Source organism: Microbacterium sp. MYb54, assembly GCF_002979515.1.
GTDB lineage: Bacteria > Actinomycetota > Actinomycetes > Actinomycetales > Microbacteriaceae > Microbacterium.
Genome location: NZ_PCPA01000003.1, coordinates 110,855 through 168,525 on the forward strand (window position 1 = coordinate 110,855; position 57,671 = coordinate 168,525).

51 protein-coding genes (1 of these 51 cut by a window edge) are annotated in these 57,671 nt (G+C 68.6%); 31 read left to right on the forward strand and 20 right to left on the reverse strand.

Features of this window, described 5'->3' with window-relative positions; translation table 11 throughout:
• From msuE to CQ040_RS04780, 6 genes are all read left to right on the forward strand, one after another.
• Positions 1–405: the 3' portion of an FMN reductase gene (msuE, locus tag CQ040_RS04755; protein WP_105526970.1), read on the forward strand. 165 nt of this gene lie to the left of the window's left edge; 405 of the gene's 570 nt are visible here — the last part of the coding sequence; its start codon lies beyond the left edge, outside the window; the stop codon is at positions 403–405.
• A gap of 33 nt (positions 406–438) precedes the next feature.
• On the forward strand, positions 439–2,241 hold the full coding sequence (locus tag CQ040_RS04760; protein ID WP_105526969.1) for a thioredoxin domain-containing protein: 1,803 nt from the start codon (positions 439–441) through the stop codon (positions 2,239–2,241).
• A gap of 67 nt (positions 2,242–2,308) precedes the next feature.
• A complete protein-coding gene (locus CQ040_RS20965; RefSeq protein ID WP_258131393.1) occupies positions 2,309–2,434 on the forward strand; it encodes a hypothetical protein in 126 nt (41 codons plus the stop codon).
• A gap of 176 nt (positions 2,435–2,610) precedes the next feature.
• A complete protein-coding gene (hisC, locus tag CQ040_RS04770; protein ID WP_105526968.1) occupies positions 2,611–3,699 on the forward strand; it encodes a histidinol-phosphate transaminase in 1,089 nt (362 codons plus the stop codon).
• Complete coding sequence (locus CQ040_RS04775; RefSeq protein WP_105526967.1) at positions 3,696–5,087, forward strand: amino acid permease; 1,392 nt, start codon at positions 3,696–3,698, stop codon at positions 5,085–5,087. Before hisC ends, CQ040_RS04775 begins: the two co-directional genes overlap by 4 nt.
• A 2-nt stretch (positions 5,088–5,089) precedes the next feature.
• The gene (locus CQ040_RS04780; protein ID WP_028504027.1) at positions 5,090–5,578 is read left to right on the forward strand and encodes an Lrp/AsnC family transcriptional regulator; all 489 of its coding nucleotides are present in this window, start codon (positions 5,090–5,092) and stop codon (positions 5,576–5,578) included.
• Between the two features lie 4 nt (positions 5,579–5,582).
• Here the strand turns inward: CQ040_RS04780 and CQ040_RS04785 are convergent, their stop codons facing one another.
• Positions 5,583–7,136: a dolichyl-phosphate-mannose--protein mannosyltransferase gene (locus CQ040_RS04785; RefSeq protein WP_105526966.1), complete on the reverse strand. Its 1,554-nt coding sequence runs from the start codon at positions 7,134–7,136 to the stop codon at positions 5,583–5,585.
• A 62-nt stretch (positions 7,137–7,198) separates the two neighbouring features.
• Here CQ040_RS04785 and rsmI point away from each other — a divergent pair, with 62 nt between their 5' ends.
• The 10 genes from rsmI to CQ040_RS04835 all read left to right on the forward strand — a co-directional run bounded on the left by rsmI (position 7,199) and on the right by CQ040_RS04835 (position 19,974).
• Positions 7,199–8,026: a 16S rRNA (cytidine(1402)-2'-O)-methyltransferase gene (rsmI, locus tag CQ040_RS04790; RefSeq protein ID WP_105526965.1), complete on the forward strand. Its 828-nt coding sequence runs from the start codon at positions 7,199–7,201 to the stop codon at positions 8,024–8,026.
• Positions 8,023–9,135: a LacI family DNA-binding transcriptional regulator gene (locus CQ040_RS04795; protein WP_258131394.1), complete on the forward strand. Its 1,113-nt coding sequence runs from the start codon at positions 8,023–8,025 to the stop codon at positions 9,133–9,135. The genes rsmI and CQ040_RS04795 overlap by 4 nt, the downstream gene beginning before the upstream one ends.
• Before the next feature lie 237 nt (positions 9,136–9,372).
• Positions 9,373–10,992 (forward strand): ABC transporter substrate-binding protein, encoded by a 1,620-nt coding sequence (locus tag CQ040_RS04800; protein ID WP_258131395.1) that lies wholly within the window; start codon positions 9,373–9,375, stop codon positions 10,990–10,992.
• Positions 10,989–11,969: an ABC transporter permease gene (locus CQ040_RS04805; RefSeq protein ID WP_028504022.1), complete on the forward strand. Its 981-nt coding sequence runs from the start codon at positions 10,989–10,991 to the stop codon at positions 11,967–11,969. The genes CQ040_RS04800 and CQ040_RS04805 overlap by 4 nt, the downstream gene beginning before the upstream one ends.
• A complete protein-coding gene (locus tag CQ040_RS04810) occupies positions 11,966–12,880 on the forward strand; it encodes an ABC transporter permease (RefSeq protein WP_105526963.1) in 915 nt (304 codons plus the stop codon). Before CQ040_RS04805 ends, CQ040_RS04810 begins: the two co-directional genes overlap by 4 nt.
• 5 nt (positions 12,881–12,885) lie before the next feature.
• A complete protein-coding gene (locus CQ040_RS04815) occupies positions 12,886–14,586 on the forward strand; it encodes an ABC transporter ATP-binding protein (RefSeq protein ID WP_105526962.1) in 1,701 nt (566 codons plus the stop codon).
• 37 nt (positions 14,587–14,623) lie between these two features.
• Positions 14,624–15,793, forward strand: coding sequence for a glycoside hydrolase family 1 protein (locus CQ040_RS04820; protein ID WP_105526961.1), 1,170 nt, complete (start codon positions 14,624–14,626; stop codon positions 15,791–15,793).
• Between the two features lie 84 nt (positions 15,794–15,877).
• Complete coding sequence (locus CQ040_RS04825) at positions 15,878–17,425, forward strand: molybdopterin-dependent oxidoreductase (protein WP_258131397.1); 1,548 nt, start codon at positions 15,878–15,880, stop codon at positions 17,423–17,425.
• 63 nt (positions 17,426–17,488) lie between these two features.
• On the forward strand, positions 17,489–19,066 hold the full coding sequence (gene metG / locus CQ040_RS04830; RefSeq protein ID WP_105526960.1) for a methionine--tRNA ligase: 1,578 nt from the start codon (positions 17,489–17,491) through the stop codon (positions 19,064–19,066).
• Positions 19,067–19,083: 17 nt separating this feature from the next.
• A complete protein-coding gene (locus tag CQ040_RS04835) occupies positions 19,084–19,974 on the forward strand; it encodes a TatD family hydrolase (RefSeq protein ID WP_105526959.1) in 891 nt (296 codons plus the stop codon).
• Here CQ040_RS04835 and CQ040_RS04840 read toward each other — a convergent pair.
• A complete protein-coding gene (locus CQ040_RS04840) occupies positions 19,956–21,212 on the reverse strand; it encodes an MFS transporter (protein ID WP_181156753.1) in 1,257 nt (418 codons plus the stop codon). The two genes, CQ040_RS04835 and CQ040_RS04840, sit on opposite strands and share 19 nt — an antisense overlap.
• A gap of 54 nt (positions 21,213–21,266) precedes the next feature.
• Here CQ040_RS04840 and rsmA point away from each other — a divergent pair, with 54 nt between their 5' ends.
• From rsmA to CQ040_RS04860, 4 genes are all read left to right on the forward strand, one after another.
• Positions 21,267–22,148 carry a 16S rRNA (adenine(1518)-N(6)/adenine(1519)-N(6))-dimethyltransferase RsmA gene (rsmA, locus tag CQ040_RS04845; RefSeq protein WP_105526735.1) on the forward strand — a complete coding sequence of 294 codons (882 nt, stop codon included), beginning with the start codon at positions 21,267–21,269 and terminating at the stop codon, positions 22,146–22,148.
• Between the two features lie 9 nt (positions 22,149–22,157).
• Positions 22,158–23,225: an L-glyceraldehyde 3-phosphate reductase gene (gene mgrA / locus CQ040_RS04850; RefSeq protein WP_105526734.1), complete on the forward strand. Its 1,068-nt coding sequence runs from the start codon at positions 22,158–22,160 to the stop codon at positions 23,223–23,225.
• Between the two features lie 7 nt (positions 23,226–23,232).
• Positions 23,233–24,165 carry a 4-(cytidine 5'-diphospho)-2-C-methyl-D-erythritol kinase gene (locus CQ040_RS04855; protein WP_105526733.1) on the forward strand — a complete coding sequence of 311 codons (933 nt, stop codon included), beginning with the start codon at positions 23,233–23,235 and terminating at the stop codon, positions 24,163–24,165.
• A gap of 194 nt (positions 24,166–24,359) precedes the next feature.
• Positions 24,360–24,779 carry a hypothetical protein gene (locus CQ040_RS04860; protein ID WP_105526732.1) on the forward strand — a complete coding sequence of 140 codons (420 nt, stop codon included), beginning with the start codon at positions 24,360–24,362 and terminating at the stop codon, positions 24,777–24,779.
• 30 nt (positions 24,780–24,809) lie between these two features.
• Here CQ040_RS04860 and CQ040_RS04865 read toward each other — a convergent pair whose 3' ends face one another.
• From CQ040_RS04865 to CQ040_RS04925, 13 genes are all read right to left on the reverse strand, one after another.
• Complete coding sequence (locus CQ040_RS04865; RefSeq protein ID WP_105526744.1) at positions 24,810–25,271, reverse strand: Lrp/AsnC family transcriptional regulator; 462 nt, start codon at positions 25,269–25,271, stop codon at positions 24,810–24,812.
• A gap of 287 nt (positions 25,272–25,558) precedes the next feature.
• A complete protein-coding gene (locus CQ040_RS04870) occupies positions 25,559–27,229 on the reverse strand; it encodes a helix-turn-helix domain-containing protein (protein WP_181156761.1) in 1,671 nt (556 codons plus the stop codon).
• A gap of 124 nt (positions 27,230–27,353) precedes the next feature.
• Positions 27,354–28,460, reverse strand: coding sequence for an o-succinylbenzoate synthase (menC, locus tag CQ040_RS04875; protein ID WP_105526731.1), 1,107 nt, complete (start codon positions 28,458–28,460; stop codon positions 27,354–27,356).
• Complete coding sequence (locus CQ040_RS04880) at positions 28,457–29,332, reverse strand: GNAT family N-acetyltransferase (RefSeq protein ID WP_219844706.1); 876 nt, start codon at positions 29,330–29,332, stop codon at positions 28,457–28,459. The genes menC and CQ040_RS04880 overlap by 4 nt, the downstream gene beginning before the upstream one ends.
• Positions 29,329–30,462, reverse strand: a complete 1,134-nt coding sequence (locus CQ040_RS04885) for a M20 family metallopeptidase (protein WP_105526729.1) — start codon at positions 30,460–30,462, stop codon at positions 29,329–29,331. The genes CQ040_RS04880 and CQ040_RS04885 overlap by 4 nt, the downstream gene beginning before the upstream one ends.
• Positions 30,462–33,794 carry a serine hydrolase gene (locus CQ040_RS04890; RefSeq protein WP_105526728.1) on the reverse strand — a complete coding sequence of 1,111 codons (3,333 nt, stop codon included), beginning with the start codon at positions 33,792–33,794 and terminating at the stop codon, positions 30,462–30,464. Before CQ040_RS04890 ends, CQ040_RS04885 begins: the two co-directional genes overlap by 1 nt.
• Positions 33,795–33,813: 19 nt before the next feature.
• Complete coding sequence (locus tag CQ040_RS04895) at positions 33,814–34,857, reverse strand: ABC transporter ATP-binding protein (RefSeq protein ID WP_105526727.1); 1,044 nt, start codon at positions 34,855–34,857, stop codon at positions 33,814–33,816.
• A complete protein-coding gene (locus CQ040_RS04900) occupies positions 34,854–36,812 on the reverse strand; it encodes a dipeptide/oligopeptide/nickel ABC transporter permease/ATP-binding protein (RefSeq protein ID WP_219844705.1) in 1,959 nt (652 codons plus the stop codon). The genes CQ040_RS04895 and CQ040_RS04900 overlap by 4 nt, the downstream gene beginning before the upstream one ends.
• Before the next feature lie 73 nt (positions 36,813–36,885).
• Positions 36,886–37,884, reverse strand: a complete 999-nt coding sequence (locus CQ040_RS04905; RefSeq protein ID WP_105526725.1) for an ABC transporter permease — start codon at positions 37,882–37,884, stop codon at positions 36,886–36,888.
• Positions 37,885–37,905: 21 nt separating this feature from the next.
• The gene (locus CQ040_RS04910; protein ID WP_105526724.1) at positions 37,906–39,501 is read right to left on the reverse strand and encodes an ABC transporter substrate-binding protein; all 1,596 of its coding nucleotides are present in this window, start codon (positions 39,499–39,501) and stop codon (positions 37,906–37,908) included.
• Positions 39,502–39,592: 91 nt separating this feature from the next.
• Positions 39,593–40,510 (reverse strand): serine hydrolase, encoded by a 918-nt coding sequence (locus CQ040_RS04915; protein WP_105526723.1) that lies wholly within the window; start codon positions 40,508–40,510, stop codon positions 39,593–39,595.
• On the reverse strand, positions 40,507–41,895 hold the full coding sequence (locus CQ040_RS04920; protein ID WP_105526722.1) for a serine hydrolase: 1,389 nt from the start codon (positions 41,893–41,895) through the stop codon (positions 40,507–40,509). Before CQ040_RS04920 ends, CQ040_RS04915 begins: the two co-directional genes overlap by 4 nt.
• Positions 41,896–42,051: 156 nt before the next feature.
• Positions 42,052–43,536 (reverse strand): amidohydrolase family protein, encoded by a 1,485-nt coding sequence (locus tag CQ040_RS04925; RefSeq protein ID WP_105526721.1) that lies wholly within the window; start codon positions 43,534–43,536, stop codon positions 42,052–42,054.
• A gap of 180 nt (positions 43,537–43,716) precedes the next feature.
• On the opposite strand from CQ040_RS04925, the gene CQ040_RS04930 reads away from it, so the two are divergent.
• The 4 genes from CQ040_RS04930 to CQ040_RS04945 all read left to right on the forward strand — a co-directional run bounded on the left by CQ040_RS04930 (position 43,717) and on the right by CQ040_RS04945 (position 49,001).
• A complete protein-coding gene (locus CQ040_RS04930; protein ID WP_028503962.1) occupies positions 43,717–44,730 on the forward strand; it encodes a LacI family DNA-binding transcriptional regulator in 1,014 nt (337 codons plus the stop codon).
• Between the two features lie 208 nt (positions 44,731–44,938).
• Entirely contained in the window at positions 44,939–46,459 is a 1,521-nt protein-coding gene (mmsA, locus tag CQ040_RS04935; RefSeq protein ID WP_308736901.1) for a multiple monosaccharide ABC transporter ATP-binding protein, read from the forward strand.
• A complete protein-coding gene (gene mmsB / locus CQ040_RS04940) occupies positions 46,456–47,826 on the forward strand; it encodes a multiple monosaccharide ABC transporter permease (RefSeq protein ID WP_105526719.1) in 1,371 nt (456 codons plus the stop codon). Before mmsA ends, mmsB begins: the two co-directional genes overlap by 4 nt.
• A 59-nt stretch (positions 47,827–47,885) precedes the next feature.
• Entirely contained in the window at positions 47,886–49,001 is a 1,116-nt protein-coding gene (locus CQ040_RS04945) for a sugar-binding protein (RefSeq protein ID WP_105526718.1), read from the forward strand.
• A gap of 299 nt (positions 49,002–49,300) precedes the next feature.
• Here CQ040_RS04945 and CQ040_RS20970 read toward each other — a convergent pair whose 3' ends face one another.
• Both CQ040_RS20970 and CQ040_RS04955 read right to left on the reverse strand, forming a co-directional pair.
• Positions 49,301–50,785, reverse strand: a complete 1,485-nt coding sequence (locus CQ040_RS20970) for an HNH endonuclease signature motif containing protein (RefSeq protein WP_105526717.1) — start codon at positions 50,783–50,785, stop codon at positions 49,301–49,303.
• A 127-nt stretch (positions 50,786–50,912) separates the two neighbouring features.
• Positions 50,913–51,770, reverse strand: coding sequence for a MurR/RpiR family transcriptional regulator (locus tag CQ040_RS04955; protein ID WP_105526716.1), 858 nt, complete (start codon positions 51,768–51,770; stop codon positions 50,913–50,915).
• A 96-nt stretch (positions 51,771–51,866) separates the two neighbouring features.
• Between CQ040_RS04955 and CQ040_RS04960 the strand changes: the two genes are divergently transcribed.
• The 7 genes from CQ040_RS04960 to CQ040_RS04990 all read left to right on the forward strand — a co-directional run bounded on the left by CQ040_RS04960 (position 51,867) and on the right by CQ040_RS04990 (position 56,413).
• A complete protein-coding gene (locus CQ040_RS04960; protein WP_105526715.1) occupies positions 51,867–52,778 on the forward strand; it encodes an N-acetylglucosamine kinase in 912 nt (303 codons plus the stop codon).
• Positions 52,768–53,703 (forward strand): N-acetylmuramic acid 6-phosphate etherase, encoded by a 936-nt coding sequence (gene murQ / locus CQ040_RS04965; RefSeq protein WP_105526714.1) that lies wholly within the window; start codon positions 52,768–52,770, stop codon positions 53,701–53,703. The genes CQ040_RS04960 and murQ overlap by 11 nt, the downstream gene beginning before the upstream one ends.
• 158 nt (positions 53,704–53,861) lie before the next feature.
• A complete protein-coding gene (locus CQ040_RS04970; RefSeq protein ID WP_105526713.1) occupies positions 53,862–54,404 on the forward strand; it encodes a hypothetical protein in 543 nt (180 codons plus the stop codon).
• Positions 54,405–54,435: 31 nt separating this feature from the next.
• Positions 54,436–55,101: an SDR family oxidoreductase gene (locus tag CQ040_RS04975; RefSeq protein ID WP_105526712.1), complete on the forward strand. Its 666-nt coding sequence runs from the start codon at positions 54,436–54,438 to the stop codon at positions 55,099–55,101.
• Between the two features lie 55 nt (positions 55,102–55,156).
• A complete protein-coding gene (locus CQ040_RS04980) occupies positions 55,157–55,447 on the forward strand; it encodes a hypothetical protein (protein WP_105526711.1) in 291 nt (96 codons plus the stop codon).
• A 43-nt stretch (positions 55,448–55,490) separates the two neighbouring features.
• On the forward strand, positions 55,491–56,141 hold the full coding sequence (locus CQ040_RS04985; protein WP_146113882.1) for a hypothetical protein: 651 nt from the start codon (positions 55,491–55,493) through the stop codon (positions 56,139–56,141).
• Positions 56,142–56,188: 47 nt separating this feature from the next.
• Positions 56,189–56,413: a hypothetical protein gene (locus CQ040_RS04990; protein ID WP_105526709.1), complete on the forward strand. Its 225-nt coding sequence runs from the start codon at positions 56,189–56,191 to the stop codon at positions 56,411–56,413.
• Between the two features lie 42 nt (positions 56,414–56,455).
• Here the strand turns inward: CQ040_RS04990 and CQ040_RS04995 are convergent, their stop codons facing one another.
• The 3 genes from CQ040_RS04995 to CQ040_RS05005 form a co-directional block, all read right to left on the reverse strand.
• Positions 56,456–56,836: a DUF4259 domain-containing protein gene (locus tag CQ040_RS04995; RefSeq protein WP_028503953.1), complete on the reverse strand. Its 381-nt coding sequence runs from the start codon at positions 56,834–56,836 to the stop codon at positions 56,456–56,458.
• 77 nt (positions 56,837–56,913) lie between these two features.
• Positions 56,914–57,237 (reverse strand): multidrug efflux SMR transporter, encoded by a 324-nt coding sequence (locus CQ040_RS05000; RefSeq protein WP_105526708.1) that lies wholly within the window; start codon positions 57,235–57,237, stop codon positions 56,914–56,916.
• A complete protein-coding gene (locus CQ040_RS05005; RefSeq protein ID WP_105526707.1) occupies positions 57,234–57,602 on the reverse strand; it encodes a multidrug efflux SMR transporter in 369 nt (122 codons plus the stop codon). The genes CQ040_RS05000 and CQ040_RS05005 overlap by 4 nt, the downstream gene beginning before the upstream one ends.
• Between the last annotated feature and the right edge of the window lie 69 nt (positions 57,603–57,671).

A 57,671-nucleotide genomic window follows, 5' to 3' on the forward strand; every position in this document is an offset into this window, starting at 1 on the left:
CAGCGTGACCAGTTGCCGCCCGAGGTCGAGGCGCAGCTGCAGGCGATCGAATCCGCTGATCTGCTGATCGTGGGGAGCCCCGTCTATCGCGCTTCGTTCACCGGGCTCTTCAAGCACCTGTTCGACTTCGTCGGGCAGTACGACCTGGTGGGCAAGCCGGTGCTGCTCGCCGCGACCGGCGGCGGCGAGAAGCATGCGCTGATCATCGAGCACCAGCTGCGTCCGCTGTTCGCGTTCTTCCAGGCGCTCACCCTTCCGCTCGGGGTCTACGCGAGCAACACCGACTTCGACGGGTACGAGATCACCTCCGACGTGCTGCACGCGCGCATCTCGCTGGCTGCCGAGCGTGCCCTGCCGCTTGTGGGCTATGCCGCGTCGCGTCCGGTCGAGCTGCTCGTCGGCTGACCACCCTCTCTCCGCGCGGCGTAGCGTGAAGGCATGACCAACCGGCTCGCCGACACCCTCAGCCCGTACCTCCGTGCGCACGCCGACAACCCCGTCGACTGGTACCCGTGGGGTGAGGCGGCCTTCGAGGAGGCCCGGCGGCGGGATGTGCCGCTCCTCATCTCGATCGGATACTCGACCTGCCACTGGTGCCACGTGATGGCTCGGGAGTCGTTCGCAGACCCTGCCACCGCCGCGCTCATCAACGACGGGTTCGTGGCCGTGAAGGTCGACCGCGAGGAGCATCCGCAGGTCGACGGCGCCTACATGGCCGCTGCCTCGGCCTTCACGCAGAACCTCGGCTGGCCGCTCACGGTGTTCGCCACGCCGCGTGGGCGCACCTTCTACGCCGGCACCTACTGGCCGCCCGAGGCCCGACCGCCGATGCCCGCCTTCCGTGACGTGCTCGCTGCGGTGAGGGAGGCGTGGACACTGCGTCGTGCGCAGGCCGAGGAGTCGGCGGATGCTGTGACCGACGCGCTCGCCCGTGCGGCGGACTCCGCGCCGTCGGAGCTGCCCGACATGGTCGCGATCGCGACTGCGGCCGAGGTGATCGCGCAGCGGGAGGATCGGCAGTTCGGGGGTTTCGGCGGCGCCCCGAAGTTCCCGGTGGCGACGACGCTGCGGTTCCTGCAGCACCCGCTCGTGCGGGAGGGCGCTCCGGAGGCGTCGGCCGCTGCTTCGCGGGCACTCACGGCGATGGCGGGCTCCGACCTGCGCGATGCCGATGGCGGGTTCTTCCGTTACGCGACCCAGCGCGACTGGACGGTGCCGCACTACGAGCGGATGCTGACCGACAACGCGCAGCTGCTCGATGTCGCGCGTGACGCGGGAGATGAGCGGACCGTGCGCGGCATCGCCGCCTTCCTGATCGATGTGCTCCGTCGTGATGGTGGCGGGTTCGGGTCGGCGCAGGACTCGGAGTCGACGATCGATGGAGCGCGCAACGAAGGCGGGTACTACCTCCGTCCGCTCGCCGAGCGCGCGGGGTTGGAGCCGCCCGCGGTCGACGGTAAGGTGATCACCGGCTGGAACGGACTCGCGATCGGCGCCCTCGCCAGGGCCGGGGCGGCACTGGGGGAGCAGGCGTGGATCGATGCCGCAGCCTCCGCCGCCGAACACGTGCTGCACGTCAATCGAGACGAAAAGGGTGCGCTCGTGCGCGCCTCCCTCGACGGTCGCGCATCCGCCGCGGTCGCGACCGCCGCCGACCTGGGGCTTCTCGCCGACGGGTTGTTCGCGCTCGCGCTCGCGACAGGCGAGGTGACCTGGGCCGTCACGGCGCGCGGCATCCTCGACGAGGCGCTCGAAGGGACAGCCGGCGACGACCCGCTGCTGTCGGCCCAGGGCATCGCGACCTCGCCGGACCAGACCGACGGCGACCTGCCCTCCGATGCCGCTGCGGTCGCCGGCGCCGCGCTGACCGCATGGTGGCTGGGAGCGGGAGACCGGTATCGCGAGGCGGCGGTGGCGACCGTGGGCGCGCTCGCCGTGCGGTCGCTGGAGCAGCCGTTCGCCCATGGCACGCTGTTGCGGGTGGCCGCGGGTCTCGCCGTTCCGCCCCGTCAGCTCGTCGTTGTCACCGGAGCGCGCGACAGCGCCCTCGCCGTGGTCGCCAGGGGTGCGGACGCCGAGGTCGTCGCCGTCGTCGCCCCGGAGCAGGCGCGGGCGTTCGCGGATGCCGGGTTCGAACTGTTCGAAGGGAAGGATGCGTCGGCGGAACGCGCCTACGACTGCCGCGCGTTCGTGTGTCGGCTGCCGGTGAGCGACCCGGCCGACGTGTCGATCATCCGCTGACCATCGGCCCGCGCTCCCTCAGCTGCTCCCACGCAGGAAACGAACCGGTTTCGAAGAAGGGACGGGCATGGCCGCGCAGCAGATCGACTGGGTCGACATCCCGGCGGGAACACTGCTGCGGGGGACACCGCCCGACGAGGCCGACCTCGTCGCGGTGGGCATCGGGTTCAGGCTCGCGACCTCTGCCGTCTGATCCTCCTCACTGTGCAATCTGCCTAGGGTTCCTTCCCTTCTTGCCGGTCGATTGCGCGGGATGCGCAGCTTCCGGTGCGCCGATTGCCCAGTGGACGGCATCCGTTCTAGTGTTGCGCGACAGCAGGCGGCGCCGTCCAGGGGCCGCCAACGGATCACAGCAAGGACGCTCTGACGATGCCCCTCCCCACCCGCGCCGGACTCGACGCCGTTCCCGCCTACCGTCAGGGCCGCTCGGCCCCGGCCGGTGCGTCGAAGCTCTCCTCGAACGAGTCCCCGCATCCGCCGCTTCCCTCGGTCGTCCAGGCCGTGCGCGATCGCCTCGACGGCATCAACCGCTACCCCGACATGAGCGCCGCCGCCCTGCGCGAAAGGCTCGCCGCCCGCTACGGCGTCGACGCGTCGGAGGTCACGGTCGGGGCCGGATCGGTCGAGATCGCCGCCCAGCTCATCCATGCGGTCGCAGGCAGCGGTGACGAGGTCGTCTTCGCGTGGCGCTCGTTCGAGGCGTACCCATCGCTCGTCCGCATCGCCGGTGCGACGCCGGTCCCGGTGCCGCTCGACGCCGATCACGGTCATGACCTCGACGCGATGCTCGCGGCGATCACCCCGCGCACCCGCCTGATCTTCGTGTGCAACCCGAACAACCCGACGGGCACCGTTGTCGGCGCCGACGAGCTGGAGCGCTTCGTCGCCGCGGTGCCGCAGGACGTGCTCGTCGTGATCGACGAGGCGTACGTGCACTTCGATCGCACCGAGAGCAGGGGTGCAGGCATCGAGCTGTTCCGACGCCACCCGCACGTGGCCGTGCTGCACACGTTCTCCAAGGCGTACGGGCTCGCGGGCCTCCGTATCGGCTACGCGATCGCACCGGCCGCGGTGGCCGAGAACCAGCGCAAGGTCGCGGTGCCCTTCGGGGTGACCGACCTCGCCCAGACCGCGGCCCTCGCCTCGTTGGATGCCGAGGATGAGCTCGCGACACGCATCGACGAGGTGGTCGCCCAGCGCGATCGCCTCCACGACGTGCTCACGGCGGCGGGCTGGCCGGCGGTCCGCTCGCAGGCCAACTTCGTCTGGGTGCCGTCCGCCGACCGCACGGCGGAGCTCGAGTGCCTGCTGCAGGAGGGCGGCGTGATCGCGCGCGCCTTCGCCGGCGAGGGAATCCGCATCTCCTCGGGCTCGGTGGAGGACATCGACCGAGTCGAGGCCGCGCTCACAGCATCCACATCGACCGTCTCCATCGACGGTGCGGAGGCTGCCGCATGACCACCGAGGTTCCGCCGACCACCACGACCACCAAGGGCCTGCATCCAGGGCTGACCCGCCGCCAGATCTCCATGATGGGGCTGGGCGGTGCGATCGGGGCCGGCCTGTTCGTCGGATCGGGGCAGGCGATCAGCATCGCTGGCCCCGCCGTCCTGGTGTCGTACCTCGTCGCCGGGGGAATCGTCGTGCTCGTGATGGCGATGCTCGCCGAGATGGTCGCCGCGCGGCCCAGCTCCGGTGCCTTCAGCTCCTACGCCCAGAAGGCGATGGGGCGCAGCGCCGGCAGCGCGGTCGGCTGGCTCTACTGGATCCAGCTGGTCGTGGTGATCGCGGCCGAGGCGACCGGTGCCGGCGCGATCGTCTCCAACTGGACTCCCGGCATCCCGGCCTGGGTGTGGGTGCTGATCTTCGTGGTGGCGCTCACCGCGGTGAACCTGTTCGGCGTGCGCAACTACGGCCGCTTCGAGTTCTGGTTCGCGGCGATCAAGGTCGCGGCGATCATCGCCTTCCTCGTGGTCGGGGTGTGCGCGATCGTCGGCCTCATCCCCGGGGTGGCAGCGACCGGTATCTCGAACCTCGTCGACAACGGCGGCTTCGCCCCGAACGGCATCACCGGGATCGCCGGCGCGCTGTTGATCGTGGTGTTCGCGTTCGGCGGCACCGAGGTCGTCGCGATCGCGGCGGCCGAGTCGAACGATCCCGCGCACAACATCCGCCGCATCGTGCGCGAGGTGCTCGTACGCATCCTCGTCTTCTACGTCGGATCGATCTTCGTGATCGTCTCGGTGCTGCCGTGGAACGACCCTGCGGTGAAGGCGGGCCCGTTCTCGGCGGTGCTCGAGACCTTGAACGTGCCCGGCGTCGGTCTCGTGATGGATCTCATCGTGATCATCGCGCTGCTGTCAGCCATGAACGCCAACATCTACGGCGCCTCCCGCATGGCCTACTCGCTGGGGGAGCGCGGGCTCGCTCCGCTGGCCGCGACCCGAACGAGCCTCAAGGGTGTGCCGTTCGTCGCGGTGCTGGCATCGGTGGTCTTCGGCTTCGTCACGGTCGGACTCAACTGGGCGTTCCCCGATGTGGTCCTCCCCGCCCTCCTCAACGTCGTCGGCTCGACGCTGCTCGTGATCTGGACGGCGACCGCCATCGCGCAGATCATCCTCCGCCGCCGTGCGGACCGTGCGGGCGAGGCGATGCCCATGCGGATGTGGGGCTTCCCGTGGCTGTCGTGGCTGTGCCTGGTGCTGCTCGCCGCCGTGATCGGGCTCGCGATGATCGACCCGGCCGCGCGCATCCAACTGCTGCTGACGCTCGGCCTCACCGCCGTGCTCCTGGTGATCGCCCGTGCGACCAGGAGTGTCGCACGACCCGGCGTGGCTCGGGAGTAATCGTGCGCATCGATCGCCTCGACGCCCAGCTCATCCGTCTGCTCACGCAGTCGCCGCAGCTTCCGATCCTGGAGTGCGCGCGGCGGCTCGGGATCGCCCGCGGTACCGCGACGAGTCGCCTCGCGCGCCTGCATGAGGGCGGAGTGATCGAGGCGATCGTGCCACGTATCGATCCGGCCGGATTCGGCTACGGCGTCGTCGCGTTCTGCCTGGTCGAGATCGACCAGAAGGTCGGGCACGACGACGTGGCGGTGGCACTCGCCGATGCCGTGCCGGAGATCGTCGACATGCACACCGTCACCGGTGCCAGCGACATGCAGCTGCGGCTCGTGGCGCGCGACGCGACGCAGCTGCAGGAGGTGCTCGACCGGGTCGCGCTCGTGCCGGGCGTCGCCCGCACGGCGTCGTCCATCGCGATGCGCACCCATCTCTCCGGAAGGGTTCTCCCGCTGGTCGAGCACGTCGCGACCGACGAGGTGCTCTCGAGCTAGTGCGTCACACCCAGCCGGGCAGCCAGTTGTGCAGCAGCCAGAATTCGTACGGCACGCTCATCCCGGTCCACAGCGGCAGGAAGAACGCCGACACCAGCACGACGAACGCGAGGAAGATCATCACCGTGCGCTCGCCGGATCGTCGGCGATACAGCGGATCCTCGCGTCTGCCGGCGATGATCCGCAGCGTCATCGCCAGCGCGAGCACGAGGAACGGCATCATGACGACCGTGTAGAACTGGAAGATCGTGCGGTCGGGGAACATCAACCACGGCACGTAGGTGACGGCGAGGCCGACCAGGGGGATGCTCAGCTCCGGACCGACGGGCTGCCGGGTGATCCAGCCGCGCACCAGTCGGTACAGCAGGTAGACGGCCGCCGCCACGCCCGCGTACCAGATGAGCGGATTGGGGATCGCCGAGATCACGCCGATGCAGTGGTCGGTGCCGCAGCCCGTGGGGTCGGAATCGACCCACACCGCGGTCGGACGGAGCAGGAGCGGCCACTCCCAGGCGGGGCTCGCATACGGGTGCCCGCGGGTCAGGCCGACGTGGAATCCGAGCATCGACTCGTGGTACTTCCACAGCGCGATCAGCGGGTTGGGGTCGCTCTGCCGGTCGTAGCCGCCCGCGGTCACGAGCCAGCCCGTCCAGCTCACCAGGTACACCGCCAGTGCCGGGAAGACGAGCAGCGCGAACGAGACGGGGCCCTGGCGGAACGCGGCGGAGGTCGGCCACAGGACCACACCCGCACGGCGGCGGGCCAGCGCATCGGTGACGACGACGTACAGGCCGAAGCCCGCCAGCACGTACAGTCCCGACCACTTCACGGCGGATGCCGCACCGAGCGCCACCCCCGCAGCGATCAGCCAGGGACGACGCCAGAGGATGGGGCCCCAGAACGGGTCGGGCGAATCCGGGTCTCGCCGCTCGAGGACGGGGATCGTCCGTTGCCGGTCGATCAGCACGAAGAGCACGCCCAGCAGGACGAAGAAGGTCAGGATGCCGTCGAGCAGGGCGATGCGGTTCATCACGATGCTGAGCCCGTCGATCGCGAGCAGGGTGCCTGCCACGCTCGCGACGACCACCGAGCCGCTGAGGCGTCGGGCGATCAGGTACACCAGGAGCACGGAGCCCGCGCCGAGCACCGCTGTCGCCAGTCGCCAGCCGCCGCTGTTGTCGGGGCCGCCGATCGCCATGCCGAGCGCGATGAGCCATTTGCCCAGTGGAGGATGCACGATGAACGCGCCCTGCCCCGAGAGCGGCAGATTCTGCAGCGTGATGAAGGCGTCATTGGCCTTCTCGCCCCAGGTGCCCTCGTAGCCGAGCGTCCACAGCGACCAGGCGTCCTTGACGTAGTAGGTCTCATCGAACGCCAGCTGGTGCGGATGCGCGACGCCCACCAGGCGCAGCACCGCGGCGATCGCGGTGATCACGAGGGGTGCCAGCCACCGGATGGCCCGCCCCCAGTCCGGGTCGCGCAGCAGGCGATCGCGGAGCTGCCCGTAGCGCGTCAGACGCTCCTCGGGAGCGGGAAGCAGGGGCACGGGCGCGGTCACCGCTCCAGCCTAGACAACGCGCCTTCTCCGTCGGCTGCATCCTGCCCGCCTAAGCTGGGCGGGTGATCATCCTCGCCGCCACTCCGATCGGAAATCTCGGCGACGCGTCACGGCGTCTGGTGGAGGTGCTGGAGAACGCCGAGGTCGTCGTCGCGGAGGACACCCGCACCACGCAACGACTCCTGAAGGCGCTGGAGATCACCAACCGCCCCCGCCTGATCGCCCTGCACGACCACAACGAGAAGCAGAAGGCCGCCGAGCTGGCAGCACTCGCGGCGGAGACCGACATCGTGGTGATGAGCGATGCCGGCATGCCGACCGTGAGCGACCCCGGCTACGGGCTGGTCGCCGAGGCGGTCGCCCAGGGGGTCACGGTGACGGCGATCCCCGGACCGAGCGCGGTGCTGATGGCGCTCGCGATCTCGGGTCTTCCCACTGATCGCTTCACGTTCGAGGGTTTCCTGCCGCGCAAGCCGGGGGAGCGGCGTTCGACGCTGCGGGCACTCGCCGCCGAACCACGCACGATGGTCTTCTTCGAGTCTCCCGCACGCCTGGCGAGCTCTCTCGGCGACATGGGCGCAGCGTTCGGTGACGAGCGGCGGATCGCGGTGTGCCGGGAGCTCACGAAGTTCTACGAAGAGGTGCGTCGCGGCACGGCGTCCGAGCTCGTGGCCTGGGCCGAGAACGGCGTGAAGGGCGAGATCGTCGTGGTCGTCGAGGGGGCGACCCGACGCGACGCCTCGCCGGAAGACGCGCTCGCCCAGGTGCAGAAGCTCGTCGCCGACGGCATCCGGCTGAAGGATGCCGCTTCCGAGGTCGCCGCCCTCAGCGGTCTGTCGTCCCGCGACCTCTACCAGGCGGCCCTGGCCGCCCGCTCCGGAGGGGCGTGACCGTGAGCAAGGCGGCGACCGTCTATGACGTGGCCGACCGGGCCGGCGTCTCGATCGCCACGGTCTCACGCGTGCTGCGCTCGCCGGATGCGGTGCGTCCGGTCACCCGTGAGCGCGTGCTCGATGCCGTCTCGGCGCTCGGCTACGTCCCCAGCGGCAGCGCCCGGGGGCTCGCGGAGCGCCGCACCGGCGTGCTCGGGCTGTACTTCCCTGGGTTCGATGCGGCGGAGGACGCCCCGCCGCTCGACGCGCTCTCAGCCGCCCGTGCCGATGCGCCGCCGTTCGCGATCGTCCGCGATGAGACGGACGCCGACGGTGTGCGTTCATCGATGCTGTTCCTCGACGAGGTGCTCCGTGGTGCCGAGCTCGAGGCTTGGAAGCAGGGCTTCGTGCTCATGGTCGGAGTGGGACGCGACGACCCCGACCGTTCAACGGTGCGCGACATGGCCGGGCGCGTCGACGGGCTGATGGTCCTCGCGCGCAGCGTGCCGGACGACGTGCTGGCGCGCTTGGCGCGGCGCATCCCGGTGGTGGTGCTCTCCGGACCACCGCGCGGCGATCACTACGACCACGTCACGGTGAGCAACGCCGAGGCGATGGCCGAGCTGACCCGACACGTACTGGCGCAGGTGGGGGATGGGCGGCTCGCCTTCCTCGCAGGGCCCGCGGATTCGCCTGATGGGTTGCAGCGATGGGAGGGCTTCGCCGCGGCCGTGACGGCGGCCGGCCGGTCGCACGACGACGTGACCGTTCTGCGTGGCGACTTCACTCGGGCATCCGGGCGCCGGGCGGCCGAGGAGCTGGTCGACTCGGGCGTGCCGGCAGCCCTCATCGCGGCGAACGATCAGATGGCGCTCGGCGCGCTCGACGTGTTCCGTGGAGCGGGCATCCGCGTGCCGCACGACGTGCTCGTCACCGGCTTCGACGGCATCGAGGCGGCGGCGCTCTCCCGGCCGCCGCTGACCACGATCCGCCAGCCGATGATCGACCTCGGAAGGGCGGCCGTGCAGGTGCTCGCGCGACGCCTGGAGAACGCGGAGGCCGAGCCCGTCGTCGCGCGCCTGCCGTTGCAGATCCTGCTGCGCGAGAGCTCGCAGCGCCCCTCCTGACCGGGGTCGCTCACGCCGGCGCGTCGGTGTCAAGGGGTTGCGATCGCAAAATGTATGCGCTTACAATCACTGAGGCGGTGAGAACCGTCCTGAGACGGCGAAGGCCGTGCGGGTGTTCCGAAGATCCGGTGTTCCGGGAGGAGCGCCCTTCATGACAGAGACGACATGAGGTGGCAGATGTCAGGTGGCACAACGCCGAGAGGGCGCTTGATCCAGCGCTGGCGCAGAGCAGCGATCGTGGGCCTCGCAGCCGTCGCGGTCGCACTCAGCGGCTGCAGCATCCAGATCACATCCCAACCCGATCCATCGATCGGTGCCGACACGATGCTGATCAACGCCGACAAGGGCAACCCGTTCTTCACGAAGAACTTCAACCCGTATCTCACCAACACGCGCACCGCGTCGCGGTGGATCTACGAGCCGCTGATCCTGATCAACCCGCTCGACGGCACGCAGAACCCGTGGCTCGCCTCGGAATGGGCCCAGCCCGACGCCCGCACGATCGTCATGACGATCCGCGACGGTGTGAAGTGGAGCGACGGGGAAGACCTGACGCCCGAGGACGTGGCCTTCACGTTCCAGCTGCTCAAGGACAACCCTTCCCTCGACATCAAGGGCGCGTGGCAGCACCTCGACAGCGTCGAGACCGAGGGCAGTGATGTCATCCTGCACCTCAAGACCGAAGATGCTCCTTCACTGTCGATCCTCGGACAGACCATGATCGTGCCCGAGCACCTCTGGTCCGATGTGAAGGACCCCGGCACCTACCGCAACGAGAATCCGGTCGGCACCGGCCCCTTCGTGCTCGGCAACTACAACGACCAGCAGTACTCGATGGACAAGAATCCCGACTACTGGCAGGCCGACTCGATCGAGATCGAGCACATCATCCTCCCCGCCACGAACTCGCAGCTCGACACCGTCAGCCGCGGCTACGACTGGGCGTACGCCTTCATCTCCGACGTCGAGGGCACCTGGGGGGCGGCGAGCGAGCACAACTCCTGGTGGTTCCCGCCGGGCGGCGTGATCGCGCTGATGCCCAACCTCGAGGTCGCGCCCTTCGACGACGTGAACGTGCGTCGCGGCATCGCGCTCTCGCTCGACCGTGAGGAGATCGCCGAGACCGCCTCCGAGGGATACATGAAGCCGGCAGGTCAGACCGGGCTCATCCTTCCCAACCAGGAGCAGTACCTCGATCCGAGCATCCCCGACCAGGGCATGATCACGCAGGACAAGGACGCAGCTCTCGCCGCTTTCGAGAAGGCCGGCTACACCCTCGACGGCGACCGTCTCGTGGACGCGAACGGGGAGCAGCTCGAGTTCGCACTCACCACCGCCAATGGCTTCACCGACTGGACGAGAGCCGCGCAGACCGTGCGCAGCCAGCTCGCCGACGTCGGTGTGAAGGTCACGCTGAAGCTCCCGCAGCCGGCGGGCTACCAGAGCGCGATCAGCAACGGCGACTTCGAGATGGCGATCGGCGGCATGGGCAACGGCGACGTCTACCAGGCATACAACAACCTGCTCTCGAGCGAGTTCTACGTGCCGTCGGGAAAGCCGACGGCCAACAACTTCGAGCGCTTCAAGTCGGAGAAGGTCGATGCGCTGCTCGCCGAGTACCGCGAGACCGTCGACACCGCCCGCCAGGCCGAGATCGTGAAGGAGCTGCAGGGCATCGTCTACGACGAGATGCCCGTGATCGGCCTCTACTACGGCGGCATCTGGGGTCTGTTCAACGACGCCAAGTTCACCGGCTGGCCGAGTGAGGAAGACCCGTACATGATCCCGCAGAACTACGACTCAGCGCCGCTGATGATCTTCACTCACCTCAAGCGCGTGGACGGGGATGACCGATGAAGTACGTTCTCCAGAAGTTCGGCCTGTTCGTCCTCACGCTGTGGGCTGCGATCACCCTGAACTTCTTCCTTCCGCGCATGATGCCCGGATCCCCGGCGGATGCCGCGATCGCCAAGCTGTCCCAGAACGGGCCGGTCTCCGACGCCACGCGCGCAGCCATCGAGGCGCAGCTGGGTGTTCCGACCGGATCGTTGTGGGACCAGTACATCGCCTACCTCGGCCAGGTCGCCCGGCTCGACTTCGGCGTCTCGTACACGTTCTATCCGCAGTCGGTGTCGAGCATGGTCTCAACGGCCCTGCCTTACACGATCGGACTCGTCGGCATCGTCACGATCCTCGCGTTCGTGATCGGCACGCTGATCGGCGTCGCGGCCGCCTGGCGCCGAGGAACCTGGCTCGACACGCTGCCGACACTCACCGGCTCGTTCCTGAGCACGTTCCCCTACTTCTGGACGGCGCTGCTGCTGCTGTTCTTCTTCGGCTACGTGCTGCACTGGTTCCCGACCACCGGCGCCTATTCGGCGACCACGACCCCAGGGTTCACCTGGGAGTTCCTCGGCGACCTGATCAGCCATGCGTTCCTCCCTGCGCTGACGATCCTGCTCACCTCGCTCGGTGGCTGGATCATCGGGATGCGCAACGCCATGATCAACACGCTCGGCGAGGACTACATCACCTTCGGCGAGGCGAACGGTCTGCACGGCCGCACGATCGCCCTCCGGTACGCCGCGCGCAACGCGATCCTGCCGAACCTCACCGGCTTCGGGCTCACGCTCGGCGGTGTGGTCGGCGGATCGATCCTCGTGGAGCAGGTGTTCGGCTATCCGGGCATCGGGTATCTGCTGTTCAACGCCGTGATCGGGCAGGACTACCCGCTCATGCAGGCACTTTTCCTGATGATCACCGTGAGCGTGCTCATCGCCAACTTCCTCGTTGACATCCTCTACGGGGTTCTCGACCCAAGGACGCGCCGATGACTTCCACCATGAACGTCAAGATCCCCGCCGAGCGCATCGCCGCGCCCAGCCCGTGGCGCGCCTTCGGGCGCATGGTCGCCACGCTCTGGAGCAACGGCAAGGCTCGACTCGGGCTGTGCCTGCTCGCCTTCTTCGTGCTCGTGGCGGTGTTCGCCCCGATCCTCGCCCCCTACGGCGCGAAGGACAACACGTTCGAGCGCAACGCGGACGCCTCGTGGGCGCACTGGCTCGGCACGACCGCCGCCGGGGAAGATGTGCTCAGCCAGCTCATCTACGGCGCGCAGATCAGCCTCCTGGTCGGCTTCGCCGCCGGCATCCTGTCCACCATCGTCGCCGTGCTCATCGGCCTCAGCTGGGGATACATGCGCGGCTTCGCCGGTGAGGTGGTCGGCTTCATCGTCAACCTCTTCCTGGTGATCCCCGGACTCCCGCTGATGATCGTGATCGCCGCGTACCTGCAGAACGGCGGGATCCTGATGATCATCGCCGTGATCGTGGTGACCGGCTGGGCCTGGGGTGCTCGCGTGCTCCGCAGTCAGACGCAGTCGCTGCGCGGCAACGACTTCGTCACTTCGGCGCAGTTCTCAGGTGACAGCAGGACGCGCATCGTGTTCCGCGAGATCCTGCCGAACATGACGTCGATCATCGCCGGCACGCTCTTCGGGGCGGCCACAGCGGCGATCCTCGCGGAGGCGGGCCTGGAGTTCCTCGGCCTCGGCGACTCCAGCATCGTCAGCTGGGGCACCATGCTCTACTGGGCGCAGAACTCCAACTCTCTGCTCACCGGACAGTGGCTGCTGCTGTTCGCGCCCGGTCTGTGCATCGCACTTCTGGCGCTGAGCCTGACACTGATCAACTTCGGCGTGGACGGCATCTCCAATCCGCGCCTGCGAGAGGGGAAGGGCCGATGACTGCCATGGACTCCAACGAGATCCTGCTCGATGTGCAGGGACTGTCCGTCGAATACGCCTCACCCGGCACCAAGCCCGTCACCGCGGTCGAGAACGTCTCGTTCTCGCTCCGCCGCGGCGAGTTCGTCGGGCTCGTCGGCGAATCGGGGTCGGGCAAGTCGACTCTCGGCTTCGCCCTCACCCGCCTGCAGAAGCCGCCGGCGCGGATCAGCGCCGGACGCATCCTCTTCGGAGGACGCGACATCCGCGAGCTGGATGCCGAGGAGCTGCGCCGTCAGCGCCAGGGCGGGTTCGCCATGGTGCTGCAGTCGGGCATGAACGCCCTCAACCCGGTGCGCACGATCGGCAACCACTTCCGCGACATCTTCGCCGCTCACGGCCACGTGCCCAAGGACGCCCGCGATGCGCGTGCCCGCGAGCTCATCGGCAAGGTGGGGCTCGAGGCGTCGGTGCTCGCCCGCTACCCGGGAGAGCTCTCCGGCGGCATGCGCCAGCGTGCCTCCATCGCGCTCGCGCTCTCGCTCGAACCGCAGCTCATGGTGTTCGACGAGCCCACCACGGCGCTCGACGTGCTCGTGCAGCACGCGGTCATGGACACGATCAAGGAGCTGCAGCGCGCCGAGCACTTCACCGCCATCCTCATCAGCCACGACCTCGGCATCGTGCTCGAGGCCACGGACCGGGTGATGGTGATGCACGAGGGACACATCGTCGAGGATGCGCCCAGCATCGACATCCTCCAGCGCCCGCAGGACGAGTACACGCGGATGCTGCTGAGCCACTACGCGGACCCCCGCGCGAAGACGCTGTCGATCCCGGGCTTCGTCGACCTCGGGACGCGTCGCAGCGAAGGACGTTCGCGGACCGATGTCACCGAGACGCTGCCGACCGTGTCGTCGCGCGACGCCCGTCGTGCGGATGCGGCGATCGTGGTCGACGGCGTCTCGAAGCACTACCCGGCTCCGCGCCGCGGACAGGATGCCGTGACAGCGGTCGACGACGTGTCGTTCCGGCTCGAACCCGGAGAGGCGCTCGCGCTCGTCGGCGCCTCGGGCTCGGGCAAGTCGACCATCGCCAAGATGCTCACCGGCGTCGAGAAGCCGACCTCCGGAACGGTCCACTTCGGCGATGTCGACGTGGCCTCTCTCAAGCGACACGGTCTGCGCGACCTGCGCAAAGACGTGCAGATGGTGTTCCAAGACCCGTATGCGGCGCTCAATCCGCTGCACACGGTCGAGTACGCCCTCACCCGTCCGGTCATGAACTACACGAAGCTGCGGGGACCGGAGGCCAGGGCCCGGGTGCTCGAACTGCTCGAGACGGTCGGTCTCACGCCCGTCGAGCAGTTCGCGGCCAAGCTGCCGCATCAGCTCTCCGGCGGCCAGCGGCAGCGCGTGGTGATCGCCAGGGCGCTCGCGAGCGACCCGCAGGTGCTGATCGCCGATGAGCCGGTCTCGATGCTCGACGTATCCCTGCGAGCCGGTGTGCTGGCACTGCTGGAGGATCTGCGCGAGAGATGGGGCATCAGCATGCTCTACATCACGCACGACCTGCTGAGCGCGAGGCTCGTGACCCAGAACATCCTGGTCCTCAACGGCGGCCGGGTGGTCGAACGCGGCGAGACCGCGGAGGTGCTGCAGCATCCGGAGGATCCGTACACGATCCAGTTGCTGGATGCCGTGCCCAATCCCGCACGCCTTCGCTGACCATCACGACTTCAACACAAGAGAGAGGAGAGCACTCGTGCTCGCATTCCCCGACGGCTTCCTGTGGGGTGCCGCGACAGCGGCCCACCAGGTGGAGGGCAACAACACCACGAGCAACTGGTGGGCGATGGAACACGCGCCCGGCTCGCCCATGGTGGAGCCCTCCGGTGACGCCGCCGATCACTTCCATCGCTACCCGGAGGACATGCGGCTGCTCGCCGCGGCCGGGCTGAACTCCTACCGGTTCTCGGTGGAGTGGGCGCGGATCGAGCCCGAGCGCGGCTTCGTCTCGCGAGCGATGCTCGACCACTACCGCCGCATGATCGACACGGCGCGTGAGAACGGGCTCGACCCCACGGTCACGCTCATGCACTTCACGGTGCCGCAGTGGTTCCAGAAGGACGGCTTCTGGCGTGCCGACGACGCGGTCGACCTGTTCGCCCGCTACGTCGAGACGGTCCTCCCGATCCTCGACGGCATCGACTACGTGTGCACCATCAACGAGCCGAACATCGCCGCGATGCTCGCCGGGGGAGAAGACGCAGCGAACCTCGTCGCCTACGGCCTCCCGAACCCCGACCTCGCCGTGGCCGACACGCTGCTCGATGCGCACCACCGTGCCACCGAGATCCTGCATTCTGTGCCGGGGGTCAAGGCCGGATGGACGATCGCGACGCAGGCGTTCCACTCCACCGGTGAGCCCGGAGCCGACGAGATGCTCGCCGAGTACGGCGACCCGCGCGACCACTGGTACCTCGACCAGTCGGCCGGCGATGACTTCGTCGGCGTGCAGGCCTACACGCGCACCTTCATCGGTCCAGAAGGTCCTCGCCCGGTGTCGGCTGATGTCGAGACCACGCTGACCGGCTGGGAGTTCTTCCCCGAGGCGCTCGAGATGGGCGTGCGCAGCGCCTGGGAGCGCAGCGGCGGAGTGCCGGTGCTCGTGACCGAGAACGGCATCGCGACCGCCGACGACACGCGTCGCATCGCCTACACGCAGGGTGCGCTCGAAGGACTGCACCGCGCGATCTCCGACGGCATCGACGTGCGCGCCTACCAGCACTGGAGCGCACTGGACAACTACGAGTGGGCCAGCGGCTTCCGTCCCACGTTCGGCCTCATCGGCTTCGACCACGAGACCTTCGTGCGCTCGCCGAAGCCCTCGCTGGCCTGGCTCGGAGAGGTCGCGCGTCGCAACGGTCTCTGATCGACACGTGCTCAGGATCGTGAGATCCGCGGTTTGTAAGAATTGCGGTGAATCGTGGCGTGCCCGGAGGGTTAGCCTCGGGTCATGACGCACGCGATGCACGCGACGCGGGGAGACACGCTCAGGTCGGCCGCTGCCGGCCTGAGCGCGTCGTTCCTCGCCGTCGGCCTGGCAGAACTCATCGCCGCGGTGGTGGAGCCGAGCGCGAGCCCCTTCGCCGTGATCGGGAGCGGGCTCATCGACCTCGCACCGAGCTGGGCGAAGGACACGGCCATCGCGCTGTTCGGCACCGGCGACAAGGCAGCGCTGATCGTGGGCATCGCCCTGGTGCTCGTCGTGGTCGCCGCGGGTGCCGGCATTCTGGAGCTTCGACGATCCGGCATCGGTGCGGTGATCCTCGGGGCGCTCGGTGCGCTCGCCGTCGTGGCCGCGATGATCCGCCCCGGCGCGGGTCCGTTCGCGTGGCTCCCCGGTCTCGTCGCAGGTCTCGTCGCGGTGTTGATCCTGCGCATGCTGATCCGCCGGCTGCGTCCGGTCGCCGGCCTCGGCCCCGATGACGAAGATCGCAGGCGGTTCCTCGTGTGGACCGCAGGGGTCGCTGCAGCGGGCGCCGTCGCTCTCATCGTCGGCAATGTCGCGCGCGGTGCGAGCCGTTCGATCGAGGCGGTTCGTGCCGCCCTGCGGCTGCCCAAGGCGGCACGAGCGGCAGCTGCGGTCCCTGCCGGTGCGGAGCTGGCGATCCCCGGCCTCGCTCCTGTCGTGACCCCGAACGCGGAGTTCTACCGCATCGACACCGCGCTGATCGTCCCGCAGGTAGACCCGGCCGACTGGTCGCTGCGCATCCACGGGATGGTCGACCGCGAGGTGGAGATCACCTGGGACGAACTGCTCGCGATGCCGATGCAGGAGTCGGACGTGACGCTCGCCTGCGTGTCGAACGAGGTCGGCGGATCGCTGATCGGCAACGCCCGCTGGCTGGGCCTCCCGGTGCGGGAGCTGCTCGCGCGTGCGGGCGTCGACGCCGATGCCGACATGGTGCTCTCGACCTCGACCTCGGCCGACGGCTTCACCGCCTCGACGCCGATCGAGGCGCTCACCGATGACCGCGATGCCCTGCTCGCGATCGGCATGAACGGTGAGCCGCTCCCGATCGAGCACGGCTTCCCGGTGCGGATGGTGGTGCCAGGGCTCTACGGCTACGTGTCCGCCACCAAGTGGGTCACACAGCTGGAGGTGACGCGGTTCGACCGCACCAAGGCCTATTGGACGACACGGGGCTGGTCTGATCACGGGCCCATCAAGCTGCAGTCGCGCATCGACGTGCCGCGGCGCGGTCAATCGATCCAGGCGGGCGACGCGGTGATCGCCGGGATGGCCTGGCAGCAGCACGTCGGCATCGCCGGGGTCGAGGTGCGCATCGACGACGGTCCGTGGCGTGCGGCCGAGCTCGCGACCGCCATCTCCACCGACACCTGGGTGCAGTGGAGCCTCGATTGGACGGCGGAGAGTGGCGCGCACACCGTCGAATGCCGGGCGCTCAGTGTCGTTGGCGAGACGCAGACATCGGATCCGGCAGCCCCCGCGCCCGACGGTGCGCAGGGATGGCATCGCATCGACGTGTCGGTGGCGTGAGCCCGGGGCGGGCCTGCGTGCGAACGGCGTAACCACCCGCGGTATCCCACCTAGAATTGCTCCATGCCCGCAGGCGAATCCTTCTACATCACCACGCCCATCTACTACCCCTCTGATGTGCCTCACATCGGCCACGGGTACACGACGGTGGCCGTCGACACGCTCGCACGGTGGCACCGCCAGGCGGGGGATGACACCTGGATGCTCACGGGCACCGACGAGCACGGCCAGAAGATGCTGCGGGCCGCTGCGGCGAACAACGTCACCCCGCAGGAGTGGGTCGACAAGCTCGTCAGCGAGAGCTGGTTCCCGCTGCTGACGACGCTCGACGTCGCCAACGACGACTTCATCCGCACCACGCAGGAGCGCCACGAGACGAACGTGCAGACGTTCTTCCAGCGCCTGTATGACCGCGGCTACATCTACGCGGGCGAGTACGAGGCCCTCTACTGTGTGGGCTGCGAGGAGTTCAAGCCCGAGTCGGAGATCGTCGACGGCACCGGTCCCTTCGAGGGGCTGAAGGTCTGCGCGATCCACTCGAAGCCGCTCGAGCTGCTGCAGGAGAAGAACTACTTCTTCAAGCTGAGCGAGTTCCAGGACCGTCTGCTCGAGCTGTACAAGACGCAGCCCGACTTCGTGCGCCCCGACTCGGCGCGCAACGAGGTCGTATCGTTCGTGAGCCAGGGTCTCAAGGACCTGTCGATCTCGCGTTCGACCTTCGACTGGGGCATTCCGCTGCCGTGGGACGAGTCGCACGTCATCTACGTGTGGGTCGATGCGCTGCTGAACTACGCAACGGCCGTCGGCTACGGCTCCGACGAGGAGACGTTCGAGCGCCGCTGGCCCGCGTACCACGTGGTCGGCAAGGACATCCTGCGCTTCCACGCCGTGATCTGGCCCGCCCTGCTGATGGCTGCCGGCCTCGAGGTGCCCAAGGGCGTGTTCGCGCACGGCTGGCTGCTGGTCGGCGGCGAGAAGATGTCGAAGTCGAAGCTCACCGGCATCGCGCCGACCGAGATCACCGACGTCTTCGGCTCCGACGCGTACCGCTATTACTTCCTCTCCGCGATCGCCTTCGGCCAGGACGGGTCGTTCTCGTGGGAAGACCTGTCCGCCCGCTATCAGGCCGAGCTCGCGAACGGCTTCGGCAACCTCGCCTCGCGCACCACCGCCATGATCGAGAAGTACTTCGAGGGGATCGTGCCGCCCGCGGCCGAGTACACCGAGAAAGACCTCACGATCCAGAAGATCGTGGCGGATGCTGCGGCGAACGCGGATGCGTCGATCGCGCAGTTCCGCATCGACGAGGCGATCTCGGCGATCTGGACGATCGTCGATGCGCTGAACGGCTACATCACCGAGAACGAGCCGTGGGCCCTGGCCCGCGATGAAGACCAGCGCGCGCGCCTCGGCACCGTGCTGTACACCTGCGCAGAGGGCCTGCGCGCGCTGGCCGTGCTGCTCTCGCCGGTGATGCCCCAGTCGACCGAGAAGCTCTGGATCGCGATCGGCGCCGCCGAGACCCTGGGCCGTCTGCAGGACCAGCCGATCCGCGAGGCCGGAGCCTGGGGCGTGCTGCGCCCCGGCACCAGCGTCAACGGCCTCGCGCCGCTGTTCCCGCGGGTGGAGCCCACGGCCTGAGCCGAGGTCTGAACCACATGGCAGATACGTACGTTCGCGAGCGCTCGGGTGACGGACGCAAGGATCTGAAGTATCCGTCCGCCCCCGAGCCGCTGACCGTTGCGGTGTACGACAACCATGCGCACCTGGAGATCGTCGACGGCGATGAGCCGCTGTCGCTGACCGAGCAGCTCGACCGCGCGGCGGCCGTCGGCATCGCCGGGGTCGTGCAGGCCTCGGGGGACATCGAGTCGTCGCGGTGGGCGGTCGAGGCTGCGGCATCCGACTCTCGCGTGCTCGCCGCCGTCGCCATCCACCCGAACGATGCGCCGACCTATGCCGAGCAAGGGCGCCTGGGCGGTGTCGGTCTGGATGAGGCGCTCGCGGTGATCGACGAGCTCGCCGCACACCCTCGCACCAGGGCGATCGGCGAGACGGGGCTCGACTTCTTCCGCACCGAGCCCGAGCGCCAGGCGCCGCAGTTCGAGTCGTTCGAGGCGCACATCGCCCTTGCGAAGAAGCACGGCATCGCGATGCAGATCCACGACCGCGACGCGCACGACGCGGTGCTGGAGACACTCGCCCGTGTCGGCGCCCCGGAGCGCACGGTGTTCCACTGCTTCTCGGGCGATGACGCGATGGCGCGCATCTGCGCCGATGCCGGGTATCACCTGTCGTTCGCGGGCAACGTCACGTTCAAGAACGCCCAGAACCTGCGCGATGCGCTGAGGGTCACCCCTCTCGACCGCATCCTGGTCGAGACGGATGCCCCGTTCCTCACTCCGGTGCCGCTGCGAGGCCGCCCGAATGCGCCGTACCTCGTGCCGATCACGGTGCGCTTCATGGCGGCCGAGCTGGGTATCGACGTCGATGAGCTGTGCGCGCAGCTTGCCGAGAACACCTTGCGGGTCTACGGTTCGTTCGACTGAATCTCTTGCACCGGCTTCGCGCTCACGATCTGCGAGATGGGCTTCCACACCAGCAGCAGCGTGAGCGCGGCGCCGACGAACGCGAACCACCAGGGAGCGGTGAGTCCCCACACCTCGGCGATGACGCCGCCGAGTGCCTGCCCGATGACCATGCCGCCGAACACCCCCACCATGTTCACCGACGCCACCCGGCCCTGCAGCTCGGCGGGGACCAGACGCTGTCGTACAGTCGTGGAGATCGTGCCCCAGACGAACGCGTACGCGCCGAAGAAGAACATGATGACCAGGGCGACCCAGCCGGCGGTGGTGAGCGCGAACGACAGGTGCATGAGCACCTCGAGCGAGAGCACCACGCGCATCAGGGTCGCGAAGGAGACGTGCCGCTCCAGCCATCCGAAGCTGAGGGTGGCGAGAATGCCGCCAGCGGCCGATGCGGTCGTGAGCGCTCCGTAGCCGACCGCACCCATGTGCAGATGCTCGGTGGCGTAGAGCACGAGCACGCCCCAGGGGGCTGCCCACGTGATGTTGAACACCAGGATGATGAGCACCAGCATGCGCACCGGCGGGTTGCGCCACAGCCAGCGGAGCCCCTCGGCGATGTCGGTGTGCACGGGAGGGTGGGCGTCGGTCTCCCTCGGCGGGACGGGGGTCTTCGCCATGCGCGAGATGAGCACGACCGCGAAGCTCACGCACACGACCTCGAGCAGGAACGGCCAGGCGGTGCCGGCGGCGAACAGGAACGCGCCGAGCGGCGGACCGGCGAACTGGTTCGCGACCAGGTATCCGGCCTGGAGACGGGCGTTGCCGATGCCGAGGTCGGCGGGCTTGACGAGCATCGGCAAGAGCGTGCTGCCCGCCGTGTCGACGAACACCTCGGCGGTGCCGTAGAGGAACGCGACCGCGAGGACGATCCAGATGTTGGCGACGCCGGTGACGAGGAAGACGCAGAGCGCCAGGAGCACCACGGCCCTGGCGGCGTTCGCGAGCATGACCAGGCGCCGACGGTCGAAGCGGTCGGCGATCGCGCCCGCGTGCAGCCCGAACAGGAGCCACGGGAGGAACTGCAGGATCGCACCGGCCGCCACCAGGATCGGCGATGAGGTCATCGATGCGATGAGCAGGGGAGCAGCTGCGAGCGCGACGCCGTCGCCGACGTTGCTCGTCCACGACGACGCGAGCAGCCAGCGGAAGTCTCGGCCCATGCGGCGGGGCGCGATGAGTTCACCGAGGGAAGGCACCAGAGAAGACTACTGACGGCGGGGGACATCGGGTTGGTGGGGGAGAATGGGGGGATGACCGTCACCCTGCTCGGCGCCACCGAGATCCGCCGCCTCGCTGCCGAGCTCGACGTCACCCCGACGAAGAAGCTCGGCCAGAACTTCGTCACCGATGCGAACACCGTCCGCAAGATCGTGGCGGCCGCTCGCGTGCAGCCGGATGAGCGTGTGGTCGAGGTCGGTCCGGGGCTCGGCTCCCTGACGCTCGCGATCCTCGAGACCGGAGCATCCGTCACGGCCGTCGAGATCGATCACCGCCTCGCGGCCCGCCTCGCGCAGACCGCTGCCGAGCACGGAGTCGAGGCCGAGCGTCTCACGGTCGTCGATGCGGATGCGCTGCGCATCACCGAGCTGCCGGGCGAGCCCACCGTGTTGGTGGCCAACCTGCCGTACAACGTCTCGGTGCCGGTGCTGCTGCACTTTCTCGAGAATTTCGCCTACCTGCAGCGCGGTGTCGTGATGGTCCAGGCCGAGGTCGCCGAGCGGCTGGCCGCGAAGCCCGGCTCGAAGATCTACGGCTCGCCCAGCGTCAAGGCCGCCTGGTACGGCGACTGGAAGCTCTCCGGAAACGTCTCCCGCCAGGTGTTCTGGCCGGTGCCGAACGTCGACAGCCTGCTCGTCGGGTTCGACCGCTCCGAAGGGGAACGCGGCACGGAAGACGAGCGTCGCCGCACGTTCAAGATCGTGGATGCCGCGTTCAATCAGCGCCGCAAGATGCTCCGCCAGGCACTGTCCGGGCTCTTCGGCAGCTCGGCTGCGGCATCCGAGGTGCTGATCGCCGCGGGCGTCGCACCGACGGCTCGGGGGGAAGACCTCACGGTCGAGGACTATCAGCGCATCGCGCAGCAGGCCGCTGCGGCCGACGTACTCGCTGACGATGTCGCTCCCACCCAGTAATCTGGCACCGTGACCGAGTCCCCCCGCTTCCGCCCCGATGTCCCCGAGCTGCACCGTCCGTATGCCGCGGACGAGAGCCGCTACCAGCAGTTCGCCTACCGTCAGGTCGGCACGTCCGGCCTCTACCTGCCCCCGATCTCACTCGGGCTGTGGTGGAACTTCGGCGACAACATCCCGCTCGACAACCAGCGCGCGCTGCTGCGCCACGCGTTCGACCGCGGCATCACGCACTTCGACCTGGCCAACAACTACGGTCCGCCTTACGGCTCGGCCGAGAAGAACTTCGGGCGCATCTTCGCCGAAGACTTCCGTCCGTACCGCGACGAGCTGATCATCTCGTCGAAGGCCGGCTGGGACATGTGGCCGGGCCCGTACGGCGACTTCGCGAGCCGCAAGTACATCCTCGCCAGCGCCGAACAGTCGCTCACGCGCATGGGCCTCGACTACGTCGACATCTTCTACTCGCACCGGGTCGACCCCGTGACGCCGATCGCTGAGACGGTCGGCGCGCTCGACACGCTCGTGCGTCAGGGCAAGGCTCTCTACGTCGGCATCTCGTCCTACAGCGCAGAGCGCACGGCAGAGGCCGTCGCGGTCGCGAAGGATCTCGGCACCCCGCTGGTCATCCACCAGCCGGCCTACTCGATCCTCAACCGCTGGGTCGAAGACGGCCTCACCGACACCCTCGAGCAGACGGGCCTGGGCGCGATCGCCTTCACCCCGCTGGCCCAGGGGCTGCTCACCGACAAGTACCTCGGCGACGGCACCGCCGAGCGTGCCCAGAAGCGCGGCTCGCTGCCCGAGGGGCACCTGACCGACGAGGCCGTGCAGACGCTCCGTTCGCTGAACGAGGTCGCGAAGGGGCGTGGCCAGTCGCTCGCGCAGCTCGCCCTGCAGTGGACGCTGCGCAACCCCGTGGTGGCCTCCGCGCTGATCGGCGCCTCGCGTCCCGAGCAGCTCGATGAGAACATCGCGGCTGTGAACGGCCCCGAGTTCACATCGGAAGAGCTCGCCCGCATCGACGAGCTCGCCGGGGCCATCGACGTCAACCTGTGGGCGAAGTCTTCGGAGCTGTGACCCGATCATGAGCCATGCCGCGTTCACCGATTCCGTGCACGTGCGCGCCCCGGGGAAGATCAACGTCTTCCTCGGGGTCGGCGGGCGGCATGACGACGGCTACCACGCGCTGGCGACGGTCTTCCAGGCGGTCTCCCTCTATGAGGATGTGATCGCGCGCGCGGCCGACGACTTCTCCGTGACGGTCTCCGGCGTGGAAGACATCGATGCGGTCCCGCTCGATGACCGCAACCTCGCGATGCGCGCGGCCAAGCTGCTCGCCGTCGCCGTGGATCACCGGGGTGGAGTCGCCCTGGAGATCCGCAAGAGCGTCCCTGTCGCAGGTGGCATGGGCGGCGGCTCGGCAGATGCCGCGGCCGCTCTCGTCGCCTGTGACGCACTGTGGGGCACCGGCCTGTCTCAGGCACGCCTGCATGACCTCGCGGCCCGTCTCGGCGCCGATGTGCCGTTCGCGTTGCACGGTGGCACGGCGGTCGGCACGGGGCGCGGCGATCAGCTCAATCCGGCGCTCGCGCGCGGACGCTTCGACTGGATCCTGGTGCCCAGCGAGCAGGGGCTCTCGACGCCCGTGGTCTACGAGCGCCTCGACCTGCTGCGCGAGGAGGAGGGTGCGCTCGCCGACGATCCGCTTCCCTCGCTCGACGTGCCGATCCCGGTGCTCCAGGCGCTGCGGTCGGGCGAGCCGGCGCAGCTCGCCGAGACGCTCTTCAACGACCTGCAGGCTGCGGCTCTCTACGAGCGCCCCGACCTCGCCGAGACGATCCGGCAGGGGATCGCGGCGGGTGCGCTGCAGGGCATCGTGTCGGGCTCCGGGCCAACAGTCGCCCTTCTCTGCCCCGATCCAGAGACGGCGCAGGATGTGCAGTCTTCCCTGCGTGAGACCGGGTTCGACCCACTGCACGTGCACGGCCCCGTTCCGGGCGCGCGCATCATCGGCTGACAGATACCCTTCTGGCCCGCATCCGTCTGGCGTCCTTCCCCCTGCTTCGGCATCCGCCCCCTGCTTCTGGATCCGCCCCTGCTCCGGCATCCGCGGTTCATCCGGTGTTCATCGATTCCTGTGATCGGTAGTCGTGGCGCCTGAATAACCTGGCGTCACACCCATCAGGGAAGCATCGTTCAGGAGGAGTGATCATGGGACTTTTCAACAGGAAGTCGTCGCAGGACCGTCAGGAAGAGGCTCTGCAGATGGCCGATGACATCGCCGCGGGCCGGGGTTTCATGGGCAAGATGACCAAGGCGTTCATGGGGAGCGAGTTCACCGAGGCCATGCAGCAGGCGACCTCGTCGATCCACCAGGCCGAGCACGTCGCGGCATTGCGGGCGGCCGGCGTGCCGACCCAGACCGTGACGGTGCTCGGGCTGCAGGACACGGGTCAGACCGTGAACGACAACCCGCACATCGTGCTCACTCTGCAGCTCGGCGCGCAGGCGGTCGCGGTGCAGGCGCTCGTCTCGCGTCTGGAGATCCCGCGGGTGGGGGAGCAGGTGCTGGTCATGAACGACCCGCAGAGCGGCGCGGTGCTCTACGCCGGGCTCGCGCCACGGACCTGATGGTTCAGGCCGAGACCTCTCTGGAGACCGCTACTCCGCCTGCAGCAGTGCGCTCACCCGGTACGGGATGACTTCGCGCAGGAACAGGCTCGTCGAGGTGCGGAGGATGCCGGGGCACAGGCGCACGACCTCGGCCACGCGGTAGAGGTCTTCAGGGCTCTTCGCGACGACGCGCAGCAGCAGGTCGGTGTCGCCGGCGGGGGCGAAGCACTCCAGCACCTCGGGGACCCGGCTGAGCGCGTCGATCGCGGCGGTGATCTGGTGCTGGTCGAGCTCGACCAGGATCGAGGCCGCGACACCGCGACCCAGCGCCTGCGGGAGGATGCGGGAGCTGTGCGCGCGCAGGTACCCGCCGGATTCGAGTCGGTCCAGCCGGGCATGCACCGTGCCGCGGGCGAGGTTCAGATCCTGGGCGATCAGGGCCACGGGTCGGCGGGGGTCGGTGTCGAGGACCGTGAGGATCCTCCGGTCGGTCTCATCGAGGTTGGCCATTCCGATCACCGTCGCCTTCGTCGTGGGGTCGCGACTGATCGGATCGATCAATCAGAACTCACTCTATGGTCTGAATGATCGCCGTGTGTTGAGATGAGTGTCAGATACGCAGGGTGTCGGTCACGAGCGGACACCACGCGCACTCGATCGCCGAGGCCACGAGCCGTACGAGCCGAGTGCAGACGGCGACGGGCCACGAGCCTCAGCCGGCCCCGTCCCCGCAGCAGCCTCTTCGAGCAAGGGGGGCGGGGCAGGCACAATCCCCTGATGTCAGTATCGTCCGCGCTTCAGTCGTGGGGAACGAGCAGGCGCAACTGAACCATGGCCGAGAACCGGGCTTCCGGATCGGTCAGATCGAGTCCGCTGATCTCCGACAGTCGGCGCAGCCGGTATCGGAACGTGTTGGGGTGCGTGTAGACCCGTGCCGCAGCCACCGCGACATCACCGAAGGCGTCGAGCCAGGCCCGCAGCGTCTCCACCAGATGCGTGCCCTTCTCCCTGTCCTGCGCCAACAGCTGCGCGACAGGACCGGTGGGCTGATCGCCACGGGCCCGGACGAGGTCGCCGAGCTCGACCAGCAGCGCCTCCATCTGCACGGCGGTGAACCGTGCGACGGGTTCGCGCGACGACGCCTGGCGGACCACCCGGAGTGCCCGGTCGGCGTTCGCGCGCGATGACGGGATGACGGCCGTGTCATCCGCCACGGTGCCGACGCCGATGCGGATCTCACTGGTCGACCCGAGGCGTCCGAGGAAGTCGGTCGCCACGCGTGCGGCGCGGCTGTCCGCATCGCTGCGTTCGACGTCGGTGTCGGCATCACCCTGCTCAGGGCGGATGCCGACGACCGCGTACACGACGTTGCCGATGACGGCCACGGCCGAGCGGAGGTACACAGCTCCCAGGTGCACGGCGAAGGCGTCGGCGATCCGCTGCCGCTCGGCCACTCCGCGGGCTCCGGCTGAGGGCTCGTCGTCGGCCTCCTCCGCGGCGGAAAGTGCGAGCACCACGCAGCGGTGATCGCTCAGACGCAGTCGCGCCGTGGCATCCGCAGCACCCGGTCCTCCCTCGAGGATCGTGGCGAGCAGGTCGGCACGCAGTCGGCGCTCGACGTCGGCACCCGCTCGCAGGCGCAGCATGTGCAGGGCCACGAGGCCGGCGGAGTCTTTGAGCGCCCGCACGCGATCGGGGGAGAGCGGCTCCTGCACCGCGGCCCAGATCGACCCGAGGATCTCATCGCCTGCGCGCACCGCCAGCGCGACGCGGGGGAAGGAGGGGAGGCCTTCGGTGTTGAGCACCGGACCGACGTCGATCGGATCCTCGCTGCGGTACAGCTCCTGGAAGACGCCTCGCTCTTCGAGCTGCCGGGCGAACCGCTCCGGCACCTGCCGTCCGAGCACGGTCTCGATGCGCGCGGGGTCGGCTTCGTGCTGGCGCCCCGAGAAGGCGACGACCCGCGAATTGCGGTCCTCGATCGTGACCGGGGCGTTCAGCAGGGTGGCGATCGCGTTCGCGAGGGCGAAGAGGTCACCGGAGGGCATGCCACCCAGCGTCGTGGCCGCTTGATCTCCGACGTCGCCCTCGGCGATGAGCGACCGCAGCATCGCCGCCAGCTGCGCCCACGAAGCCCCTCGGGTGAGGGCGAGGACCGGGATGCCGGTGGCTTCGGCGGCTTCGCGGACCGGCTGTTCCGCCCGCACCGGAGCGCGCAGCACGAGGGCTGAGGCGTGCTGGGCGGCGAGGGTCCGCAGCAGGTCTGCGATCTCGTCGGGATCGCTCAGTCCGACGCCAAGCACAAGGGCGCCACGCATCGGCATCGCGTCGTCGAGGACGTCGTGGATGACGACCGTCTCGATCTCGGCGTCGTCGTCGACCGCACCGCTCACGACCTCGAGCAGGGTGTTGCCGAGGTCTTCGATGACTCGGCCGAGGCTGGCGCGGGGCCTGGTCGTCACTGACATGAGCACAGGGCCCAGGCTAGGGGGCGACCGCCGGTGGGGGAACTGTGGGGCACGACGAAATCGTATCGACTCTTGGTCGATCTCGACAGGATCATCGTGCCCCACGAGGGAGGTCAGTCCCCGCTCAGAAGGTGATCCACTCAGTGCGCACGGTCACGGCATCCAGCGCGTCCGGGTCGGGCGTGACGCCGATCCCGGGGCCCGTGGGAACAGTGAGCGTGCCGTCCTCGACGACGAACGGCTCGGTGATGTCGCGCGCGTAGTAGCGACCGGACCCCGAGGTGTCGCCGGGGAGCGTGAATCCCGGGAGAGCTGCGAGAGCGACGTTCGCCGCGCGGCCGATCCCGGTCTCCAGCATCCCGCCGCACCACACCGGGATGTCGTTGGCCACGCACACATCGTGGATGCGGCGCGCTTCGAGGTAGCCGCCGACCCGGCCGGGCTTGATGTTCACGATCGAGCATGCCCCGAGCGCGATGGCATCCGCGGCGGCACGGGCCGAGACGATCGACTCGTCGAGGCACACCGGGGTGGTGATGGCCTTGGCGAGCTGGGCGTGACCGAGCAGATCCTCCTCGTCGAGGGGCTGCTCGATCAGCAGCAGGTCGAACGGGTCGAGCTTGGCGAGGTGTCGGGCATCACCGCGGTGGTAGGCGGTGTTCGCGTCGACCTGCAGCAGCACGTCGTCGCCGAAGCGCTCGCGCACCGCGCGCACGGGGTCGATGTCCCAACCCGGCTCGATCTTCAGCTTGATGCGCACGTACCCCTCGTCGAGGTAGCCGCCCACAGCATCGAGCAGTTCGGGGATGGAGTCCATGATGCCGACCGAGACACCGCAGTCGACCCGGTCGCGCACGGCTCCGAGTTCGCGCGAGAGCGGCACCCCGGCGGCCCGCAGCTCGGCGTCGAGGATCGCCAGCTCGACGGCGGCCTTCGACATCCGGTGCCCCTTGAACTTCGCGAGCGCGGGGGCGACTCCACCGGCATCCAGGTCTTTCACCTGCGCGAGCGCCGGCAGCAGGAATCGGGTGATCACATCGACACTCGCCTCGACGTACTCGGAGGAGTACAGCGGGTCGTTCATCGCGACGCCCTCGCCCCAGCCCTCCGCCTCGTCGGTGACCGCCCTGACCACCAGTGCCTCACGCACGGTCTGCACGCCGAACGATGTCCGAAACGGCGACACCAGCGGCATCTCGATCACACGTAGCTCGAATCCGGTGAGCTTCATCCCTGATCTCCTCTGTCGATGGTGTACGCGCCGGAGCGGTCGAAGGAGAGCACACGCCCGCCACCCTCCAGCGATGATCCGAGCGTCTCGCGCAGCGCCAGACGCCACGCGGTCGCCCGTGCGGGCTCGGTGAGGCGCAGGGTCTCGATGTCGCGCGGCAGCGCCACCCGCACGAGGCGCGCGTCGGTGCGATGCCGGAGGGGCCCGAGATCCTCGCCCACGCTGAGCAGCGGCTCGGCAGCGGCGATGTCTTCGCCCGCGACGGCCGGCTCCCCGTGACAGGCGGCCACGACCCGGGGATCGCGCACGTACCAGGTGACCAGCATCCGATCGGTGTCGTCGGCCCCGTTGAGGGCATCGGCCATGTGTCCGTAGAAGTTGCGGTGGTACGACGTCGGCGTCGCGGCCAGCTTCACGAGGTTGAAGTGCGCGTTCCGGCTGATGAGCGGATCGAACGTCCAGGAGATCTCGTCGAGCCCCTCCTCCATCGCCCAGGCGCGCTGATGCACCTTCAGGGCGAAGCCGACGCTGCGCCCGCGCATCCGTGAGGAGACGCCGGCGATGTGACTGTGCAGGGCGCGCTGATCAGGGGCAGCGAAGAACCCGAAGCAGGCGCCGACCAGCTCGTCGTCCTCGAACGCCCCGCCCACGTAGCTGCCGGCCTTCGACAGCGCACGCAGCGTCTCGACGTTCACGGGCGAGTTCTCGCCCTCCTTGGTCCAGATGCTCTGGAACAGGTCGGCGACCCTGGCGAAGTCGCCCACATCCTCGAGCAGTCGGATCTCCACCCCCGCCATCGATGCGGCAGCGCTCGCCGCATCGGCGGCCTCCTGGGGTGAGGCGCTGAAAGCTGCGGCATCCGTCATGCTCATGCCCTTCCTCCGGCCGGCGCTTCTCGACCGGCCAGCGCCGAGGAGATCAGTCCCTGCAGCAGCAGGATGCGCTCGGGGATCATCGCGACGACCACGTGCTCGTCGTCGGCGTGCGCGCCGCCGCCCACCGCACCCAAGCCGTCGAGGGTCGGCACGCCGATTCCGGCGGTGAAGTTGCCGTCGGAGGCTCCGCCCACCGCGACGCCTGCGAACGGCGCCAGTCCGGCGGTCTCGGCGATCGTCACGGCCGCTGCGAAGAGCTCCGCCGAGGCGTCGGGCTCCATCGGCAGACGATTCGCGCCGCCCTCCACGCGCACGGACGCGCCGGGGAGCGTGGCCGGGATCGCGCGGAGAGCCGCGTCGACCCTGTCCTGCTCCGCGATGGTGCGCACGCGGACATCGACCGCGAACTCCGCCGCTGCCGGCACCGTGTTCGTGGTGCTGCCGGCCCGCACGAGCGTCGGGGTCACGCTCGTGCCCGCCGACGCGTCACCGAGCTCGGCGATCGCGAGGAGAAGGTGGGCCGTCTCGATCGCGGCGTTCACCCCGCGTTCCGGTTCGAGCCCGGCGTGAGCCGCCCGGCCGGAGACATGCACCCGGTAGAGCGACACGCCCTTGCGCGCGATCTTCACAGCTCCGCCGTCGGCCGAGGCCTCGAGCACGAAAGTCGCGGCGCAGCCGAGCGCCTCCTGCTCGATCAACGCGCGCGAGCTGGGGGAGCCGAGCTCCTCGTCGCCCGTGATCAGGATGCTGACGCCGGTGCGATCGGGCAGCGCCGCCACGGCGTGCAGGGCCATCACGACGCCGGTCTTCATGTCGAAGCATCCGGGGCCACGGAGCACACCGTCTTCGATGCGGAACGGCAGCCGCTGCAGCGAGCCGAGCGGCCAGACGGTGTCGTGGTGCCCGAGGAGCAACACGGCGGGCTCGCCGAACCGCCAACGCAGGTGCGTGCGCCCGTCGATCACGATGCGCTCGGGCGCGACACCCAACAGCCGTTCGCCGAGGCTTGCGACGACGTCGGCGCTCCGGGCGACCGCGTCGAGGTCGTCGGACGGCGACTCGCAGGAGACGAGGGTCTCGATGTCGGCGAGGACCAGGTCGAGGTCGACATCCGCCTGCACGGTCATCACGACACCTTCGGTGCCGCGCGGACACCGTGGTGCAGATAGCGCTCGCCACTGGGCAGGGAGTAGAACACCACGGCGTGCCAGGCCTGCTCGCCCTCCGTGCGCATCACGAACTCGCCGGCGCGGACAGGCACCAGCGGATGCTCCTGCACCGGGTCGGGGAGGAGGGCCGCGAGGGGTCCGTTGAGCGTCGTGCGCATGCGCAGTCCGTCGTCGTCGCGGAAGATCTCGGTGCGCACGCCCGCCCGATCGTAGACGCCCTCGAACTCCGAGAAGTCATCGGCGAAGGGCTCTTCCGGCGGAACGAGACCGGCGGGGATCTGCAGGTCGGCGACCTCGGCGAAGATCTCCCCGAACAGCGCGTCGTACAGGTCACGGGTGTTGCCGCCGTTGGAGAGCAGCGTGACCGCCACGCCCTCATCGAGGAGGATGCGCAGGAACGACGACTGTCCGATCGTGTTGCCGTCGTGGCCGATGAGCTTGCGTCCCTCCCAGTCGAAGAGGATCCAACCGATGCCCCAGCTGTCGCCGATCGAGTACGGGTCGGGCACGTCGACCTCGTGCTGCTGCATCCGTCGCACGCTGGCTTCGGAGAGCACCCGGGTGCCGTCGGCGGCGAGCCCGCCGGTCAGGTGCATCCTGGCGAAGGCGAGCACATCGGCGGTCGTCGAGTTGATGAGACCGGCCGGCCCCATCGAGCGCGGGAGCATCCACGCAGGCGCGAGGGTCGGGCCGTCGTCGCCGACCTCGGTGTGACCGCTCGCGGCCCGGAACATGATCGCCTCCTCCGGGAGGGTGCAGGAATGCGTGAGCCCGAGCGGGGTGAAGAGCTGATCGCGCATCGCCTGGTCCCAGCTGGTGCCGGTGATCTTCTCGATCACTCGTCCGGCGAGCACGAATCCCGAATTGCAGTACGACATGGTCGCACCCAGCGGGTGGTTCTGGGCGACGCCGTCGAGCAGGGCGACGTACTTCTCGAGCGTGTCGTCGCCACGGCCGGTGTCGGTGAAGACATCGCCGTCGATCCCGCTGGTGTGGCTGAGCAGGTGGCGCATCGTCACGGTGCGGGTGACCTCGGGGTCGGAGGAGGAGAACTCCGGCAGGTAGTCGACGATCGGGGCGTCGAGGTCGAGCTTCCCCTCATCGACGAGCCGCATCACCACGGACGCGGTCCACACCTTGCCCATCGAGCCGATCTGGAACACCGAGTCGTCCGTCGTCTGGATGCCGGTGCGCACGTTGAGTATGCCGTGATGCGCATATACGGGTTCTTCGCCGAGACGGAGGATGCCCAGCGTCGCACCCGGAACCTTATGGGCTTCGGCCAGAGCACTGAGCCGCTGCTGCCAATGCCGGGCGTCGAGGCGCGCGCGCACGGGCTTGCCGGCAGGCGGTGCGTACTGCTCCACCCAGTCGATCACGCGCTGCGAGTAGTCGGCACGGTGCGAGGGCGGGCCGGAGAGCAGGAACAGGTGCGAACCGCCGGGGTAGAGCACGAGGCGCGTCGGCACCCCGCGCTCGCGCAGTGCGGTGAACCACTGCTCGGCCTGGCCGACGGGGCAGCGATCGTCGGCCGCACCCTGCAGGATGAGCGTCGGCGTGTCGACCTGATCGACCTGAGTGAACGGCGACTGCGCCGAGATGCGCTCCTCGTCGCGCCACGGCAGACCGCCGTTCTCCTTCGCCGAGAGGTAGTGGCCGAAGTCGGAAGTGCCGCCCATGGAGAAGAGGTCGGTGACCACGCCTCCGCCCACAGCCGCGGAGAAGCGGTCGTCGCGCGATGTGAGGAAGCAGGTCATGAAGCCGCCGTAGCTGTAGCCGGTGACGGTCAGCCGTGTCGGGTCGGCGATGCCCTCGGCCACGAGCTGGTCGATCGGCTCGAGGAAGTCGTTCACGTCGTTGACACCCCAGCCGCCGGACACGGCGGAGAAGAACGCGTCGCCGTAGCCGTCGCTGCCACGGGGGTTGAGGGTGAGGATCGCCCACCCGCGACGCGCGAGCACCTGGTGATAGGGGTGGATGAGGTCGGCGGCGCCGTTCCACGAGTTGTGCGGACCGCCGTGGATGTCCAGCAGCAGCGGCAGAGGACCGATGGCATCGGGATCGCGTCGCAGCCACCCTGTGACGACAGTGCCGTCAGAGATCGTGAAGCGGTGTTCCTCGGCGGGGACGAGGTCGAAGTCGGGGGCGCCGTACTCGGTGAGCACCCGCGTCGTCCCGTCGGCGAGGTCCACGAGTGCGATGTCGCCGAACGACTCCGGGGTGGCGAGCACGATCGCGGCGGAAGAGGCGGCAACCGACAGTCCGGAGACGTTCGCGGTGCCGTCGACGAGCGAAACGGCGCCCGTACCGTCCTGCGAGACGCGGTACACGTGGGAGTACCCGTTGTCGCGCAGGCAGAACACGATGTCCCCGCTGTCCGTGAACTGCGGCATCCCGCCCGGGTAGCCGGGGCCTCCGGGCATGACGTTGCGGTCGAGCTCGCCCGTGAGGTCCAGCGACTCACCGCCGTCTATCGGGAACAGCAGGAGACCGGCGTTGCCGACCTCGGTGTCGGTGCGTCCGGCTGCGACGACATGGCGTCCGTCCGGAGTCCAGCCCACGGCCGTCGCCTGCACGTCTGCGGCGCTGACCCGCACGGCCTCGCTGTTCGGGTCGGTCGAGGAGCGCACGAACACCGGGATCCGCATCGTCAGATCAGCGTCGTCGTCGGTGCTCGTGGAGTAGGCGAGGAGCGTGCCGTCGGGCGACCAGAACGGGTCGGAGGCATGGGAGCGTCCGTGGGTGAGCGCTGTGGCTTTACCGGAGGAGACATCGAGCACGTGCAGCTGCTGCACGAGGGTGCCCAGGTTCCCGGCGCCGTCGGCCTTGTAGCCGAGGCGATCGGTGGCTGTCGGCGCCGAGCGGCGAGCGAGGATCGTGTCGGTGCCCTCGCCGGGGAGGGCTGCGCTGTCGACCGGGGCGGTGAAGGCGATGCGAGTGCCGTCGGGGCTCCAGGCCGGTGCTCCCGCGCCGAGCGGAAGAGTCGTGAGCCCGCGCGCCTCGCCGCCGGCTGCCGGGAGCACCCAGATCTGGGCCGGGCCGTCTTGAGCCCGCAGGAACGCGAGCTGCGAACCGTCGGGGCTCCACACCGGGGTCGAGTCCGCGGTCGCGTGGGTCAAGGCAGCGGGGGCTCCGCCGGCCGTCGGCACCTGCCACAGTGCGCGCGTTTCGCGGTCGCCGTCGCGGTCGGTCGTCCGCAGCACGAAGGCGATGCGGGTGCCGTCCGGAGACAGCGTCGGCTGCTCGGGCGTGCGGACGGAGAGCAGTTCGTCGACGGTGACGCGGTTCATGAGAGCTCCAATCGGATGGTCAGTTCACTGTGTCCGCTGAGAGCGGTGACCGTGTTGTGGTCGCGGCCGAAACCAGGGGGAAGCTTTGGGAGGTGGGCACAGTTCCGAGTGGGGCGTCGGCATGCGTCCCGGCGAAATGACAGGCCGCACCCGCCGTACCCGAGGGCAGTGGAGGGGCCGCGATCACGCAGATCTGGCGGTCGGGTCGTGCGGCCGGACCGATCGGGCAGCGCGGGTGGAAGCGGCATCCGCTGGGCGGCGCGTGCGGATCGGCGGGCTCGACATCGACGGGTGCGAGCGGGTCGACCGCCAGCAGGTTCCCGTGCCGGGTGGGCGCGGCCTGGAGCAGATCTCGCGTGTACGGGTGCTGCGGGTCGGCGAGCACCTGTTCGGTGGGCCCGAACTCGACGATGCGCCCGAGGTACATCACCGCGACGTGATCGCTCAGATACCGCACGACCGAGAGGTTGTGCGAGATGAACAGCATCGTGAGGTCGAGCTCGCCACGCAGTTCCCGCACGAGGTTGAGCACCGAGCCCTGCACGGAGACGTCGAGCGCCGAGGTGATCTCGTCGGCGATCACGACCTCGGGTCGGGCGGCGAGCGCTCTGGCCAGGGCGATGCGCTGACGCTGTCCGCCCGAGAGCGCGGACGGGAGCGCCTGCGCGCGGTCGGCGTCGAGGCTGACGAGGTCGAGCAGACGGGCCACCTCGGCGCGTCGGGCCGCTGCGCCGCGGATGTCGCGGGGGAGGGCCTCGGCGATCGACTCGCCGATCGTCATGCGCGGGTCGAGCGAGGAGAAGGGATCCTGGAACACCATCTGGATCGGACGGCGACGGCGGAAGCTGCGCACGTCCACGCCGTCGAGCGTGATCGAGCCCTCGCTGATCGGGGCGAGGCCGATCGCCGCGCGGGCGAGCGTCGATTTGCCCGACCCTGACTCGCCGACGAGTCCGACGACCGATCCGGACGGGACGACGAGGGAGACATCGTCGACGGCGGTGAGACCTGCCCGATGCGTGCCGTAGCGCACGCTGACCTGCTCGAAACGCAGTTCGCTCATCGCAGCACCGTCTCTTCCTCTTCTGCGGCCGTCTCATCGGCAACCGTCTGATCAGCAGCCGTGGCGATCGTCACCGGCACCGGTGCCTCGCCGCTGATCGGATGCCAGCAGGCGACCCTGTGCCCTTCGGAATCCGCCTCGAGCTCGGGGTCGCTCTCGCGGCAGAGGTCGGTGGCGAGCGGGCAGCGTGCGGCGAATGCGCAGCCGACCGGGAAGGCGCCTGGTGCGGGTGGACGACCGGGGATCATCTTGAGCGGCTCGTTGCGGTCGGCGTCGAGCTCTGGCACGACCTCGAGCAGGGCCCGGGTGTACGGGTGCCGCGCGTCGGTGTGCAGCGTCGCCGCCGGCAGGTCCTCCACGATGCGGCCCGCGTACATCACGAGCACCCGGTCGCAGGTCTGCGCGACCACGGCGATGTCATGGCTGATCAGCAGGATCGCGGCGTCGGTGTCTCGCCGCACTCCGGCGAGGAGCTGCAGGACCTGGCGCTGCACGGTCACATCGAGTGCGGTGGTGGGTTCGTCGGCGATGATCAGGCGCGGGTGGTTCATGAGCCCCATGGCGATCATCGCCCGCTGCCGCATGCCGCCGGAGAACTCGTGCGGGTACTGGTGGGCACGTCGTGCGGCTGCAGGCACCCGCACCGACTGCAGGCGTTCGATCGCCCGGTCCATGGCCTGCTTCTTCGTGATGTCCTGGTGCTCGGACGCGGCTTCGGCGAGCTGCGACCCGATCCGCCTGGTGGGGTTGAACGAGGTCATCGGGTCTTGGAACACCATCGCGAGCGAGGTGCCGAGGAGGCTCCGTACCGCGCGGTCCGACGTGGTCAGCAGCGGGGTGCCGCAGAAGTCCAGCTGGGCGGCGTCGACGTGGCCGGGGCGTTCGATGAGCCGGGCGGCGGCGAGGGCGGTGAGGCTCTTGCCCGATCCGGATTCGCCGACGACGCCGATCGCCTCGCCGCGCGAGACGGTGAACGAGACGCCGCGCACCGGGGTGACCCAGCCGGAGGGGGTGGGGAAGGAGACGCGCAGGTCGTCGACGAGGAGCACCACTTCTTCACCGTCGACCTGCGCGGGCTTGGCTGCGCCGGGGAGCGCGATGGCGGGGAGGCGATGGCTGGGACGGGCCGATCGTCCGCCGAGGGCTGCGGCCGCGGTCTCGCCGAGGAGGTTGAATGCGAGTCCGGCGATCACGACGGCCACGGCTGGTCCGAGGGCTGCCCCGGGGTTCAGGTAGATGCGGTTCAAGCCCTCGCCGAGCAGGCGACCCCAGTCGTATTCGGGTACCTGCACGCCCAGGCCCAGGAAGGACAGGCCCGCGAAGGCGAGCAGTGCTGAGCCCGCCGCGACAGTCGCGTTCACGATGAGCGGCTCGCCGATGTTCGGCAGGATGTGCCGGATCAGGATGCGGAAGCGCGAGACGCCTGCGACCTGTGCGGCGGAGATGAAGTCGCGGCCCGCGATCGCCGCCGACAGGGTCTGGGTGAGCCGGGCGAACTGCGGAGCCATCGCGAAGCCGATCGCGAGCACGGCGCCCGTGGAGCCGACCCCGAAGATCACCGCGAAGAACAGGGCAAGCAGGAGGCCGGGGAAGGCGACCGCGATGTTGACGAAGCCGACGATCGGGCGCCCGACCCAGCGGGGGAGCACCGACGGCGCGGTGCCGAGCAGGGTTCCGGCGACGACGCCGATGACCACGGCGATCACTGCGAGCACCACGGAGAGCCGGGTGGCGACCAGCACACGGGCGAGCACGTCGCGTCCCAGAGTGTCGGTGCCGAGGAGGTGCGCGGCGCTGGGTCCCTGGGTGATCTCGGCGGGGTTGACCTGCTCCGCCTGGGCGCCCCAGATGATCGGGGCGAAGATCGCGCCGAGAGCGACCAGCAGCACCAACGCGAGCGCGGTGATCCCCAGTGGCGACCGGACGATGCCTGACCATGCCGTGCGTGCCGACATCATGCCTCCCTGATGGTGGATCGCGGGCTCGGGGAGATGGCGTCGATACCTGACCATGCCGTGCGTGCCGACATCATGCCTCCCTGATGGTGGAGCGAGGATCGAGGAGCGCGAGGATCACGTCGATCACGAGGTTCACGACGAGCACGCCGACGCCGTAGACGAGCACGATGCCCTGCACGACCGAGTAGTCCTTGGTGAGGATCGACTGCACGATCATGGTGCCCAGGCCCGGCCAGGCGAAGACGTTCTCGACCAGCACGGTGCCGGCGACCATGCCCGTGAGGAGGAGTCCGGTCAGGGTCAGCGTCGCGGTCATGGCGTTCGGCAGCGCGTGGCGCGAGTAGATGCGGTGCGGGGCGAGTCGCTTGGCGCGTGCGGTGCGGATGAAGTCCTGGCCGAGCACCGAGAGCACCTCGACCCGGATGATGCGCGAGAACACGGCGATCGGTCCGACCGCGAGTGCGAGCACGGGGAGGACGAGCGAGAGCGGGGCGGTGTTGCCTGCCACCGGGAACCACCCGAGCGAGACGGCGAACACGTAGACGAGGCCGACGGCGAGGAGGAACTCGGGGATGGCGGCCAGGATCACCGACCCGGTGGCGAACGCCAGCTCGAGGCCGCGTCGTCGGCCGCCGCGAGTGGCGACGGCCATGGTCACCCCGAGGGGGACGGCCACCAGCAGCACCAGCACGACCGCGAGCAGGGCGAGCTGCAGAGTCGCGGGGAGTCGGGTGGCGATGATCTCGGACACCGGCTGGCTGGTGATCATCGAGGTGCCCATATCGCCGGTGAACAGCCCGCCGATGTAGCGGAAGTACTGCACGATGAGCGGCTGGTCCAGGCCGAGCGCCGCGCGCCTGGCCTCGACGAGCTCTGCCGGGGCGTTCAGCCCGAGGGCTGCGCGCACCGGGTCGCCCGGCACGAGATGGATCATGAGGAAGGCAGCCGTGACCAGCACCCACACCGAGAGGACGAACTGCCCTCCGCGACGGACCAGGAAGGAAACCCAGGGGTTGTCCGACCGTGCGGATCTGATCAGTATCGCCTGCGTGGCGGTGGTGCTGGCCATCGGCTGTCTCCGGTCTTCGGTCTACTCGTACATGCGGATCGACGTGGGGTCGATGCCGTCGCCCTCGGTGAAGGTCGCCTTGGTCGCGAAGGTCATCCGGGAGATGTTCGCGTACGGCACCACGCTGGTCGTCTCGAACAGTGCCTCCTCGGCGGCGGCCCAGTCGTCGCAGCCCTCGCTGCCGGCCTTGGTGGATGCGGTGGTGACGGCCTCCGTGTAGTCGGGGTTGTCGATGGAGGCGAAGTTGGTGCCGTTGGGCGGGGTCGGTCCGGAGTAGAACGGCACGAGCATGCTCGGCAGCGAGACCGTCAGCGGCGCGGCGGAGATGTCCCAGTCGCCCGTCGAGAAGAGCACTTCGCTGAGGGTCGGCGAATCGACGGCGGTGACGCTGATGTCGACACCGAGGTCCTTCCAGGCGGCCTGGGCGAGTTCGGCCGCGGCGTTGCCGGCGTCTCCGAGCTGCGAGGAGTAGATCATCCGGAGGGTGAGAGTCTTGCCTTCCTTCGAACGCACCCCGTCGGATCCAGCCGTCCAGCCGGCATCGTCGAGGGCTGCGGCCGCCGCGTCGACGTCGAGCTCGGGGAGGTGCCCCGAGACGGTGTCGGCACGGCACGGGTTGGGGGATACGGTGACGAGCCCCGTCGGCACGGTGGCCTTGCCGCTGCCGATGACCTGACGCATCTGGTCGAGGTCGAGGGCCTCCATCAGGGCGTCGCGCACGGCCTGGTCGGCCGTGGGCCGTCCTTCCGCCTGGTTGAAGGTGAAGGATCCGCCCGGGGTCTCCATCGACGTGTGGAAGAGCCCCGCGTCCTCGACGCGTGCACTGTCGGGGCCGATCACCGTGGCCGCGTTGACCTCGCCGGAGAGAAGCAGGTTCGTGGCGGTGGTCTCGTTCGGGACCACGCGGAAGACCACGCTGTCGGGCAGGCCCTTCTGCTTCGGGTCCCAGTCGCCCGGGCCCCAGGCGAAGTCGTCCCGTCGCGTGAGGGTGTACTGGCTGTTGGGCGCGATCTCGGTCATCGTGAACATGCCCGTCGATCCTTCGCCCTTCGCGAGGGCGTCGGGGTCGTCGATCACCGTGCCGCACACGATCGAGATGCTGCCGATGTTCTCGATCAGGAACGAGTCGGGGCGCCCGCTGGTGACGGTGACGGTGCCGGCCTCATCGTCGCCGACTGCCGCGGTCCCCGGCTGCACCTGCAGGCCGATGAGGGGTGACGCGTTGGCGGGGTCGCCGATGTGGGTGATGTTCGCGGCCACGTCGGTCGCGGTCAGCGGCGTGCCGTCTTCACAGCTGAGACCGTCCCGGAGCGTGAAGGTCGCGGTCGTGGTGTCGGCCTCCCACGACTCGGCGAGGCCGGAGGTGATGCTGCCGTCCTCCATCACCTCGACCAGGCGGGCGTAGAGGAACCGGTCGATCGAGCGGGCGACCGACATCACGGTGACGAACGGATCCAGGCTTCCCGGATCGGTCGAGATCACCGAGGTGAAGGTCTTGCCGTCGGCGAGAACTCCGTCGGTGCTGTCACCTCCGCCGGGAGAGGCGCCGGCGGCGCAGGATGTCAGGGCGAGCGCCGCAGCGCCGAGCAGCGCGATCAGCGGGGTACGAGAACGCATCAGAAGCCTCCAGCAGTGTTCGGGATGGTGCAGGGTGATTGCGGGATGGTGCAGGGGATGGTGCAGGGGATGGTGCAGGGGATGGTGCGGGTCAGACGGTCTGTGCGCGCAGGTGCTCGACGGCGGCGAAGGCCGCACGGCCGATCGAGGCGTCGACGAGCGGCTGCCGGTCGGCGAGCGATCCGGCGCGGGTGAACACCGCCACCGCGTACTGGCGGCCGTCGGGATAGGTCACGACGCCGGCCTCGTTGCGCCAGGTGGGCAGTGTGCCGGTCTTCGCCGCGAGGCTGACCTCGCCGGGGAACCCGGAGGTCAGCCGATGCGGCCAGATCTGCAGAGCCATGGTGTCTCGTGCCTGGCGGCAGGCTTCTGCCGGTGCCGCGGTGTCGGTCCACAGTGCGTTCAACAGTGTCGCCACGTCACGCGGGGTGGAGTGCGAGGTCTTGAGCGGATGCACCACGTCGAGCGCGAGGATCTGCTCAGCGGTCGCGCCTTCGAGCAGTTCGTCCAGATCGCTGTCGGCATCACCGCCGAGGTCGGCGACCACGGTGGCGAAGAGGTCTTCGCAGCATCCGATGAGACGCGTCTTCTGAAGACCCAGATCGCTGACGACCCGGTTCACGGCGTCGGCGCCGAGGCGGTGATAGATCACGTCGGTGGCTGCGTTGTCGCTCATCGTCATCATGTTCAGCGCGAGATCACGCCAGCTCGCCTCGACATCGTCTGCGAAGCCGGCTGTGCCCACACCGCCGATGCGGTAGCGGGCCGTCACGGTGGTGCGCTCCGTCGGGTCGAGGTCACCGGCGGCGACGGCTCGGACGAAGGCGGTGAGCACCAGGATCTTGAAGACCGACGCGAGCACCACCGGCTCGTTGGCACCCGCGTTCACCTCGGGGCCGTCGACGACACCGATCTGCCGCGCGTGCAGGAAACCCGTGGCCCCGGCATCCGCGAAGATCTCGGCGATGTCCTGTCCGATGTCCGACGTGGTCGCCGTGGCCACGGTCATGCGCCGACCCGACGGTCGGCGCGTCCGGTGTGAAGGTACAGAGCACGCCCCGAGCCGTCGTCGCCCACGAACGCGTGCGGCATGTGCATGCCGTTCTGCGGTTCACGGGGGACGAGGGTGTCTCCCTCCCAGCCGACGAGTTCGACGGGCTCCGGCGCCGGGCCGAGCTCGGCGAAGATGCCCTTCATGGTGCGCTCGAGCCAGATACGACCGTCGTCGTCGATCCGGACCGTCGAGTCCGACACCGACGAGGAGTAGCTGCCGAGGATCCGCTCCACGTCGACCGCGACGGGCGACTCCGGGATCGCCGGCAACGCGGGCACCGTGACCCCGGCGAGAGCGGCGAGCACCTTCGCGGTGATCGCGTGGTACGCGTCGACGGTCCGCCCGCCGTTCGTGAGGATCGCGACGGCGATGCCTGCGGACGGGACCATGCGCAGGAACGCGTTCTGGCCGATCGTGCCGCCGTCGTGGCCGATCACGGGTCCGCCGTCCCAGTCGAAGATCTCCCAGCCGAGACCCCACGCATCGCCCATGATGCCGAGCTCGGGGAGATCGACCTGACGCTCCTGCATCGCGCGGACGCTCTTCTCGGACAGGATGCGGGTCCCGTCGGGGGCGACGCCGCCGTCGAGGTGCATGCGGGCGTAGCTCACGAGGTCGTGCGCCGTCATGGCGAGCATCGACCCGGCAGGGGCGTTCGAGCGCACGAGGCTCCAGACGGGCGCGGGGACCGGCTCGTCGCTGCCCTCGGCGGGGATGTGCCCGAGGGCTGCCCGGAACATGATCGCCTCGGAGGCCGTGGTCGCCACGTGCGTGAGCCCCAGAGGACTGGCGAGGTGCGTGCGCAGCGCCTGGTCGTACGAGGTGCCGCGCAGCACTTCGACGATGCGACCGAGCACGACGAATGCGGCGTTGTTGTACGAGAAGCGCTCGCCGGGGGTGAAGAGCTGCGGGGCATCGGCGATCGTGGCGAGGTACTTCTCCACGGCGTCGTCGCCCACGCCGGTGTCGTTGAACAGGTCGCCCTCGAACCCGCTCACGTGGCTCAGCAGCTGTCGAGCGGTGATCGCGCTCGCGGCTGCGTCGTCGCCGATCGCGAACGCGGGGACGGTGTCGCGCACCGGGGCGTCGAGGTCGAGCAGGCCCTCATCTACGAGCTGCATGATGAGCGTCGCCGTCCAGGTCTTCGTGATCGAGCCGATCTGGAAGACCGAGTCCTCGTCGGCTTCGACGCCGGTGTTGCGATTGAGGATCCCGGCGGCGGTGGTGAAGATCTCGCCACCGGCCAGGATCGCGACGGATGCTGCAGGGATATGCGCGTCGGCCAGCATCGTGGGAAGGTTCTCCCGCACCCAGCTGCCGATTTCGTTCAGGTCGGACACGTGCGCTCCTCTTCGTCGAGTGGCCGTCGTCTTCGGGGCGACGGCGATGGGGCCGAGACTATTCGCGTGCTCCGTCGACTCGTTGGTGCCCGACGACGAGACTTGCGCAGACGTTGGTTCGTCCGGACGAAGGATCCCGCTCCGGCGGGTTCCTGGTCAGGCGTCTCCGCGCACGGGGCGCCCAGGCAGAGCATCGGTCACGATCTCTCCGCCACGCACGACGGGAGCACCGTGCACATACAGCTGGCGGACACCTCGCGAGGGACGAGTCGGGTCGGAATAGGTGGCACGGTCGGTGAGTGTCGCCGGGTCGATGACCACGATGTCGGCATCCGCTCCGACCGTCAGATGGCCCTTGCTCCGCATACCGGATGAGACCTCGTCGAGCACGCGTGCAGGCAGGAAGGAGCAGCGGCGGAACGCCTCGAGCCAGCTCCAGGTAGCGCTCTCGAGGACCATCAGGCGCAGCGACTTCGCGAAGGTCCCTGCCGTGCGCGGGTGGGTGTGCCCGCCCGCGGGGAGCGGCCACTCGCGCTGCTCGTACACCGGGCGTCCGTCGCTGCCCGTCCAGGAGATCGGCATCGCATCGCTCGCGACGATCGAGTCGGGGTAGGCGAGGGCTCGGTGCAGATGCGCGCGGTCGAAGGGGTCGGCCTCGTCCAGGAACGTCACGATGCAGGTCGCCCCCGGATCGATCGCGCGCACTTCACGCAGTCTCGCCTCGTCGGCGATGCGCTCGCCGGTGTCGACGAGCACGAGAGAGCTCGGTGTGATGCCGAGACCTGCGAGCTTCTCGGGGGCGAGGAAGAAGGCCCCGATCGCGGTACTGCCCGCGCCGTAGGGGTACGCCTCGACGGTGACGCGCGAGCCGGCGGCACGGCTGCGGTCGAGGAGGGCCAGCACACGGTCGACGTGGCGCAGCGAGGTGCTGTTGACGTGGCAGTGGTGCATCGCGGCTCCGGTCTCGGCTGCGGCGCGGACCAGCTCCTCAGACCCGTCGATCGGGGTGCGCGGGTCGGCCTCGATCAGTTCGCGCACGTGCGTGAAGGTCGGGGCGTGCGCGGCGGCGGCCAGGCGGGAGAGGTCGAGATACTCGTCCGGATCGGAGCGCGGTGCGTAGCCCATGAGCACGCCGATCCCGAGTGCGCCGGCACCGAGCTCGTCTTCGAGCAGGCCCAGCCAACGTCGGCGTTCGGTGGGGGAGGAAGCCCGTTGCCAGTCCGGCTTGCCGAGCAGGTCCATCGACGCCGTGAAGTCGGCGACGGGTACCCGGTCGAGGTGGGCGTACGCCCGTGCCTGCGACCAGGAGGCGGAGAAGCCGTAGTTCAGCGGTCGCCCGTCGGCAGCGGCCCGCGCGAGCGCCTCGGCGATCGGCATCAGCCCTGCTTCGAGATCGAGCGCGGTGGTGACACCGTCCATCGCCTGCAGCCGCTGCCCCGCCATCGAGTGCACGTGGCTGTGCAGGTCGACGAAGCCCGGTCCGACGATCAGGCCGGAGACGTCGACGACCTCGGCATCGGTCGGTGCCGTGAGTCCGTCGCCGAGGGCGGCCACGCGTCCGTCCGCGATCAGGAGGTCGGTGATCCGGTCGGTTTCGGTCTTCGGGTCGATGACGCGCCCGCCGCGCAGCAGAGTGTCCACGCTGTCACCATGCCATGCAGGACGGGCCCGTTCCGGTGCCGTCGGACGAAACCAGGCGGTCGTTCCGGTGCCGACGCACAACCCGATCTGGGAGGACCCGATCGCAGAGAGGTGCACGCAGCAGCCGCGACAGACATAATGTAGTGGGGATGTGACCGTGCACACGCAAGGAGGCAAGTGATGTCCACCGCCTCCGAGCGTGCGCGGTTGCCGAGTATCCGCGACGTCGCGCGACTCGCCGGGGTCTCGCATCAGACCGTGTCCCGAGTGCTCAACGATCACCCGAGCATCAGGCCCGAGACGAAGGCCAAGGTCCTCGATGCGATCTCGGTGCTCGACTACCGGCCGAACCTCGCCGCCCGCGCTCTGGTCACCAGCAAGTCCAACATGCTGGGGATCCTGTCCGCGACGATCGGGGAGTTCGGTCCGACCTCTTCCATCGCCGGCATCGAGGATGCCGCGCGTGAAGAGGGATACTCCGTCTCGACCCTGAACCTCGCCGATACGACGCCGGAAGCCATCGGCAATGCAGTGCGCCAGCTGTCGCGCGAGCAGGTCGACGGGATCGTCGTGCTCGCCCCGCAGGTGCGGGTATTCCACGTGCTTCGCGGCATGTCCGTCGATATGCCCTTCGTGACCCTGCAGACGGCATCGGGTTCGGACGGAGTGAGCCTGTCGGCCGACCAGGTGGCGGGTGCCAGGGCGGCCACGGAGCATCTGATCTCGCTCGGTCACAGCGATATCCTGCATCTGGCCGGGCCTCAGGATTGGATCGAGGCGGAGTCGCGAATGCGCGGATATCTCGACGGCCTGCGCGAGGCCGACCTGCCGACGTTCCCGCCCATCCGTGGCGATTGGACGGCGGACTTCGGCTATTTCGCGGGCAAGGAGCTGTCGCTCCGGCGGGACTTCACGGCGGTCTTCGCCGCGAACGACCTGATGGCGATCGGGCTGCTGCACGGCTTCCGCGACTCCGGGTTGCGGGTCCCACACGACGTGAGCGTCATCGGGTTCGATGACATCCCGGTCGCCGCCCACGTCGCACCGACGCTCAGCACCGTGCACCAGGACTTCCCCGAGCTCGGGCGACGTGCTGTGCGCATCCTCCTCGCGCAGATCCGCGGAGAGCAGCTGCCGGAGTTCGGTCCGCTGCAGACCATCGTGCGTGCGCGCGAGTCCGCCGCGTCGAGATAGCGCTTCGCGACGGGACCGCTCCCAGCATTTTCGCTCGGATGCATCACGGTAACGACACGAAATCGGCGCGCGGACTTGACAGAGGATCGCCGTGAGTGGACGATGTAATCCAATGTGAACGGTCACATCGAAGGTGACCGCACGTCGCGAGGAAAGATCCGTGAGCACCACAGCAACGTTGCCTACCGTGTCAGGCCCCATCTTGGAGATGCGCAGCATCACCAAAGAGTTCCCAGGGGTCAAGGCACTCGCCGACGTCTCGATCACCGTCCGCGCCGGGGAGATCCACGCGATCTGCGGCGAGAACGGTGCCGGGAAGTCGACTCTGATGAAGGTCCTGTCCGGGGTGTACCCGTACGGCACCTACGACGGAGAGATCCTGCTCTACGGGGAAGAGCAGCGCTTCAAGGACATCGTCGCCAGCGAGCAGGCCGGCATCGCGATCATCCACCAGGAGCTGGCGCTGATCCCGGAGCTCTCCGTCACCGAGAACATCTTCCTCGGCAACGAGATCCAGCACCTCGGCCGCATCGACTGGCAGGCGCAGAAGGAGCGGACGATCGAGCTCCTCGCCCGGGTCGGGCTGAGTGAAGACCCCGACGCGCAGATCAAGACCCTCGGCGTCGGCAAGCAGCAGCTGATCGAGATCGCGAAGGCGCTCAACAAGGACGTCAAGCTGCTGATCCTCGACGAGCCGACCGCAGCTCTCAACGAGAACGACTCGCAGCACCTGCTCGACCTGATCCTCGGGCTCAAGGCCAAGGGCATCGCGTCGATCATGATCAGCCACAAGCTCAACGAGATCGAGCAGATCGCCGACGAGATCACGATCATCCGTGACGGTCGCACCGTCGAGACGCTCGACATCTCCCGTGGCGAGATCAACGAAGACCGCATCATCCGCGGGATGGTCGGCCGCTCGCTCGAGAGCCGGTACCCGGATCGCACGCCCGAGATCGGCGAGGTGTTCTTCGAGGTCAAGGACTGGTGGGTGCAGCATCCGACCGTTGCCGAGCGCATGGTCGTCAAGGGATCGAGCATCAATGTGCGCCGCGGCGAGGTCGTCGGTATCGCCGGCCTCATGGGGGCAGGGCGCACCGAGTTCGCGATGAGCATCTTCGGCCGGTCGTACGGCTCGTTCCTCTCCGGCACCCTGATCAAGGACGGTCAGGAGATCGCCCTGTACGACGTGGCATCGGCGATCAAGCACGGGCTGGCGTACGTCAGCGAGGACCGCAAGGTGCTGGGGCTCAACCTGCTCGACACGATCAAGCGGTCGGTCGTCGCGGCCAAGCTCTCCAAGATCGCCAAGCGCGGCGTCGTCGATTCGCGTGCCGAGTTCGCGGTCGCCGAGGAGTACCGCAAGGCGCTCCGCATCAAGACCCCTTCCGTCGAAGAGGGCGTCGGCAAGCTCTCCGGTGGGAACCAGCAGAAGGTCGTGCTGGCGAAGTGGATGTTCACCGACCCCGACCTGCTGATCCTCGACGAGCCCACCCGCGGTATCGATGTCGGCGCCAAGTACGAGATCTACGCGATCATCAACCAGCTCGCGTCGCAGGGCAAGGGCGTCATCGTCATCTCCAGCGAGCTGCCCGAACTCCTCGGCATCTCCGACCGCATCTACACCGTCTTCGAAGGTCGGGTCACCGACTGCATCCCGGCCGATCAGGCGACACCTGAGGACCTCATGCGCAGCATGACCTCCGCGACCCAGAAAGCATCCGCATGACCACCGAAACCACCGCCACGAAGCGCGGCTTCCACTTCAAGGACATCACGAAGATGTTCGGCGGCGGCCAGTCGACCCTCCGCCAGTTCGGCATCCTCGGCAGCCTCGTCGTGATCCTGGTCGTCTTCCAGGTGCTGACCTGGATCTTCAAAGGTCAGGGACTCACGCTCTCCTCTGGCAACCTGATCAACGTCGTCAACCAGTACTCCTACATCCTGATCCTCGCGATCGGCATGGTGATGGTCATCATCATGGGGCACATCGATCTGTCGGTCGGATCGGTCGCGGCGTTCACCGGCATCGTCGTCGCCAAGGCGATGGCGGACTGGGATCTGCCGTGGCCGCTGGCTATCCTCCTCGGCCTCGGCGTAGGCGTGCTGGTGGGTGCCTGGCAAGGATTCTGGGTCGCCTATGTCGGGGTGCCCGCATTCATCGTGACGCTGGCGGGCATGCTCTTCTTCCGTGGTGCGAACCAGTGGGTCGGCGACTCGCAGTCGATCCCGATCCCGGAGGGGTTCAAGGTCATCGGCGCCGGCTACCTGCCCGAGCTGTCGTTCATCCCCGTGCCGTTCAACGTGCTGACGATGGTCCTCGCCCTGATCGGTGTGCTGTGGATCGTCATCTCGGAGATCCGCACCCGCCGCGCGCAGGCAAAGATGGGCTCGGACATGGCGCCCCGCTGGGTGAGCATCACGAAGGTCGTGCTGATCTCGGCCGTGATCCTCATCGCGGGGTGGCTGTTCGCGACTGGGCGTGAAGGCACCAGCTTCCCGATCTCGGGCGTCATCCTGCTCGCCCTCGTCATCCTCTACTCGTTCATCACGAACAACACCGTGTTCGGCCGCCACATCTACGCCGTCGGTGGCAATCGCCAGGCGGCGCGTCTGTCGGGCGTGAAGGACCGCTGGGTCGACTTCTTCGTCATGATGAACATGTCGGTGCTCGCCTCGCTCGCTGGAATGATCTACGTGGCTCGTGCCACGGCCTCCGGTCCGCAGGACGGCAACGGCTGGGAGCTCGACGCCATCGCCTCGGTCTTCATCGGTGGTGCCGCCGTCTCGGGCGGCATCGGCACCGTGATCGGGTCGATCATCGGTGGTCTCGTGATGGCGTTCCTCAACAACGGACTCGCGCTGCTCGGCGCCGGCGCTGACGTGGTCTCGATGATCAAGGGCCTCGTGCTCCTGTTCGCGGTCGGTGTCGACGTCTGGAACAAGCAGCAGGGCCGCCCCTCGATCATCGGGTTCCTGACGCGACGGTTCGGTCGCAAGGAAGACCCCGCACTCGAGACCTTCGACCCGAAGGCCAATTACCCCACCAGCCAGAAGTACGAAGCCCCCGCCGTCGACGAGACGCGCGGAAAGTAGGGGTCGAGTCGCGCACCGCACACGCGCCTGGACCTTCACACACCAGAGAAAGAGATCACATGAAGAAGATTCTTCTGTCGGCGACAGCGCTTGTCGTCGCGGGCGCCTTCGCCCTCACCGGCTGCTCCTCGGAGCGCGGCGGTGACACCGGTTCCGGATCGGGAGACGAGGCCAAGGGCTTCGCCGCCGATGCCACGATCGGCGTCGCCCTTCCGGACAAGACCTCCGAGAACTGGGTTCTCGCCGGTCAGCTGTTCACCGACGGCCTGAAGAAGGCCGGCTTCAAGGCCGACGTGCAGTATGCGCCGGCCAGCAACACGGTCGCCGAGCAGCAGAACCAGATCCAGGCGATGGTCACCGGTGGCGCCAAGGTCATCATCATCGGTGCGAAGGACGGCAAGCAGCTGTCGACGCAGGTCGAGGCAGCCCGCGACGCCGGCGTCACCGTCATCGCGTACGACCGTCTGATCGAGAACACCGAGGCCGTCGACTACTACGTCGCGTTCGACAACTTCAAGGTCGGCCAGCTGCAGGGGCAGGCGCTGCTCGACGGTCTCGCCGAGCGCGCAGGCCACGAGGCGCCGTACAACATCGAGCTGTTCTCGGGCTCGCCGGACGACGCCAACGCGCCGGTGTTCTTCAACGGCGCGATGGAGGTTCTCCAGCCGAAGATCGATGACGGGACGCTGAAGGTCGTCTCCGGCCAGACCGAGATCGCGCAGACCGCGACCGAGGGCTGGAAGCCGGAGAACGCGCAGCGCCGTATGGACTCGCTGCTCACCTCCTCGTACGGTTCGGAGACGCTCGACGGCGTTCTGTCCCCGAACGACACCCTCGCCCGCGCCATCATCACTTCGGTGCAGGGTGCAGGCAAGCCGGTCCCGGTCGTCACGGGTCAGGACTCCGAGGTCGAGTCGGTCAAGTCGATCATGGAGGGCATCCAGTACTCCACGATCAACAAGGACACCACGCTCCTCGTCGAGCAGTCGATCAAGATGGTCGGCCAGCTCCAGAAGGGCGAAGAGGTCGATGTCAACGACACCGAGCAGTACGACAACGGCAAGAAGATCGTCCCGTCGTACCTGCTCGACCCGATCATCGTCACGAAGGAGAACGCGGCTGAGGCTTACGCCAACGTCCCGAGCCTCCTCGAGATCGTGAAGTCGTACCAGTAACAGAAGCAGTACCCGCAGCACCGAGCGAGCCGTCCAGACCTCCAGGTCCGGGCGGCTCGTTCGCGTGTGTGCGCCGGACCCAGGTGCGAGTCCTTCGGACGCCGGGTCGCGTCTGTTCGTCGGATTGTAGGTTCGTCGGTTCGTCACGTCGGAATCTCGCCAGCTCGTCAGCCCGCCCGAGTCCCGTCGGCTCGTCAGGGCGTCGGAATCTCGCCAGCTCGTCAGGCCGCCCGAGTCTCGTCGGTTCGTCAGCTCGTCAGCTCGTCGGATGGTCAGGCCGCCCGAGGCTCGTCGGATCGTCAGAACGGTGAAGGAGCGGACGTGTCGGTGAACACGACGGTGTTCTGGGTCGGTGGCCTGTCGATGTAACCGCGTCCGGTCGGGCTCGTCCATTCCAAGACGCCGCCCGCCCGCTGCTCTACATGCCACGGGGAGTTGTGCTTGAGCATGTGATGACGTCGGCAGAACGCGGAGAGGTTCGTATCGGAGGTCGGTCCTCCGCTCGCAGCGGCGTGATTGTGGTCGAGGTCGCACTTTCTCGCCCTGATTCCGCATCCCGGGAACCTGCAGCGTTGGTCTCGCGCTCGAAGATGCCGTCGCAGATGCTCGCTCGGACGGTATCGATCGACGGCGAGCATCGCGCCGGAGATCGGATGCGTGAACACGCGGTCCCATCCCGTCGCAGAGCCGGCCAGCGCGCGGGCTGTTCTCGCGTCGATCGGCGTCGTGCCGTCGAGCTCAGCAGGAGGCAGGTCGCGGTCGGTCAACCGGGGATCGACGCCGTCAAGTCTGTGGTCGAGGCCATCGCCGACACCGAGGCCGTTGCCGACATCGAGGCCACCGCCGACACCGAGGCCGGTGAGGTCGAGGTCGTTCGCTTCCGGACCCGCCTGATCGTCTTGCATCAGCGTCATCACCGGCACGGACACTTCGATACGGGCGTGGATCGCGCCGAGCAGCCCCTCGGTCGTGTCGTGTCCGGTCGGTGCGCCGGTGAGCACGAGGTCGGCGAGCAGATCTGCGCGCAGCTGGTCGACCGAGCGCTCGTCTGCCACATACTCTTCGCCGACGGAATGCTCTCCTGCGATGTCGGTGTCGATATCGGTGCCGCTCGCGGCGGCATTCGCAGCCCTGGCGTTCTCCTCTTTCACGGCATGCGCCATCTGGGAGAGCCGGTCGAACATGCCGTGAACGAGAGCGGCCGGGCCGCGTGCGCCCAGCTCGGCCATACCGTCGTCGAGGTCTTTCACCCACACGCGCCGCTTCTCGCGGGCGTCGCGGTGTCGTTCGGCGATCGTGCGCTCCTGGAACCGCTCGGCGAGCCTTCGTGCGAGTCGTCGGAGCCGGTTCGGAGACTCGGACTCGGCGAGCGTCACGGCTTCTGCCGCGTAGGCCTGGCGATCGACGGCGTCGTCGAGGTGGGCGCCCGCTTCGACGATCACTCGTGAATGTGCGCCGCTGATGCGCCCTTCGCCCTGGGCCGCCCAGACCGCGGGGAAACGTTCCACCAGCCACGACGCCTCAGCCATGCGCCGCTCGATCGTGCGGTCGCTCACCCGCTGCGCTGCGCCGATCTCGGCCGCCACCGTGCGGATGGCCATGTCGCCATGGTCGGGGTGCGCGGACTCGCGCGCGATGTCGACAGCGAGGCGGCCCGCCATCGCGAGCATGCCGTCGCGAGCAGCCTGCATGCTGCTCAGCGTCGCTTCGGCCGCTTCGAGCGACGCAACCAGATCGGCGAGCATCGCCATCTGGGAGTCTGTCGCGTCGCGGAGTGCGGTCATGGCTTCAGTCCATCAGAGGCCACCGACATTCGAAGGGGAATTCGAAGGCTCTGAGTCAAGGCTCAGATAACGAAAGGATAACGGAAGAGGTGGGAGGTAAGGGGGCTTCAAGACCCGCTGCGGCCGTTCAGCCTCGAAGTGCGCGGGTCGCCTGGCCGGTGCGCTGCAGGGCGTCGACCGTCTCGGCATATCGGCGCTTCGCGACGCCGAGGAACAGACAGTCCACGAGGGTGAGCTGGGCGATGCGGCTCACCATGGCGCCGGCGCGGAAGGTCGACTCGCGCACCTCGGTGAACAGCGGGTGCTCGGCCGCGCGGGCGAGGGGGGAGTCCTTCGCCGACGTGACCGCGATCGTCGCGGCACCGCTGGCGCGCGCGGTCGCCAGGAACCGCACGGTCTCGAGCGTCGAACCCGAATGGGAGAACCCGATCGCGACGGTCGGCGCGGTGGGCAGCACGGACACTGCGACGGCCTCGTGCGGATCGGCGGGCATGTGCGCGTTCCGGCCGACGCGCAGGAGCTTGTGGGTGAGGTCTTCTGCGACGAATCGGCTGGCGCCCAGCCCGTAGAGGAGGATGCGTTCGGCGCGGTCGATCGCATCGACCGCCGCCTCGAGCACCTCGAAATCGAGCTGGGCGACGGTCTCCTCGATCGCCAGGAGTTCGAGGGATGCGACCTTCGAAACGGCCTCGCGCAGTGTGTCGCCGTCGGAGATCTCGGAGCCGTAGGCGCCTCTGGCGGAGAACTGAGCAGCCTCTTTGCCGAGCTCTGCGGCCAGTGCCATGCGGAGCGGGGCGTAGCCGCTGAAGCCGATCGCGCGGCAGAAGCGCACGACGGATGCGACGGACGTCTGGCATTCCTCGGCGAGCTCGTTGATCGTGTTCTCGATCACGAGGGACGGGTTCTCGCGGACCACCAGCGCGATGCGGGCCAGCGACGGCGGCAGCGTCGAGGCGGCGGCTTCGATCGTCGACTGGATGCTCATCGGTCCTCCGTCGGTTCGGTGTAAATTCTTTTCGTTGAGTCTACTTCGCATGTAGTCTCTTTTCACTACCCTTTTTCTGAACACCGAGGAGAGCCGATGAGCGCGCGCACGACCGCATCCGTCGATCTCGGCAAGTCGCGGTGCCGCGTCGTGATCACCGGCGAGGGCACGCGCGTGGAACGGGCTGACGTGGGTGCCCCCGGCCTCGCCGCTGCCGACGGGGTGACCGCAGCGCTCGACGCGATCCTCCCGCTCCTCTCCCGCACCGACATCGATTCCCCCACCGACATCGATCTGATCGGCGTCGGCGCCGCAGGGGCATGGATGGCTCCGGATGCCGCGCAGGAACTGGCTTTCCGATTGGCCAGCGCCACCGATGCCGGGGTCGCTGTCGCCTCTGACGTCGTCACCGCGCACGCCGGTGCGCTCGACGGTGGTGAGGGTGTGCTCCTCATCGCGGGAACCGGAGCGGTGGCACTCGGCATCGACGCCGATGGCGCACGACTCATCGACGGGTGGGGGCCGGAACTCGGTGACTTCGGCAGCGGTTCATGGCTCGGTCGAGAGACCCTGCGTGCTGTTCTGCGCGCAGATGACGGGCTGGCCCCGAAGACTGCTCTGGCGCAGGCGATCGCTGCACCCATCGGTGCAGCATCCGACGTCCAGGCGTGGCTCGCTCGAAGTGGACCACTCCCGCGGCGCCTCGCGACGCTTGCACCCCTGGTCCTCGACGCGGCAGAGGCGGGCGATGCTGTGGCTCGCGAGATCGTCGCCGAGGGCATCCGGCTTCTCACCGCAACGGCGACCGCAGCTTCGGTGCGCACCGCCGACATCGTGGTCCACGGCGGTCTCGCCGACCACGCATGGTTCCGCGAATCCCTGACCCTCTCGCTCCAGACCGCCGGTCGCCGGGTCGTGCCCGCGAGCGGTGACGCGCTCGACGGTGCGCTGCTGCTCGCGCACCGCAACGACCTCCCCCACGAAAGGTTCGTCCACCGTGCCGAATGACGACTCCCGCCTCGCCGCCCTCCTCACCGTGCTCGATCGCCTCGACACCGAGGCCTCGACGACCGAGCGCGGCGACCTCGATCTGCTGGGCACGGCTGAGCTCGTGCGGCGGATGAACGCCGAAGACCGTCGGGTGCCCGACGCTGTCGCCGAGCGCGCCACGGAGATCGCGCTCGCCGTCGACGGCATCACCGAGCGATTCCGCCGGGGTGGGCGGCTCATCTACATCGGCGCCGGCACCGCAGGGCGCATCGGTGTGCTCGACGCGAGCGAGTGCCCGCCGACCTTCGGCACCGACCCCTCGATGGTGGTCGGCCTGATCGCCGGTGGCGAGACCGCGATCCGCTCGGCTGTCGAGAACGCCGAGGATGACGATGCCGCAGCGGAGGTCTCGCTGCGGGATCTCGACCTCTCCGAGAACGACACGGTCGTCGGCATCTCCGCATCCGGACGCACGCCGTATGTCGTGGGCGGACTGAACTACGCCCGAAGCGTGGGCGCGTTCACCGCGGCGATCGCATCGAACGCCGGCTCGGACATCGGGGCTGCTGCGGAGATCGCGATCGAGGTCGTCACCGGTCCCGAGTTCATCTCCGGATCGACGCGGCTGAAGTCCGGCACGGCGCAGAAGCTCGTCGTGAACATGCTCACCACGCTGTCGATGATCAACCTCGGAAAGACGTACCGCGGCGTGATGGTCGACCTGCTCGCGACGAACGAGAAGCTCCACGCGCGCTCCATCCGTACGGTGTCGCAGCTCGCGGGCGTCGACACCGATCAGGCGGCTGCGGCGCTACGGGCGGCGGAGGGTTCGGTCAAGCTCGCGCTGCTGATGCTCGCAGCCGATGCGACGCCGCAGGACGCAGCCTCCGCCCTCGACGACGCCGACGGCATCCTCCGCGACGCGATCGCCGCGCTCGCCTGATCGCCATCCTCGCCTGATCGCCGTCCTCGCCTGATTTCTTGCATTCCACTGATTTCTGCGCGCCCCTGATCGCACCCCTCGCCTGATCGCCGCACTCGCGGAATTCCGGATGCCACGCCCGCGGCCCTGCTGCGCTCCGGCGTCAATAGGATTCGGGTGTGGATGATCTCGTGCCGGCAGCGCCCTGGCTGCTCGTCGGCGCTGCGGTCGTCGCGGTCGTGGCCTCGCTGATCGCAGGACGCTCTGTGCCGTGGCAGGGCCGGCAGGTGGTGCTGGTCATGGCGGCGGCGATGGTCACGACCGCGCTCGTCGGCGACGTCGCCATGGTCGCATTGGTGCTCGGGGCTGTACTGCTGCTCTCCGCCATGCTCGGCACGGTCGGGGTGCGGGGAACGCCGGCCGCCGGTGAGTGCTTCCGTCGTGCTCTCATCGCAGTGCTCCTGGCCGTCTGCTCGTTCGAGAGCGCGGCGACGGGTGCGGGTGCGGCCGCGGGGGCGAGCACCGGAGTGCACGGAGGCCACGGCGGCCTCTCGGGTCTGCTGTCGGTGCTGATCGTCGCCGGAGTGATCGGCGTGGTGTTGTGGACGGTCGTCGCCGACTGGATCGTCGAACCGATCCATCACGGGCGCACTGCACGCCTCATCGCGGTCGAGTCGTGGGCGCTGGCTGCCGGTGCCGCCGTGATGTGCCTCGCCACCTGATGCGGGGGCCGGGTTCCGCTAGCGTGGCGGCATGCCCCTCGCTCTGATCACCGGCGCCGCCCGTGCCAACAGCATCGCCGCCGGCATCGTGCCTCGACTGCGCGCCGCCGGCTGGACCGTCGTCACCAGCGACCTGCAAGATGCCGACCACCCCGCCGATCTCTCGACGCATGAAGGCCCCGAGGCGCTGATCGCCGAGGTGAACGCCGCACACGGTCCGATCTCGGCCCTTATCCTGAGCCACGCGCACGACGTGGAATCGGGGATCCTCGACACCACTGCCGAGAGCTTCGACCTGCACGTCGCCGTGAACGCACGGGCGAGTCTGCTGCTGATCGCGGCGTTCGCGCGGCAGGCCGGCGACGGCGGGGGCGTGATCCTGGCGCTCACCAGCGACCACGTGACCGGCAACCTTCCGTACGGCGCATCGAAGGGCGCGCTCGACCGGCTCGTCATCTCTGCCGCGCGCGAGCTCGGCCCTCGGGGGATCTCCGCGAACGTCCTCAACCCCGGCCCGATCGACACCGGATGGATGGATGATGAGACGCGTACAGGGCTGACGGGTATGACCCCGCTCGGTCGGCTCGGGCAGCCTCGCGATGTGGCGGCCGTGGTGGAGTTCCTCGTGTCGGACGAGGGCCGCTGGATCTCGGGGCAGCTGCTGAAGTCCGACGGCGCGTTCTCGGCGGAATACTGAGGGGCTGGATGAGCGATTCCGCGCGGGCGAGTGTGGTCGAGAAGGGCTTGGGCTGATGCTGCGGGAGTTCGTGAAGACGTACTTCACTCGCGTCCTGATGATCCTTCCGTTTGTGGCGGTCATCACCCTGATTCCGCCGTACCCCTGGGAAGCGAAGCTGTTCTCCCTCGCCATGTTCTTCGTCATTCTGCTGATCCCTCAGCTTGTCGAAGTGCTGATCGTCTTGCAGAACACCCGCCGTCGACAGGAGGTCGACGAGATGTCCCGTACGGGGTTGCGCAGCGAGCCTGAGACGTCAGAGCGGCCGATGTCGCGCAAGGAGCGTCGGCTCCGATCTCGAATGTGAAGCGGGCAGTATCTCTAGCCGAGAACAGCGTCGGGGTGAGCTGATGACAGACGAGAGCAATGCGCCACGAGCCGCCGTGGCGTCGAACGGCATCCTCGTCGCCCCGATCGGGCCTGTGATGACCCTCGGCCGCAATCTCCAGACCATAACCGCCGCGCTCGTCGGGGTCGTGTGTCTCATCATCGTGTCGCTGAGTCTGGCACCGTGGCCGAATGTGCTCCTCCCGCTGGTGGTGGGAGTCCTGCTTGTCACGGCCTCGCTGATCACTGCTTTCCGCGGAGTGCCCGTGATGCGACGCGCATCCCAGGCGGGGCGCATCCGGAACGCGGCTGCGAACTACGCGATCCTGCAGATCGAGTTCCTCGATGGCTCCGGTACGGTGGCGGATTCCGCGAGGCGGGGGTACGTGCTCGTCTGGAACGACCGTCTGGAGATCGAGTTCCGGCGTGATTCCGCTGGCCTCGGCGGACCGAGGGAACAGTGGAGCATCTCCTTCGAGGAAGTACGCGACGTGCGGCTCCGCGAGCCCACGAGCATGACGTACGCGATGCCGGTGGTCACGCTGAAGACAGGGGAGGCGATCGCCTTCACGATCATGCCGAAGAGCGGTTCCGGGCTCCGCGGACCGAGTGATTCCGAGACCCTCGAAGTCGTCGAGCTGTTGCGGACACGGTTGGCGGGGGACACTCGCTAGGCTTCGGAATGATGCCAACGTCGCCGGGAGATCGCGAAGGAACGGACATGACGGGCGAGAACGTCGAATTGCGGCTGACGACCGCCGAGGCTCTGGTTCTCTTCGAATGGCTCGCCGCCGCCCACGATGCCGAACAGCTCATCGTCGACGAGGCCGAGCAGCGCGTGCTGTGGGATCTGGAGTCGCAGCTCGAGACGAAGTTGGTCGAGCCGCTGATGCCGAACTGCACGGAACTCGTCGACGCGGCGAAGCGGGCTGTTCTGGGTGCGTGAGGCTCAGTACCTTCCGTGATGTCTCAGCGCTGAGGGCCCTGTCTACTGCTCGCGCTCGTGCGCGAGGGCGACGGCGCGGTCGAAGGTCGACACGATGACCTGACGCCGGTCCTTCCGGTAGTCCTCATCGGGCTCGAGCTCGTCGATGTAACCGTCCCAGACGCGGACGTAGCGGTCCCGCCACGCTTCCAGTGTGGTGCTCGGCGGGAACGTCGCGCCGACGCGGCCCGCCGATCCGATGTCGGTGAGGATCTCCAGCCACGCCGGCACCATGCTGCCGCCCCATTCGTCGGGCTGCAGCTCGGTGTCATCGTCCTCATCGGCGAACGACTCGGCGATCTTCGCGATGAGATCGTCCGTGATCTCGCTCAGTCCGTCAGCGACCGTGTCGTCGTCGAAGTTCCCCGGTCCCCAAGTGCCCATGGTGCGCCTTTCGCTCTGTCAGTTGCCGTTCGGGAACCAGTGAACCATGCTGCGGCGACGTTGCAGGCGCGTGGTCGTCAGTGGCCGCCGCCGAATTCGATCATCCCGACTCCGACCGCGATGAGCGCGACGCCGACGGCCATCATGGCCGAGAAATGGTCCTTGAAGATCACCCGGCCCAGCACCGCGGTCAGTGCGACCCCGGCCGCGGCCCAGATGCCGTATGCGACGCCCACGGGCATCCCCAGCGCGAGGATCGTGCCGAGCAGTGTGAACGCGGCGAGGTAGCCGACCACGATCACGGGGATCCAGCGGCGGCGACGCAGGCCCTCGGATGCGCGCAGGCTCAGCGTCGCGGTAACCTCGCTGACGATCGCGAGCCCGAGCAGCACCCAGGTCATGAGGCGACCTCCGTCGGCTCGCGTTTGTGTGAACCGAGTTCGACGAGCAGCACTCCGACCACGATCACGCCGACGCCGATGATCTGCACCGGGCCCAGCAGCTCGCCGAACAGCACGGTGCCGAACACGGCGGTGAGCACGACACCGAATGCCGACCAGATGCCGTACGCGACGCCCACCGGCATCCCGCGATCGAGCACGACCGACAGCAGCCACAGCGAGCCGGAGTAGCCGAGAACGACGAAGATCAGCCAGAGCGGATGAGTGAACCCCTCGGCCGCGCGCAGCGAGAGGGTCGCCGTGACCTCGAGCCCGATCGCGACCAGGAGAGGTGGCCACGCCGAGCGGCGAGGGCGATCTGTCATCGGGGGCCTTTCGTGGTGTTTCAGGGGGAGAAACGCGAGGGGCGTGCGGGGGATTCCCTCGGGCGGCGG

Excerpts from the sequence above, each read along its gene's own strand:
- CQ040_RS04930 (WP_028503962.1), top strand. The coding sequence starts at position 43,717 with ATGTCCACCGCCTCCGAGCGTGCGCGGTTGCCGAGTATCCGCGACGTC.
- CQ040_RS04980 (WP_105526711.1), top strand. The coding sequence starts at position 55,157 with ATGCTGCGGGAGTTCGTGAAGACGTACTTCACTCGCGTCCTGATGATC.
- rsmA (WP_105526735.1), top strand. The coding sequence starts at position 21,267 with ATGACCGTCACCCTGCTCGGCGCCACCGAGATCCGCCGCCTCGCTGCC.
- CQ040_RS04865 (WP_105526744.1), bottom strand. The coding sequence starts at position 25,271 with ATGGCCAACCTCGATGAGACCGACCGGAGGATCCTCACGGTCCTCGAC.
- CQ040_RS04860 (WP_105526732.1), top strand. The coding sequence starts at position 24,360 with ATGGGACTTTTCAACAGGAAGTCGTCGCAGGACCGTCAGGAAGAGGCT.
- CQ040_RS04905 (WP_105526725.1), bottom strand. The coding sequence starts at position 37,884 with ATGGCCAGCACCACCGCCACGCAGGCGATACTGATCAGATCCGCACGG.
- CQ040_RS04900 (WP_219844705.1), bottom strand. The coding sequence starts at position 36,812 with ATGTCGGCACGCACGGCATGGTCAGGCATCGTCCGGTCGCCACTGGGG.
- CQ040_RS04955 (WP_105526716.1), bottom strand. The coding sequence starts at position 51,770 with ATGAGCATCCAGTCGACGATCGAAGCCGCCGCCTCGACGCTGCCGCCG.
- CQ040_RS04945 (WP_105526718.1), top strand. The coding sequence starts at position 47,886 with ATGAAGAAGATTCTTCTGTCGGCGACAGCGCTTGTCGTCGCGGGCGCC.
- metG (WP_105526960.1), top strand. The coding sequence starts at position 17,489 with ATGCCCGCAGGCGAATCCTTCTACATCACCACGCCCATCTACTACCCC.
- CQ040_RS04880 (WP_219844706.1), bottom strand. The coding sequence starts at position 29,332 with ATGAGCATGACGGATGCCGCAGCTTTCAGCGCCTCACCCCAGGAGGCC.
- mmsB (WP_105526719.1), top strand. The coding sequence starts at position 46,456 with ATGACCACCGAAACCACCGCCACGAAGCGCGGCTTCCACTTCAAGGAC.
- CQ040_RS04890 (WP_105526728.1), bottom strand. The coding sequence starts at position 33,794 with ATGAACCGCGTCACCGTCGACGAACTGCTCTCCGTCCGCACGCCCGAG.
- menC (WP_105526731.1), bottom strand. The coding sequence starts at position 28,460 with ATGAAGCTCACCGGATTCGAGCTACGTGTGATCGAGATGCCGCTGGTG.
- CQ040_RS20965 (WP_258131393.1), top strand. The coding sequence starts at position 2,309 with ATGGCCGCGCAGCAGATCGACTGGGTCGACATCCCGGCGGGAACACTG.
- CQ040_RS04960 (WP_105526715.1), top strand. The coding sequence starts at position 51,867 with ATGAGCGCGCGCACGACCGCATCCGTCGATCTCGGCAAGTCGCGGTGC.
- CQ040_RS04870 (WP_181156761.1), bottom strand. The coding sequence starts at position 27,229 with ATGTCAGTGACGACCAGGCCCCGCGCCAGCCTCGGCCGAGTCATCGAA.
- CQ040_RS04855 (WP_105526733.1), top strand. The coding sequence starts at position 23,233 with ATGAGCCATGCCGCGTTCACCGATTCCGTGCACGTGCGCGCCCCGGGG.
- CQ040_RS04975 (WP_105526712.1), top strand. The coding sequence starts at position 54,436 with ATGCCCCTCGCTCTGATCACCGGCGCCGCCCGTGCCAACAGCATCGCC.
- CQ040_RS04825 (WP_258131397.1), top strand. The coding sequence starts at position 15,878 with ATGACGCACGCGATGCACGCGACGCGGGGAGACACGCTCAGGTCGGCC.
- CQ040_RS20970 (WP_105526717.1), bottom strand. The coding sequence starts at position 50,785 with ATGACCGCACTCCGCGACGCGACAGACTCCCAGATGGCGATGCTCGCC.
- CQ040_RS04985 (WP_146113882.1), top strand. The coding sequence starts at position 55,491 with ATGACAGACGAGAGCAATGCGCCACGAGCCGCCGTGGCGTCGAACGGC.
- CQ040_RS04915 (WP_105526723.1), bottom strand. The coding sequence starts at position 40,510 with ATGACCGTGGCCACGGCGACCACGTCGGACATCGGACAGGACATCGCC.
- hisC (WP_105526968.1), top strand. The coding sequence starts at position 2,611 with ATGCCCCTCCCCACCCGCGCCGGACTCGACGCCGTTCCCGCCTACCGT.
- CQ040_RS04810 (WP_105526963.1), top strand. The coding sequence starts at position 11,966 with ATGACTTCCACCATGAACGTCAAGATCCCCGCCGAGCGCATCGCCGCG.
- CQ040_RS05005 (WP_105526707.1), bottom strand. The coding sequence starts at position 57,602 with ATGACAGATCGCCCTCGCCGCTCGGCGTGGCCACCTCTCCTGGTCGCG.
- CQ040_RS04895 (WP_105526727.1), bottom strand. The coding sequence starts at position 34,857 with ATGAGCGAACTGCGTTTCGAGCAGGTCAGCGTGCGCTACGGCACGCAT.
- CQ040_RS04910 (WP_105526724.1), bottom strand. The coding sequence starts at position 39,501 with ATGCGTTCTCGTACCCCGCTGATCGCGCTGCTCGGCGCTGCGGCGCTC.
- mmsA (WP_308736901.1), top strand. The coding sequence starts at position 44,939 with ATGCGCAGCATCACCAAAGAGTTCCCAGGGGTCAAGGCACTCGCCGAC.
- CQ040_RS05000 (WP_105526708.1), bottom strand. The coding sequence starts at position 57,237 with ATGACCTGGGTGCTGCTCGGGCTCGCGATCGTCAGCGAGGTTACCGCG.
- CQ040_RS04885 (WP_105526729.1), bottom strand. The coding sequence starts at position 30,462 with ATGACCGTGCAGGCGGATGTCGACCTCGACCTGGTCCTCGCCGACATC.
- CQ040_RS04760 (WP_105526969.1), top strand. The coding sequence starts at position 439 with ATGACCAACCGGCTCGCCGACACCCTCAGCCCGTACCTCCGTGCGCAC.
- CQ040_RS04990 (WP_105526709.1), top strand. The coding sequence starts at position 56,189 with ATGACGGGCGAGAACGTCGAATTGCGGCTGACGACCGCCGAGGCTCTG.
- CQ040_RS04835 (WP_105526959.1), top strand. The coding sequence starts at position 19,084 with ATGGCAGATACGTACGTTCGCGAGCGCTCGGGTGACGGACGCAAGGAT.
- CQ040_RS04815 (WP_105526962.1), top strand. The coding sequence starts at position 12,886 with ATGGACTCCAACGAGATCCTGCTCGATGTGCAGGGACTGTCCGTCGAA.
- CQ040_RS04995 (WP_028503953.1), bottom strand. The coding sequence starts at position 56,836 with ATGGGCACTTGGGGACCGGGGAACTTCGACGACGACACGGTCGCTGAC.
- CQ040_RS04775 (WP_105526967.1), top strand. The coding sequence starts at position 3,696 with ATGACCACCGAGGTTCCGCCGACCACCACGACCACCAAGGGCCTGCAT.
- CQ040_RS04805 (WP_028504022.1), top strand. The coding sequence starts at position 10,989 with ATGAAGTACGTTCTCCAGAAGTTCGGCCTGTTCGTCCTCACGCTGTGG.